Consider the following 57,671-nt stretch of genomic DNA (forward strand, 5'->3'; position numbering starts at 1 on the left):
GCAAGGATGCAGTAGCTGATGGCATAAATATAAAACGGTATAGAAATACAAAATTATAATTTTAACTCCTGCTCCACAAGTTTTGGGATTGATCCCTGAGATCTAGTATTGAATCAATTCAAGAAAAACAGAAACGGCCTTTCTAAATTAGAAAAGCCGTTTAAAGGTACATTTCACCTTCCAAAGTGGTCCCGACGAGAATCGAACTCATATCTAAAGTTTAGGAAACTTCTATTCTATCCGTTGAACTACGGGACCCTTTTCGTTAATCAACCGCAAACGTAGCCTAAACCACAATAACCTGAATCAACTGCCGCAAAGATATAAAAAAATATCACGCTAGATAATAGAACTTTCGTAACCTTCATTTGGAAATTAAATCAACCCTGAGCAACCTGGAATTTGTTTAATCCGCCAACACTTTGTAGAGAAGTGCCACAGAATTCCGCGACGCTAAAAATCATAAAATACTAAAAATCAACGCCGTGCCAAAAACAACAGGTTAAGGCACGATTATCTAGTATAGTCTAGATGTAATTAATAAGAGTTTAATTGATTTAAAATAAATAGTATGAAAAAGATCATTTTATCAGCAGCATTTTTAGCTGTAGCAGGATTCACTTCAGTAAAAGCAAGCGAAATCAAAAATTCAATTCAAGTTGCCGTATACCAAGATAGTACTACAAAAACTCCAGTAGAACTAAAAGACCTTCCAGAAGCGGTGCAAACTACATTAAAAGCAGATCCAGTTAAAGACTGGACCCCAACAGCTGCATTTTTAGTAACCAATGCAGATAAAAGCGTGTATTACCTGATTAACGTTAAAAAAGGAGAAGAAACCGGTTCTCTTAAAATTGACAAAGAAGGTAAAGTTGTTCAATAATAATAACTTCATCCCTAATGGAAAAGGCTGGATTACTCCAGCCTTTTTTTGTATGCTCGTCGTCCTGAATTCTTCATGCCGCATAGGCCAATATCGGGATCCCCTTTTTATCGGATTATACTTCCGTTATTGTGATTTTGGGTTGGTGCCACAAAAGCCAATTTTCCTTCAGCATTTTCTGACATCAAGATCATCCCCTGAGATAAAATTCCTTTGATTTCTCGTGGTGCAAGGTTTACCACAAGGCTTACCTGCTGTCCGATAATATCTTCCGGCTTATAATACTCTGCTATACCAGAAACTACCGTACGGTGATCTATTCCTGTGTCTAGCGTTAATTTTAATAGCTTTTTAGTTTTCTCAACCTTTTCTGCTGCAATAATTGTAGCTACACGAATATCAACTGAAGTAAAATCTTCGAACTGAATGTTCTCTTTGGCTGGAGCAATGACCGCCGAAGCAGCCTCATTATCGGCTTTACTTTTGTTCAGTTTATCAATTTGTGCTTGAACCTCATCATCTTCAATTTTCTCGAATAACAAGACCGGCTCATTTAATTGGTGACCTCTGTGCAATAAGTTGATCTTACCCGCAGCTTCCCATGTATGTCCGCCATAATTCAACATTTTCATCAGCTTATCTGCTGTGAATGGCAAAAATGGCTCTATTAATATCTCCAGGTTGGCTGCGATTTGCAAACTGATAAATAAGATGGTACGCACCCTGTCTTCATCCGTTTTAATCACTTTCCAGGGCTCAGTATCTGCCAAATACTTATTTCCCAGACGAGCAACATTCATCACCTCTCCCAGCGCCTCTCTGAAGCGATAGTTTTCGATAGAAGCGCTTATTTTAGCAGGAAAAGTAGCCAACTCATCTATTACAGCCTGATCTTCTGGCAAGATGGTCATACAGGTAGGAACTTTACCAGCAAAATACTTGTGCGTTAACACCACTACCCTGTTGATGAAGTTACCAAATACAGCAACCAGTTCATTGTTATTTCTAGCCTGAAAGTCTTTCCAGGTAAAATCGTTATCCTTTGTTTCGGGGGCTGTTGCCGTTAATACATAACGCAATACATCCTGCTTATCTTTAAACTCAACCAGATATTCATTTAACCAAACGGCCCAGTTTTTAGAGGTTGAGATCTTCTGTCCCTCAAGATTCAGGAACTCATTGGCAGGAACATTATCCGCCAGGATATAATCCCCATGAGCCATTAACATCGCCGGAAAAATAATACAATGGAAAACGATATTGTCTTTTCCAATGAAATGAACCAACTTGGTCTCATAATCTTTCCAATAATTCTCCCAACTGCCCTTCTCTATTTGATTCTGATTGATGTAATACTCTTCCGCTTTAGGATTCCAAACATCCAAACGAGCATATTCAAAAAGCTCCTTAGTTGCCGAAATATAGCCTATAGGTGCATCAAACCAAACATAAAGTACTTTACCTTCTGCATCCTTTACAGGAACTTTAACGCCCCAATCCAGATCGCGAGTCATGGCACGAGGCTGTAAGCCAGCATTTAACCATGATTGGCACTGTCCAGAAACATTTGGTTTCCATTCGTTATGGCTCTCAATATATGTTCTAAGCTGATCTTCATACTTTTCCAAAGGCAAGAACCAGTTCTTAGTCTCCTTTCTTACAGGAGGCTCTCCAGATAAGGTCGATTTCGGATTGATCAGATCCGTAGCATTTAATGTACTGCCACAGTTCTCGCACTGATCGCCATAAGCGTTCTCATTTCCGCACTTCGGACAAGTTCCGGTAATGTAACGATCGGCCAAAAAAGTTTGCGCCTTTTCATCATAGTACTGCTCGGTAATTTCTTCGGTAAAAACCCCTTTTTTGTATAAGGTTTCAAAAAAATCAGAAGCAGTCTGGTGGTGCATCAAGGATGAAGTTCTATGATAGATATCAAAAGAAACACCAAATTCTTTAAATGAATCACCTATAATTTTGTGGTATTTATCAACAATAACCTGAGGCGTTACCCCTTCCCTTTTCGCTTTAAGGGTAATAGGAACACCATTTTCATCAGATCCACAAATAAACTTAACATCTCTTTTATTAGAGCGCAGGTATCTTACATAAGTATCCGCAGGTAAATAAACGCCCGCCAAATGTCCTATGTGTACCGGTCCGTTTGTATAGGGCAATGCCGCTGTAACGGTATATCTTTTTATTTTACTGTTATCCAAAACTATTTTTATTATTTTGTCAAAGATAAGTGTTTTACCTATGATTAAACAGCCAGCATATTTAAAAAAGGGTGACAAAATTGCAATAGTTTGTCCGGCAAAGAAAATACCGGGGAGTATTGCCCCTGCCATCGCTATTCTTGAAAGCTGGGGATTACAAGTTGTAATAGGCAAAACCGTTACTGCTGATCACAATCAGTTTGCTGGTGACGATGCTTTAAGAGCCGCCGATTTGCAGGGATTTTTAGATGACCCAGAGATTAAGGCTATTATTGCGGGTAGAGGCGGCTATGGAACCATCAGAATCATTGATGAGCTGAATTATGATAAATTTAAAGATAATCCTAAATGGATCGTTGGATTTAGCGACATCACGGTCTTACTTTCTGATTTATTTGCGAGGCTAAATATCCAAAGTATCCACGGACAAATGCCCTACACATTCGAGAAAGCAACGCCTGAATCATTAGATTCGTTAAGAAAGGCTTTGTTTGGAGAGACCATTAAATACGAATACACAAGCACATTTCCTTCCCGATCGGGAACCGCTGAAGGCATCCTTATTGGTGGTAATTTAACCCTTATGGTGATGTTAGAGGGCTCAGCTTCGGAAATAGATTATACGGATAAGATCCTTTTTCTGGAGGATGTTGGTGAACACGAATATTCGATCGACAGAATGATGCGCATGCTAAAAAGGGCCGGCAAACTCGCCAAGTTGAAAGGCCTCATCGTAGGTGCTTTTAATGAAATCGAAACGCAATCGATTCCCTTTGGTGCCAGTCCGGAACAGGTTATCTGGGATATTGTGAAGGAATATGATTATCCCGTATGTTTCAACTTCCCAGTAGGGCATATAGATGACAATAGAACTTTGGTTGTTGGGAAATCAAGTAAATTAATCGCTAACAAGCACCCCGTATCACTAACTCAATCCCAAGCATAACAGCACTTTTCTCACAGTCAAATCAAGTCGTCCGAATTGTTAAAAGGAAGACACAATAAAAAAGCAGCAACGAGGAATAATCTCGTTGCTGCTTTTTTATGTTTTTAAGTCAAAAATTACTTAAGGAGCAAGGAGGTTCAAGACAACCTCTTTTGGAGTGCCAAGACTTGCCTCAGCATCACCAGCAGATATTGACGATAAAGTTATTTTCAATACTTTACCAACGCCATATCCCGCAGGAATATCTAGATTTATGTTGCTAGAAGTAACGCCTGGTGCAAATGTAAGTGTTCCACTTGTTCGCAAAATATAATCAGTTCCGGCCACTCCACCTGTAATAGCATAAGGCACGGTTATGGTAGCAGAACTTGGAGATGAAAGTTTAACTTCAAAGCTCTTATTTGCGGCCACTTTTACATCAACAGGAGTAGTTGTGACAAATGCTACAGTTTTCAAATCATCTACAACGGTGATTGTATATAGACTCGCATCAGCGTCAACCCCAACTTCAGATCCAACCGGAGCAGTAGCGCCAGTAAGTTTAACCTCATAAATGTTGCCTGCGTTAATAGCTAAATTATCCTTTACCTTTATCTCTATAAAAGCAGTCGTTTCTCCTGCCGCTATTACTAAAGGATTTGCAGATACCAATTGTAGATTGTTAGCGGTATTACCAGCTTTAGGCGTAACTGTATACGACAACGATGTTTGAGATTTTAATTTACCAGCGATTACAATCGGAATTTTAATTGTCTGATCTGCAACAGTCTCAGTGATTTGAAGCCCCTCACTTTCAAAACTAATCAGATTTTTTACAATTAAAATAGGTCTTACTTCATTGCTATTAACTCCCAAAGCACCGATAGTAAGATCTGTAGACCCTTTCTTTGCTCCGGTTATTTTAAACGAAGCATTTACAGCCGTTGACCCTGGAGGCACCAGGGTACTAGGAATAGGCAGGGTAACATTTGCAGACAATACACCTCTCGGAATTGTAACAGATCCAGTAGTCGAGAAAGCTCCAGAAACGGCATAATTTACAACCACAGGTTCCTGAACGGCAGTTTTTAAACGTACCGCAATAGTAGCGTTCGTCCCTTCTAAAACACTTAGTTGAGTTTTAGCTGAAATTTCCACGTAAGGGGGTAAGCTATTGCTAAAATCGTAATTATCTCCTGGCCCCTTTTTTTCGCACGATTGCAACAGAAAAGCGGTTACTATCGACATTAATATTATTATCTTTTTCATATTTCTGTTATAAATCAAACCACATTTTTACATTATACTTAATCGTTTCCTTCGGAGCATTCGGATTTCTGGATATCTCATTTATAATAGGATACTCATATCTTCTAAAGATAGGTCCAGCTGGTGCGCCAATAGGAAGGGTCAACACAGGTACTTCACTACCGTCCGGACCAGATCTCCTCCACTGCGTAAAGCCATCCAAACCTCTATCCATTTTATCAACCCATTGCTGAGCATGAATCATTTTGATCGCTTCTGCCTGACTAACAAACGGCGTATTAAACTGATCTGCAAAACTCTTAGCGGCGGCCGCACTAACCCCAAAAGATAGGCACGAGGCTTCAATTCCATTGCGGAAGCGAGTTGTAGCTGTCGCCAAATTCACACCAACTCCAAGTCCCCTTGCATATACTTCAGCTTCATTAAATAACTGCTCCTGATAAGTAAACATCACTTCTGGCGCTGTCGGTGAATGCAACGTTTTGGCAATTCTTGGATTCACATCATCATCACCATCTGCACCAGGCACCACACCAATATAGTTGGTAGCAGCAGCAGGCTTATCGAAAAATTTAGGTAAACGTGGATCAGCAACAGCAAATGCCGGAGTTGGATCCATAATATCAGTCACAGGTTTAGTAGCAAAGAAAAAGTTAACCCCATTATTATATTGCAAACTAATCGCATACTTAGGGTTGCGTTTATTGGTAATATCCTGGTAAGCGATTTGCGCGTTATTCGTTGCTGAATTAACCATGCTTGCAGAAATAAGGCTTCCTATAGCCGCCTCCTTTGTAGGATCTTTGTCTACCATAGTTAACAACGAGCGTAACTTAAGGGATTGTGCAAGCCTTTTCCACTTAGCAAGGTCCCCTTGATAAAACAAGTCATACCCGTCATTATTTGCTCCAATTTTCAAAGGACTAGCATCATCAAACTGAGCCAAAGCTTCATCTAAAATACGGATCGTTCCTTCTAAAACTGTTTTTTGGTCATCAAATTTCGGATAAATGATACTCTCGTTCCAGGCTTCTGTGTAAGGCACGTCCCCAAAAGTGGTAGTAATATCATAAAGCACCATCGCCAATAAAACCTTACATTGAGCCGCAGCGTTATTGTTAGCTGGACTAGCTCCCTCTGATAACTTAATAGCCTGCTTAAGGTTAGCTCCTGCCCTTACATAAAGCGACACCCAAGTGTTGTTTATAAAGTTAGCAGAAAATGTATAGATATCAGGACTTGGATCACCACCAGACCAGCCTGTTGGATTATTCCCCCCAGCGCTAAGCATCTGACCAGCTAGCCCAACAGGAATATATAAATCTCCACTTGACCTCAAATTGATATAAGCAACGGTTGCGTAAGAAAACAACAACTTTGGATCAACTACAGGCGCCCTATTTGGACTTGTGTTAATGTCCAGATATTTTTTGCAGGATGGTAGTGTTAACAATAATGTTAGAACACTAAACGTATATATAATTTTTTTCATTTCTTCTAAATTTTAAGTCTTATATTAAAACCAAGGGTCCTTGTAGATGGAATAGAGTTAAACTCAACACCTTCCGCTACACTTTCGGTACCAAAAAAGTTTGCTTCAGGATCGATGTGAGGCACATTATCGTGTATGATCCATAAGTTCCTTCCTTCTAGTCCGATTTCAGCTGATTTTATAAACTTTAGGTTTCTCTGCAGAAGTTTTGTGGGCAGCAAATACGAAAGTCTAACTTCTCTAAGCTTCACATACGAAGCATCAAAAATATTTGCTTCAGTATTTGTCGTGCTATATTGAGCCCAATAATCCTGCATACTTGTAACCGGAACTGTGTTTGGAACAAATGTTCCGCCTGGACCAGCCACCACTCCCTTATCAATAAAGATATTTCCTCTATTAAGCAATGTTTCTTCTCCCAATCCACTCGTTCTTAACGATGATACAGAATTTGAGAATATTACCCCTCCTTTTCTCATATCTATTAAGAAACTAAGCGAAGCGCCCTTATAAGAGAACGTGTTTTCAATACCACCTGTCCAATCAGGACTCATGTTCCCTAATCTTTTATCACTAACCGTTTTTCTTAATCCGGTAGCAGCGTCAATAATGAGATTTCCTGAAGGATCTCTCTGCCAGGCAACACCATAAATACCAAATGATTGACCAGTTTCAGCTTTAATCGACAACCCACTCCAACCACTAGCAAGCGAATAAGAAGTCAATTCAGGTGGCAACTCTACTTTTTGAACATTTTTAGCAAAATTAATATTCATATTCCAGGTAAAATCTCTTCCCTTAACCGGCACTAGACCCAAGCCAACCTCAACACCTTTATTTTTCACTGAACCTGCATTTGTATTAACAAAAGAGAACCCTGTTGATTGTGGAAGTGCTAAATCTATAATCTGATCTGAAGTATTGGTGTAATAATAGGTCAGATCAAGATTAACGCGACTATCCAAAAATCTTAACTCTGTACCGACCTCATATGAAGCTTGATTTTGCGGCTTTAGATCAAAGTTTGGAATAGTCGCAGGGTTACTGAATGCCAAAACCCCATTAAATGGAAAAGTAGAACCATAACCATACTGAGCAAATGCCGCACTAATAGGGGAATAACTAAATGCACCTCCATATGGATCGGTATCACTACCCACATTTGCATAACTCGCCCTTAACTTACCATAATTAAACCAAGTAGTTTTAGGCAACACTTCACTGAAAACAAAACTTGAACTCACTGAAGGATAAAAATATGACCGATTTTGAATCGGCAAGGTTGAAGACCAATCGTTTCTTCCTGTAACATTTAAGAATAAGTAATCCTTATAAGACAAGCCAACATCCCCATAAACACCCTGAATCCTTCTCATATTAGATGTATTAGTCGACACCACACTTCCCGCATTTGCATAGTTATACAATCCGTCGGCAATTAACTGCTGTGCATCAGCTAGATCTCTACGATAATAAGACTCAAAAACGTTATAACCAGCAATTACCTTTAAACTAAGATCTTCGGTTAATTTTTTATCCGCAGTCAAAATCAAATCATTATTTATAATTCTGTTATACAGATTTGCGGTATAAAAATCTCCTGTTAACGACCCTATTGTTCCTTGTCTGGTAACACCTCTCCTGTACTCATTGTAAAAATCTGTTCCCAAGTTATCAGAAATCGTTAACCACTCTAACGGTTTATAAGTAACGATCGCATTACCATAAAACCGATCAACAACATTAGAGAAGTTATTGTTATTTACTACCCAAAATGGGTTGTTACCTGTCCTTGTTGGCGTTAAGGCAATTTGTTGTTTAGTAATCGGATCAACATAGTGATCTCTCAACACATTAACATCAATTGTCCTTGGTAACCCATAAACGATAGATTGTAATACACTCGGGTTGTTAGAACTTTGAACAGGACGACCATCAGCAACCGTACGTGTATAGTTAGCACTGGTTCTAACGTCCAACCCTTTAAAAATAGTTCGCCCTGCATTTAAACTTAAAGCATTCTTTTTAAGTTTTTCATTTGGAACAATACCATCTTGTATTGTATTTGTAAATCCAAAACGATAATCACCAGAATCTCCACCACCTTCAAAGGAAACAGAGTTGATATAAGTTTTTCCCGTCTCATAGAAGTCCTTAACATTGTCAGGATAAGCCTGTAAGGTAACTTTATTACCCAGGTAATCAGTAAACAATTGATCCTGAACTTCGCTGATTTTTGGTCCCCATCCGTTTAGGCTTGAGCTATTAACATTAGGCCCAGTGCTATAAACACCCTGAACACCCTGTGCATACTCATTTTGAAACTTTGGAAGTTTTAATACATTATCAAAACGTGTTGAAGAATTAAAAGATACAGATCCCTCACCTTTTTTACCCTTCTTTGTTGTAATTACAATCGCACCATTTTTTGCTCTGGCACCATAAAGTGCAGTAGCAGCAGCTCCTTTAAGGACAGTTATGGTCTCAATATCATCAGAGTTGATATCACCAGCCCTGTTACCATAATCGGACCCAGCACTTCCTTGTGGAACTGAACTGGTACTTATGGTATTGATTTGCTGAGAACTGTTATCTACAGGCAGTCCATCAATCACAAATATTGGTTGATTTGAAGTACTTGTCGAGTTGAAAGACGAGGCCCCTCTAATGATAATCTTAGAAGAACCACCTACCGTCCCTGATTGGGACGTAACCCTAACACCTGCAACTTTACCCGCAAGCGAATTAATCACATTGGTTTCTCGCGCCTTAGTTAGTTCATCTCCCTTTAATGTCGTAACTGAGTAACCAAGTGATTTTGCCGTCCTGGTTATACCCATTGCAGTAACAACAACTTCCCCCAATTGCCTGGTGTCCGTTGCTAAACCTACATTTACTACATTTGATGACCCAATAGGAATAATTTGCGTTAAATAGCCAATGGAAGAAATTTCTATGGCAGCTTGCCCCGATGCAACCTTAAGGGCGTATTTTCCATTTGCATCTGTTGATGTACCGGTCGTGGTACCCACAATTTTCACAGAGACGCCTGGGATTGGTAGCCCATCGTCCTTTCCTGTAACTGTACCAGTAACTGTTCTATCTTGCGCCATCGCAGCTCCCGCAACGAACATCAAAATGAACAAACTTTGTAAAAGTTTTTTCATAAGAAATTAAAATTTAGGTTAGTTAATAATGGTCTAATATACCAAAATTGATATGCGTGCATAGTTCACAAATTGCAATCGACCGACATATGACAATAAAATGACACAACACAACCGCTTCAAAACTCGGCAATCCTTTCTGTTTACACAACATTATTCTAAAACAAAACAAACAACCAATATTTAATTCCGCAAGAAGCGCATCCAGTAGCCCGCAACAAAACATTTAACATTAATTAACATTTATTGCATGTCGTTATCTAATAGCAAAATTTTCGCAACAAAAAAACTAGTAAAACTCTAGGACTTACATAAATTAAGGCAGAGTATCCAAACCTTTCGGGCAAAAAAATTGGCAGAATCAAATAAAAAAAGGCAGAATCAACATCCTGCCTTTTAAATACAATTTGAAATTTTTATTCCTAAGGGACATCCCACCAAACGCGTTTCAGCATACTGGTATTCTTCGGAGAATTAGAATTATTCCTTTGCTCCCCCGAAGGATAAAGCAAGGAGCGTGGCAAAGCCCCCCCAAGAGCACTACCTGCTGGTGCAGCCAATGCCGGAACCCCTGTTCTCCTCCAGTCAGTCCAAACCTCGGGATTTAAAAACAAGGCCAAATATTTTTGACTCATAATATCAGTAAGCGTAATATTCCCAGCGGTTCGTGCAACAGTAGCAGCATAAGTTGCATCGTTAATAGTTCTTAATAAATTAGCCGTCACCGCAGCATTGTAAGCGGTAGCCGAGGCTCCTTTATTCTGCGCAGCTTTTTGCAAGTGACATTCAGCCTCAATAAACCTTAACTCATCATAACTCATCAATACGACAGGAGAGGCCTCACTTCCATACAAAGGTCCCAGACCTTCATCCCCATCGCTATATACATCCAAACGCGGATCCGAGGCAGCACCCATTGAATCATAAATATATCCAGTGAAAGAAATGTCTCCACGCTGATCATTAAACTGGAACCATGGTGTTTGTGTTGGCAAACTAGTTCCCGCAAACAATACAGAAGCGGTCTCTCCAGGTAGAAATCCATTGGGGATCTCTAAGAGAGCCTTATCATAATTAGACCTGTCTATCTTTCCTAAATGCAGGTAGAATTTAGCTCTTAATGAATGTGCAAATCTTAACCATTTGGTTAAATCCCCTTTGAATAAAAGATCATCTGCCCCCGGTTGAAATTGGCTTCCATCTGCAGCGCCTAGACTCGTAATAGCTTCGCTGAGCAACTGATCAATACTCGCATAAATTTGTTGCTGTGTATCATATTTCGGCTGCAAGTTAGCAAGCCCTTTAAAAGCTTCACTGTATGGGACATCACCCCAAAGGTCGGTAGTAAGACCAATGTTATTCGCCATCATTACTTTACCAATGGCGGCATAATGTCCTTGTTTCAATGAATTAGCTGAATTAATCATAGCATTGGTATTGTTCATAATTCCGCCACCATACAACCCAGCAGTCCACATATTATCTACATCATCTGGAGAAACCGCATAGCGGCTTGCCGACACCGATTGATTTGCCGCACCAGTTGTCTGTTGCATAAACAACGAAACAAACCTAGACGCATCACCACCCCACAAATATCCAGTTGACTGTATAATTCCAGGCAAAAGACTCGAAGGCACAGGGTTTTTAAGTTGCGAGGGATCATCATTAATCCCTTCATAAAAGTAACCCTTTTTACAAGAAGCAATCAGACCCATTGTTCCGATAAGCAGGATTAACCCTGTTCTTGTTATTCTATTTATACTTAAAAGTTTCATAATTCGAAATTTTAGGACTGATTAAAACTTAAACTTCAGATTAAGACCATAACTTGCTGTTCCAGGATTATTAAAATAATCCATTCCTTGTGAACTTGTTGCTCCGGTCAAACTTGTTTCGGGGTCAATCCCGTGATATGGCGTCCAAATAATTATATTTCTAGCAAAAAGACCGGCAGTCAATCCTTTAACAAATTGTTTCCCATCTTTATTAAATAGCCTAGGAAAATTATAACTCAACGCAACCTCCCTTAATTTTATAAAAGATGCATCCTCAATAAAGGCTTCATTTAAGTTTCCAAAACCACCCCCATCTCCTAAATACCAAGCCTCATCCAAAGGAACACTCATCGAATTGATGCCTCCTGCTCCTGCAACTTCATTTCCTGCACCATCAAAATGCACTAAGTCTCCATTTTCATTCATATGCCCAAAAACACCAGGAAATTGCTTCATCGTCCCCCTGTTATTGGTCAAATCTGATGTACCTATAGCTGCCAACGATCCCCTTGTACCATTCCAAAGATCCCCTTTAAATTTCCAGTCTATCAAGGTGTACAAGGAAATACCTTTATAAGTGAAGGTATTTCCGAAACCCATCAAGAATTTGGGATTAGGGTTACCAATTTCCTTTTGAACATTTGTATTTGTTAGCGGATAACCTACGTTGTCACGGTCATCAATAATCATATTCCCCTTACCATCATCACTATAGCCGTAACCATAAATTACCCCCGCAGGCATTCCCGGTAACTGGGCAATAACAGTTCCTGTAAAGCCATTAAGTGTAATCTGATTTACCCCTGGTGCGAGCGACAACACTTTACTTCTATTCATACTGAAATTCAAGAAAGAAGACCACTCAAATTCAGTATTTTTAACCGGAGTCCCCGTAAGCTGTAACTCCAAACCACGATTCCTGATAGAGCCTGAGTTTAAAGTCACAAATTGATATCCTGAAGACCCAGGAACCGGAGACTGAACAATCAAGTCTTTACCTTTACTATAATAAACGGTCAGATCCATACCCAAACGATTATTAAAAAACTGCAATTGAGCCCCCAATTCATAAGCAATGGTTTTTTCTGGCTTCAAATCGGGATTCCCTAATACATTGTCTAACCCAAACGACCCAATACCATTTGATGGAAATGAAATACCACTGGTATAACCATCTGGAAATGTAGTTGGCACATAATAAGAATTCAGCAAAAATGGCCCAGGATCTTTACCCACTTGAGCAATCGATGCTCTAAATTTACCTAAACTTAGCGCACCACCCTTTATACCCTCAAGTTCCGAGAACACAAAACTCACATTTGCAGAAGGATAAAAGAAAGAGTTCTTGCCTTTTGGCAATGTGGAAGTCCAGTCATTTCTACCTGTAGTTTCAATAAACAACATATTATTATAAGACAAGTTGAGGTCATAATATATACCGCCTTTCCTATAAGGTGTTACAAAATTTGCAGACTTCAAGGTACTCGCATTGTATATATTATCAAATCCCGGAGCGACTAAACCATCTCCCTGAACATAAAGTTCATCCAGCTTCCTATTATAAAGGTTACCGCCAACTTTTCCATCGAACCTCCATTTATCATTAAGTTCCTTTGTATAGCTAAATATAAGGTCAGAGTTTATACTCCTATAAGTGAAACGATCATCAAAGATCCTTCCCCCACTATACGCCCCCGATTGAATTTCATAATACTGATGCCGATTATCATTATAGGTATCCAAACCACCCCTATACGTTGCGCTAAATCCATTTCCAATATTGTAATCCAATTGTAAATTACCCATCAACCTATTTAACAAGGTTTTATATGGATTGTTATTAATTGTCCAATATGGATTGTCATAGATTCCATTTCTATAAGAACGCTGTAAACCATCACTAAATAAAAATGCCTTTGGATCATCCGCTTTTGTAGCTCCATTAGAGTTATCAAATGATATAGGCGTTCTGGTTAAGCCTAACATGATACCAGACAGATTACTACCTTGCTGAGGCATATTTCCATCGCTGGTTATATAAGTCATACTAGTAGCCAGCTTCAGTTTCTCTGAAATCTTTAAATCACCGGCAAAAGACACGGTTGTACGCTGAAAATTTTGTAAAGGAACAATTGAATTAGAATAAGCATTACTTATTGACGCTCTATAAGTCGCTGTTTCATTTCCACCACTTACCGCAACTGAATTACTAAAAGTAGATCCGGTTCTAAAGAAGTTTCTTAAATTATCATAAGGAACAAAAGGCGTTTTTGCTGTAGGATCAGTATTTAAAACGACATTCCCGTGAACATCGTACTCATTTGAATTCCCATCCCATGAAACATCCTTTACGTTCGGCCCCCATGAATAACGATTAGTTGAAGAAAATGGAGCAATAATCCCCCCAGATCCCTTAACCCATTGATTCTGGAGCCCAGGATAACGATTTACCTTGTCAAACGAAACACCGGTATTAAAATCAACTTGAATTTTACCTGCCTTACCCCGTTTAGTCGTAATAACAATTGCCCCGTTTGCAGCATCTATACCATAAATAGCCGCAGCAGCTGGCCCTTTAAGAACGGTTATACTCTCAATATCATTAGGGTCAATATCTGCTCCCCTATTTGAGTTAGAGGCGCCCTGCAATAAATTGTTCTTTTCGTCGGAGGGGTCTCCTGAATAATTCTGGGAATTATCAATTGGACTTCCGTCGATCACAAACAAGGGTTGATTATTCCCGGTCAATGAGTTTGAGCCCCTTAACTGAATATAACTGGAAGAGCCAGGCGTGCCCGATGAAGAGGTAATCTGCACACCGGCAACCTTCCCGGAAAGAGATTTCAAGACATCTCCCTGATCTGTTTTTGTCAAATCATCCCCTTTAACACTTTGAGCAGAATAACCAAGTGCCCTTACTTCCCGCTTAATGCCCAAGGCAGTAACAACAACCTCGCCCAACTGCCTTGAGTCGGTGGACATAATGACGTTCACGACATTTGATGAACCTATAGCGACCACCTGTTGCACATAACCAATAGAAGAAAATTCAAGTGAAGCTGATCCAGACGCTATCTTAAGGGCGTATTTTCCATTTGCGTCTGTTGAAGTGCCGATTGTGGTCCCAATCACTTTTACAGAGACTCCTGGAACTGGAAGTCCATCATCTTTCCCTGTAACTGTACCCGTAATTGTTCGATCCTGTGCCATAGCAGCTCCCGCTAAGAACACGAAAATGAACAAACTTTGTATAAGTTTTTTCATGATGAATTAAATTAAGTTAGTTAACAATTAAACTGACACGCGCAGCATACTCCAACCTAAGATAACTGCACCATTCAGAACCATAGCATATTAACAAGGATACCATGAAAAAGTTTTCATGATTTTCTTGTCTGATTAAATGCGGAAAATCACTAATTCACTAAAAAGACAGAATTTACAAACATCAGCTCCCCATTTTCCCAAAAAGAACGAAAAAGCACACTCGCCCCAAGATATATGACCGTTCCTTTGCCCTCAGGTTGCACGCCAAATAGCATTCCTGCCCCAAGTTTTTTAAGCACACCTTCACCGGCAATACCCGCAACATAACTGCCCGGCTTTAAAACTCCCGTATTCCAACCGCGGCTAAGAAACTCATATAACCTGTCGTCGGTCTTCAACGTATAATAGTAATTACCTAGGCCTGCAGAAATCGGGTGACTCTTATCCAAGTCTACTTTAAAAATCGCGCCTGAAATAGCATTCGACAAGTTGGTTTGCTTCCTGCTCTGGTATTTTGCAGCAACTTCAACAGAGAGTTCATCTTTGTAATACGCTTTCCTTTGGATGTCAAAAGGTTTCTTCCCTACAGCACTCAATATGGCATCTTCCATCAAAATCAGCTTTCCGCCAGCTCTAACCCAATCCTGAGTTTTTTCGTTGATGTTGTCACCGTAGGTGCCGTCAGGAAAAATCAATGTATTTATCTTATTAAGATCTAGCGCCCCTATGTCATCCAAACTGATCATCGTTATAGGATAGCCCAATTCTTGTTCAAAAAAGTGCCATACCTCTCCCAAACTTTGAGCAGTAGCTTCAGAACTGGCAACCACAGCCACCTTTGGGATCGGTAATACCGGATAAACCGACGAACCAAAGTCTTTGCCTTTATCTACAGAACCGCCATTAACTGTATAAAAAAAAGCTTTTAAGCGCCTCTGTATTTCCGCGATTTTGGTCGACAATTCCTTAACAGATTTTTCATTTTCAGCTCTATAAATCAATAGCGATCCCACTGGATAGCTAATCCCACCAACAGTAAAACCCTCTTCTGTCATACGAACCTTTACCCCTGCTTTTTGCAAGGCGACCAGCACCTTCGCATCATCAACCGAATCCCAGGGTAAAAGCCAGGCATACGGCTTTTGCATTTTACCTAAAGCTGGATTTGGCTCCTCAATAAATTGGTATTTCCCCTTAATCAATGACTTAACTGCATAGGCATTTAAGCCATAAGCATAAGGCAAGGCCCAAGCCGTAATGTCATAAGTATTGGAGTCGTTTACTTTTGTTTGCGGTTCAAAAAGCACATTTGCCAATATTGCACCTGGCTGATCCAGATTCACAATTAAATCATTTCGCCCTATTATAAAAGGCTCCAATTTCCCGGTCTCATAATGATAGCCTTCGGCATTACCATCTCCACCAAATGAAAAGTCTACATTATTTCTCTTTAACAATTCGGCTAAACGCTTTAGTTTACCCAAATTCTCTCCCTTTACCACATAGCTCTTAAATACCCCGGGAGATGTAACCCTGGCATTTTCAAAGTACTTTCTAAATTCTTCTACCAGCCGATCTGCATTTTTCGATACCGTTTCCAATGTGGCCATTCCAGCTATAAAATGATGATCTATCCGGTCTTTTAAGGTTAACGTATCGCCATCAATGGTAATTACGGCTAAACCAGCACCAATCCCGCCCTGCTCGTAAGTCATCCCTACTGCACCATTATATAAAGGATAAGTATCCCCATAAGAAGGATACAACAAATCAAATTGCTCTTTTGTGAAATATTTCCAACCCTTCTGATCAAAGTTTTTCGCATTGTTTTTCCCAACAGTAACTTGAAATGCTCTTTGCCAAACTGTAATATCCTGATGGATAGGTTCAGCAGCTGGTGCAAAATAATAAGGTTCGTTGTAGTTTTGTTCATGAAAATCGACATGCACCTCTGGCATCCAATCGTGATACAAAGCCAATCGCTGCTGTGTCTCGATTTGCGATTGCCAGGCCCAATCACGATTCAAATCAAAATAATAATGGTTCGATCGACCTCCCGGCCATGGCTCTGAATGCTCCCTGGCCAATGGATTAGGATTAGGCTTTGCCCCTGTAACACTATTAAAATAACTTAAATATCGCTCCCTACCATCAGGATTTAAACATGGATCGATAATCACCACCGTATTCCTTAACCAGTCCTGAATATTCGATTTTTTCGCCTCCACCAGCGCATGCATCATCTTTATGGCTGTTTCCGTTGAGCTTGCCTCATTGCCATGTACATTATAGCTTAACCATAATATAGCAGGCTGTTTAATAGACTTACCAGATATTTTTTGCCCATTGCTTAAGCTTAGATTATTTATTCTGATCTGCTCCAGCTTATCCATATTATCTCTGGCAGACACAATGCCAACCAGTAATTCACGCCCCTCATAGCTCTTGCCATAACTAACAACTTTTACGTTCCGCGTCATTTTACCCAGGTATTTAAAATAATCCAATACTTTATCCTGTGACGTAAATCGACTTCCTAATGCATAACCAAAAAACTCATCGGGTGACTTTACCTGCGCTTGTACAGCAGCCCACCCCAACGACAAAAACAGAAATGGAAGCAGAAAGTATTTCATATTGAGGAATTAATATACCTAAAGTACTAAAGAATATTTTTTGTTTCTCTTTCATAGTGTAATTTTACAGCTTCATTTCATCAAATTAACATATGGTCACCATCGATTCCTTATATCAGCACTTTCTTCAGCATCCAACTATATGTACAGATACGAGGAACATTACCGAGGGTTGCTTATTTTTTGCGCTTAAGGGCGACAAATTTGATGCAAATACCTTTGCTGCACAGGCGATAAGTCAAGGTGCAGCTTATGCTATTGTTGACAATGAAAATTACCAAACAGACGAGCGTTGTATATTAGTCCCCGATGTCTTAACCGCCTTACAGGACCTGGCCAAACACCATCGCAATCAGCTCAACATCCCTGTTATAGGCTTAACAGGAAGCAACGGAAAAACAACGACCAAAGAGTTAATCAATGCTGTGCTTGCTCAGAAATACATCTCTTTTGCAACCAAGGGTAACTTAAACAATCATATTGGCGTTCCACTTTCCATCCTTTCCCTTACCTCGAAAACCGAGATCGCAGTTATAGAAATGGGTGCTAATCATCAAAAGGAAATCGAGTTTTTATGCGATATCGCAAAGCCTACCCATGGTTTGATCACCAACATCGGCATGGCCCATTTAGATGGATTTGGAGGCTTTGAAGGCGTAAAAAAAGGAAAAGCAGAGTTGTTTGCCTACCTGAAAAACCATGATGGGACGGCTTTCATCAACAGAGATAATCCTTATATAATAGAGATGAGCGAAAAAGCTATGCTCAACAAAGTTGTCTATTATGGATTAGAGACGACCAATACGGTATCAGGGAAACTACTGAAATCAGATCCTTTCATTCAACTATCCTGGGCGAGCCAAACGGGATCTTTTAATACAGAAGTCCATTTAACGGGAGCCTATAATTTTGAAAACATACTTGCAGCAATCGTTATTGGTCAGTTTTTTGAAGTCGATCCAGATCAGATTAATGCTGGCCTATCGGGATATCTACCCAACAATAACCGCTCTCAGATTACCAAAACCGCTACCAATACCGTTATATGTGATTTTTACAATGCCAATCCCAGCAGTATGGCCGCAGCACTTAAAAACATTGAACTTTTAAGTAGCGACAATAAAACCATCATTATCGGAGACATGTTTGAGTTGGGACGAGAATCTCCAGAACAACATAAGCTGATCATTGAGCAAGCAGAAAAACTACCTATAAATACCCTAATTTTTATTGGTCATCATTTTTTAGAAGCCAAACAAGCCAATGAGGGATACTTCTTCGGTACACCCGCTGAAGCACAAGCCTTTCTAAAGGAAAATCCAATCAACAATAGTCTTGTACTTTTAAAAGGATCACGGGGGATGGCATTAGAGCAGCTGTTACCGCTGCTTTAACTAGTTTGCCAGAGACACCTTTATTCCGGCGTCGCTTATTTCTTTAAGGGGATTATCACGCATATTTTGCTCCAATTCCAGTTCGTATTTTCCCGGGGCTGGGAATTTAAATTGGGTTAGCAATGGAAAAGAATAGGTGTATAGGTTTCCCGAGCCTGATCCATTCCATTGCCCATCAGGCTGCGCCAACTTAAATTCGTAACGTCTACTCCGTTTTTTTTGTCCTCCTCTTACATTCAGGAGGACAAAAATATTTGAATATCTATAATCAGCAGTATGCCTTAATTTAAAGTAAATATTATATGGCTTACTGGTGTCGGTAATATCAACCATTACCTTCACCTTGTCGGCATAACTCCAGTTACGTGAAGGCATTGCATGATTGCTATCTTCAATAATATTGGTATCACAACCGCTAAACAACAAAGTAAAAGCGGTCGAAAACAAAAGTAAAAAGTTACGATTATTCATTTTTAGGCTTATCCGATGGCTTTTTTCTGCGGTTATTATTCCTATTTCGATTATTCTTTTTAGCAGCTGGCTGTCCTTCTACAGGTTGCGCAGCATTTGGCTGCCCTTCTTGTGCAACAGCAATCTTAACCTTCGGTTGCTGGGCCTTAGCTTGAACCTGTCCCGGAACATTTTCTTTCTTGCTTACATCCGGCTTATTTTTCGCCTGTTGTGGTGCTTTTTGCCCCTGTTGTGGCTGCTTCGGTGCCTGTTGCGGTTGCTTCGCTCTATCCGGTCTGTCAGAACGTTCCGCATTATTTTTATTGCGATTCTGATTGTTGTTCCGGTTATTGTTGTTCTTGTTCCCTTTATTTCTCGGTTTATCATCCAAACGTGTTAAACTATCCTGTCCAACCACATTTTCATAATCCGGAATTTTATCTACTACGGCAGTAGTAACCAACTCCACAGCCTCTTCTTTAAGATTATTAGGTTTCTGTCCCTTTTTGTTCATCGCCATGATTTCTTTCACACGGTCAACTTTTAAAGGAATCCAGTCTTCCATATTTGGATAACTAAACCACATTAACTTCTTAAAAATATCTGTTTTTTGATGTCTGGCGACCCCAACTTCGGTCTGTAAACTATCTACACGATCAGGAATATCCTTAAGTGCATCTAAATAAGTATCCAGCTCGTAGTTTAAACAGCATTTCAGCTTACCACATTGTCCAGCTAGTTTTAAGGTATTTAAAGATAAGTTCTGATACCTTGCCGCAGCAGTAGATACGGTCTTAAAGTTCGTTAACCAGGTAGAGCAACACAATTCCCTTCCACACGATCCAATTCCGCCCAATCTACCAGCTTCCTGACGCATACCTATCTGGCGCATTTCAATCCTAATTCGGAAAGTTTCGGCCATTTTTTTAATCAATTCCCTAAAATCTACTCTACCTTCAGCAGTATAAAAGAAGGTAGCCTTAGTTTTATCCCCCTGATAATCCACGTCACTAATTTTCATAGACAAACGCAAATCCAAAGCGAGCGTACGGGCTTTATGCATGGTTTCCCATTCCATTCCCTTTGCTACTTTCCACTTCTCTACGTCAGCTTCTGTCGCTTTCCTATAAATTTTCCGTGTTACCTGATCAATCGCAGTTTTCCTGCGCTTCATCTGCATCCTTACCAGTTCACCGGTAAGTGATACGTGACCGATATCATAGCCGCCAGTTGGTCCTTCAACCGCTACCAACTCGCCAATTTCAAGGTAAATGTTATCATTATTTACAAAGAATTCTTTCCTTGCGCCTTTAAATTTAACTTCTATTACCTGAAAAGGCTTATAATTTGAGGGCATGTCCAAATTAGACAGCCAATCGTAAACTTCCATTTTTCCGCATCCGCCAGTAAGGCACGAGCCATTACTTTTGCAGCCTGCGGGGGCGCAACCGCCACCTGTAGAACAACTTCCACATCCCATAATTAATTGTATATATGTTGAGTCCCTTTCGGGAACGTTTTAAACTTAATTATTTTTACCAATTGTAAAGATACATCTAAAAACAGAATTTTAGGGTTTGCATTTCGTTCGATGTGATAATGCGCCTTTTCCAACTCTGAGATAATGGCATCCGCCATGTTCAGATCTAATACATGCGTTGATAATTTTTTAGCGGTTTCTAGTGCCCTAACAGGCAATTTCACCAAATCATCAGCCCCGCTAAGCAACAAACTACACTCGCGTAAAAAGCTGATTCCATATTTTAAAAAGTTCTTTTGATTCTCTCTTCCCCAGCTTGCGGCCTGCTCTACAAAAATCGTTAAATCAAGTACCCGATTCCCATAGCCCATTCGCAACCACTCCGCAAACTTATCTGCATTATCGTTGTGTGTATTGGCCACCAACGACTTTGCCTCAATTAAATTCCCATCTGCCAGAAAGCTATACTCTGTCGCCTGATTTTCTGATAAACCATGTCCTTCCATCAAATAATGCTCGATGGTTGCATGAGAAAGTTTGGGAATTTTCACAATCTGTGTACGTGATAAAAGCGTAGAAAGGATTTGCTCCTGGTTATTAGCAACCAGAATAAACAACGTATTTTGAGGTGGTTCTTCGATAATTTTAAGTAGCGAATTCCCTTCTTTATCCAAATACTCGGGTAACCACATAATCAGCACCTTTGTTTCTGCCTCAAAAGCTTTATAGCTTAATTTTTTAATGATATCATGACACTCGGCAATGTTAATATTTGCTTGTTTGTTCTCTGCACTTAGCTTAGACCGCCAGATATCCATATCAAAATAGGCATCTGCAAGCAACATACCTCTCCACTCTTCCAGCACATCAACCGCTGTTTTTACATCCTTTGAAGCAAAGAATGGATAAGAAAAATGCAAATCGGGATGAATATACCGTTCGTATTTACGACATGAGGAACAAACACCACAGCTATCATCGTCCTGCTTATCTAAACAATTGATGTATTGGGCATAAGCAATAGCTAAAGCCAAAGCCCCGCTACCATCGCTTGATAGAAACAACTGAGCATGACTAATCCTGTTCTCGGCAACTGTTTGTATCAATTGCTGCTTTATATTCTCCTGTCCGACGATCTCTTTAAATTGCATTTGGTGCAAAATAACAATTTTTTAAGACTTGGATATAATACCCCTTAAGAAGTTGACATTTCAGATAGGGACAAAGCCTACACTCTGGTTGTATTGAGAAGTCTGAGTAGTAGTTTTCTTTTGCTTTCCTATTGCTATCCTTTTGCTATTGTTTTGCTATCCTTTTGCTCAGGCAATAGAGAAGCAGGTTTAAAGCAAGATAAGAGCAATTTGATGGCAATACGAATTGACTTACTTATCTTTGCCCACATGCCCAGAATTATTGCTTTTGATTATGGAACCAAGCGTATCGGTATAGCCGTTACTGATCCCCTGCAAATTATTGCAACCGGACTGGATACCATACATCCTAAAGATATTATAGAATATTTGAAAAAATATATGTTAACCGAACAGATAGAGGCTTTTGTTTTGGGTGATCCGAAACAAATGGATGGCTCGCCCTCAGACTCGGCACAACATGTAAAGGGATTTTCTACAACATTAAAAAAGACCTTTCCCGATATCCCCCAACACTGGATTGACGAGCGTTTTACGTCTAAACTTGCCCATCAGACCATCATGCAAAGCGGATTAAAAAAGCAAGATCGACGGAATAAAGAAAGAGTAGATACCATATCAGCAACCATAATTTTGCAATATTTTATGGAAACCCAACGTTTATGAGCTTAATTAATGACGACATGCAGCAACTGCTGCTCAACTATTGTGAACCTGAAACTGAACTGCTACAAAGGATAGATCGGGAAACGAACCTTAAGGTTTTGTTGCCCAGAATGCTTTCCGGACACTATCAGGGTCGTGTATTGAGCATGCTTAGCAAAATGGTGAGCCCCAGCCGAATCCTTGAGATTGGGACCTTTACCGGCTATGCAACACTCTGTCTGGCCGAAGGCTTAACAGAGAATGGACTCATTTACACACTAGACATCAACGAAGAACTGGAAGAAATGGTCCGTAGTAATTTTGCTCAATCAGCATACAATGACAAGATAAAGTACATCCTGGGGGATGCCACTGAAACGGTCAATGCACTGAATGAAACCTTTGACCTGGTTTTTATTGATGCTGACAAAAAAAACAATGGTACGTACTATGACCTGATTTTCGACAGGGTAAGACCTGGCGGGCTCATCATTGTGGATAATGTACTGTGGAGTGGAAAAGTATTGAACAGCAACCCAGACAAGGACACTAAAAATATTACGAACTTTAACGATAAGGTTTTGGCAGACAATAGAGTAGAAAAACTTATTCTCCCGGTTAGAGACGGCTTGTTTGTCATCAGAAAAAAATAAAGTATGATTAAAAAAGCACTGTACACCTCGCTATTCCTAACCTGCTTTACTTTTAGCGCCAATGCGCAAACCATCGAAGATTACATCAATAACTATGCGGAACATGCGCAAGAGTTGATGCGGGAGTATAAAATTCCTGCAAGTGTTATTCTGGCTGTTGCCATTCATGAATCGGCCGCCGGAACTAGCAAAATAGCCAGATACCTAAACAACCATTTTGGAATTAAGGGAGCAAACAGCAATACAGAAATCCGATCTTCATACCGCGATTATCCAACCGCAAATGAATCTTACGATCACTTTTTGGAATTTCTGAAAAGCAGGGGCTCCTTTAGCAGTTTGTTTGACAAATATGACCAGTACGACTATAGAAACTGGGCCAGAGGGATTCAACGTGGCGGATATGCCAGAAGTCGGACCTGGGCCTCTCAAATTATTGCCATCATTAAAAAGAACGAGCTTGTTCAGTATGACGAGCGGCCTGACGACTATATAGAACCCGTTGCAAAACCGGCTCCATCAAGCAAACGTAAGTCTACCTCCTCAAAAATTTATACGGTTAAACGTGGCGACAACCTGCACAACATTGCAAAAGTACGCCGCACAACTCCCGCAGCAATTATGAAAAAGAACGGTTTAAAAAGCCACGCCATTAAACCCGGACAAAAACTTAAATTATAATGAACAACAAAATACTATTAGCATTATTAGCCGTTGTATTTTTTAGCGCCTGTAAATCTAGAAAATACAGTCACAACAATAAACAAATAGAAAAAGCCGCCAACAAGGCCAATCCTGATGCTAAATCATATACTACCCTCAATTATATTGAGTCTTTTAAAACTGTTGCCATAGAGGAAATGAACAAGAATGGCATCCCGGCAAGTATTACCCTGGCTCAGGGCATTATAGAATCTGGAAGCGGTAACAGCAGTCTGGCCAAATATGCCAACAACCATTTTGGCATTAAATGCACATCTGATTGGAAAGGGAAAGGTTATTATAAGGACGATGATAAAGTTGACGATTGTTTTAGAGTATATAAAGATGCCCGCGAATCCTATAGAGACCATTCGGAGTTTTTAAAAAGAAAGCGTTATAGTGCCTTATTTGAGCTGGATAAGAATGACTATAAAAATTGGGCTTTGGGCCTAAAACAGGCTGGTTATGCTACTAATCCTAAATATCCGGATATGCTGATTAATGTGATTGACAGATACCAGCTTTACCAATACGATTTACCAGAATCCGAAAAAGATAAAATTAAAAGGGAGGACAAAGTATTTTCTGAAATCAATGCCAACATACCCAATGAGAAAAAGAAATTTACACCTGTTATCAATCCTCCTTCAAAGCAGGTGATGAAAACCCCTGACACCTTAAGAATTTCTACTACAATAGTAAAAGACACCACCAGCGCAGAAACAAATACTGCGCCCATATTTAAACCCGGGTCCTACACAGTTAAGCAAGGCGATACGCTTTATGGCATTTCCAAAAGATTTGATGTGAGCATTGATACTTTAAAATCGCTAAACAACCTGAGCGATGTCGGAATTAAAATAGGCCAAAAACTCATCTTAGTTAAATAATGTTAATGATTATTTAACCGCTATCATTATCTTGTATTTTTGTATTAAATGAAGTTTTATAGCCTGGTGCTCCTTTTTTACTGTTTAACATTTAAAGCTTTTGCCCAACAAACGTCGGTGCAAGGCTTTGTGATAGATAAGGATTCCAAACTTAGGCTAGCAAAAGTGTACATCTACAATTCGGCCAATGACGAGGGCATTTACAATACGCCTAAAGGAGAATTTACCATTAAAGCTAAACCAGGCGATACACTATTCGCTGTTTTACAAGGATATGCTTTAGATACTGTTGTCATAAACAATCAAAAGGCCTTTTATTTTCAATTGAAACCTTTAGGTATTTCACTTCGCGAAGTCTCCATTGTAGGCAATAAATACACGCCAAAGGAACTTCATGAAAAATCCTTAAAAGAATACAAATACGCGTTGGACAAGGGAAAGGCAAAAGACCTGCTTAATCTAGGCCTGGGGGGTGCCGGATTGGGTATAGATGCCATTTATAACCTACTTAGCCGTCAGGGTAAGAATGCCCGGCATTTGCAAAAAATACTGGAAAGAGACTACCGGGAAGCTATTGTTGATTATCGGTTTAAACCAGATTACGTAAAGCGCGTTTTACAAATTGGTGATTACGAAGCAGAAGATTTTATGTTGCAATACCGTCCGTCCTACGATTTTGTTTTAACTGCTTCGGATTATGCTTTTGTGGTTTACCTAAAAAACAACTACACGAATTATAAACGTAATCCTGCGGCATTCCGACTACCCACCTTGCCCAAAATAAATATTGAAACATTTTGAAACCGTTCTTCCTAGTTGTCGCAAAAATACCTGCTGATGCCATGGCGATCTTCCCTTTTATTCTTTTAAAGCACAAAAGACAAAAAAACGATTCCGTGCTGGTGAACCATGAGCGGATACACTTGCGACAACAATTGGAACTCCTCGTCTTCCCTTTTTACTTATTATATCTATTGAACTATCTGATTTTGCTCCTCAAGTACAAAAACCATTATCAAGCCTATTTCAATATCGTTTTTGAAAAAGAAGCTTATGCGTCCCAAAATGACCTGAATTATTTGAAGCGGAGAAAGTTTTTCTCCTGGCTTAGATATCTCTAAAAGACGCACATTTCTAGTGGACTTATCCAATTAGTTTACTATTAAACTTTTAATCCGTCACTTTTTTGTTTTTCTTTGTAACAATGAAGATTTTTTATGCCTCCCTACTTCTTGTTTTTAGCGGTATTACAAAGCTGTATGCTCAGGAGATCGACACCATCCCAATTAACACCAAGGGGCTTGATATTAAATTAAAGCGCAGTCCACTGCCGTCAAGAACTGGTACAATCCCTTTTAAACCTGTGGAGTTAAGCCCTATGGTGGTAGATGCCCGGGTAAATTACTGGAAAACCAAAACCTCTGTCGGCATTAACGTAAACCAAGCCACATTTTCCGACAACTGGAAAGGTGGAGGTGTAAACTCCCTTGCCGTGGGCGGGATTGTAAATTATAAAGCGGAATACAGCAAGGAAAATTACAGTTACGTAAGCGAGGTAATTTTAGAGTACGGTAAGGTTAAAAATAAAGATCAGTTGCAAAAGAAAACCCGAGATCGGATTTTCTGGGATAATAAAGCCGCATTGCAATTGTCCAAAAACTGGTACTTCTTCGGTTCGATCAACTTTGAGTCTCAGTTTGATTCAGGTTTTTCTTATAAAAGAAATGCCACTACAGGTGACGAAGAGGCAACACTTATTTCAAAGTTCATGACACCCGGTTACCTGACGGAATCCTTCGGTTTTGAGTACAAGCCAAATAAGTACTTTTCTACCAGAATTGGTACGGGTAGTGCGCGACAAACTTTTGTATTAGATCAATCAATATATATTACAAAAGACCCTACTGACCCCAATAATCAAGAAAAGTGGACAATAGCCCCGATTAAATATGGTGTTGATTACGGCAAGAAATTTAAAAATGAACTGGCCTTCCAGATCGTAAGTAATTTCGAAAAAGAAGTAATTACCAATACAGTGCTTAAAGCAAGGTATCAGATGTTTATTCCTTACGACAGGGCTCTAAATCAAATTGATCACCGTTTGGATGCTTCCATAACCTCCAAATTAAACCGGCTGATGAACGTTTCATTAACCTGCGTGGGTTTATTTGATAAAGACAACGATAAGAATGTACAATGGAGCCAGGCACTCTCACTTGGTGTATCATTCTACTTCCCTCGTTAATACTTTTTAATTAATCTCAACTGTTTCCTTCAAAATTAATACCTTTGAGGCTACAAAAAATTGAACACTAAGCATTAAAGACAATGTTTGAAAATTTACAGGATAAGCTAGATCGTGCGTTTAAGGTCTTAAAAGGACAAGGAAGCATTACAGAAATCAACGTGGCCGAAACCATGAAAGAGATCCGTAAGGCTTTATTAGATGCCGACGTAAACTATAAAACGGCAAAAACCTTTACCGATGAGGTAAAAGAAAAAGCTTTAGGCTTAAATGTACTTACAGCTGTTTCTCCGGGTCAATTGCTGACCAAAGTGATGAATGATGAGCTGACGGCCTTAATGGGCGGTGAGGTTACTGAATTAGACTTAAAAGCAAACCCAACAATTATATTAATTGCAGGTTTAAATGGTGCGGGTAAAACTACTTTTACCGGAAAACTGGCCAACTACCTTAAAGGCAAAGGCAAAAAACCTTTATTGGTAGCGGGTGACGTTTACAGACCAGCAGCGGTAGATCAGCTGCAAATACTAGGTGAGCAGATCGGTGTTCCGGTATATGCAAATACGGCATCTAAAGATCCGGTTGCTATTGCGCTGGAAGGTATTGCTGAAGGTAAAAAACAGCATAACAATGTAATCATTATAGATACAGCAGGCCGTTTAGCAATAGACGAGCAGATGATGGACGAGATCGCTGCTGTAAAAGAAAGCACTAAACCACACGAAATCCTATTTGTTGTGGATGCCATGACCGGACAGGATGCGGTTAACACGGCAAAAGCATTTAACGATAGGCTTGATTTTACCGGCGTTGTATTAACCAAATTAGATGGTGACACCCGTGGTGGTGCAGCACTTTCAATTAAATCTGTAGTCAACAAACCGATCAAATTTATCGGTACTGGCGAAAAGATGGAAGCCCTTGATGTGTTCTATCCTGAAAGGATGGCTTCACGTATTTTAGGGATGGGTGACGTGGTTTCATTGGTTGAGCGTGCGCAAGAGCAGTTTGACGAAAAAGAAGCTGCAGAACTTCAGAAAAAGATTCGTAAGAACAAGTTCGACTTTAACGACTTCTATAATCAGATCCAACAGATTAAAAAAATGGGTAACATGAAAGACCTGATGGGCATGATACCTGGTGTTGGAAAAATGATGAAGAACGTTGAAATTGAGGACGATGCTTTTAAAAATGTAGAAGCCATTATCCAATCAATGACTAAGTATGAGCGTGAAAATCCAGATAGTATTCAACAAAGCAGACGCTTACGTATTGCTAAAGGATCTGGAAATAAAATTGAAGAAGTAACCAAACTGATCAAACAGTTTGAAGATATGCGTAAGGTAATGAAGCAGTTCTCTAACCCGGCTACAGCTGCCAGGATGATGAAGAATATGCCTAAAATGCCACAGAGATAAAAAAGGTTGGTTTTCTTAACCAACTAAACCTCTAATCAGTATAGATTCACACTTAGGACATCTAATGTGAATCTATGCTGATAAAAACATATGGCAGCGCCGTCTTTGGCGTAAATGCCTTAACCATCACCATCGAAGTAAGTATAGGCGGGGGCAATCGCTACCATATTGTTGGCTTGCCCGACAATGCCATTAAAGAAAGCTTGAGAAGGATTGAAAGTGCCATCCAATCGGCGGGACTTAAAATGCCTCGACAAAAGATTGTCATCAATCTGGCCCCAGCCGATATCCGCAAAGAAGGATCAGCTTACGACCTCCCAATCGCCATCGGCATTTTGGCTGCCTCAGGGCAAATAGAAAACACAGAGCTAGACAAATACTTTATTATGGGAGAATTGTCCTTAGACGGCGGCCTACAGCCTATAAAAGGCGCATTACCCATATCTATACAAGCCCGGTCCGCGGGCTTCAAAGGTTTTATACTACCCTGGGATAATTCTAGAGAGGCTGCGATTGTAAATGAACTTGAAATTTACGGAATGCGCAACCTATCAGAAGTCGCTGCATTTTTTAACGGGACAGCGCGGCCCGATCCTGTAATCGTTAATACCAGAGATCAGTTTTACAATAATGTAAGCAACTATGAGCAGGACTTTTCGGATGTAAAAGGCCAGGAAAACATAAAAAGAGCGCTGGAAATTGCCGCTGCCGGCGGACACAATCTGATCCTAATTGGCCCTCCAGGAGCCGGAAAGACTATGCTAGCTAAGCGTCTACCCACCATTCTACCTCCTTTAAATCTTCAGGAAGCATTAGAAACCACAAAAATACATTCTGTAGCCGGAAAGCTAAATGCGGCCGAATCATTAATGACGGAGCGTCCTTACCGCAGCCCCCACCACACGATTTCGGACATGGCTTTAGTCGGTGGCGGGGCCAATCCACAGCCTGGCGAAATCTCACTAGCTCACAATGGTGTCTTATTTTTAGATGAATTACCAGAGTTTAAGCGCAGTGTGCTCGAAGTGATGCGCCAACCCCTCGAAGATCGTTGCGTAACCATTTCAAGGTCACGTTTAAGCGTCGAATATCCAGCTAGTTTTATGCTGATTGCCTCTATGAACCCCTGTCCATGTGGCTTTTATAACCATCCCGAGAAGGAATGCATTTGTGGTTCGGGGGTCGTTCAAAAATACCTCAGCAAAATCTCCGGGCCTTTATTAGACCGTATTGATTTGCATGTAGAAGTAACGCCTGTAAATTTTAACGAATTGACTTCTGCTTTGGAAACAGAAAAGAGCGCCACTATCAGAGAAAGAGTAATTAAAGCTCGTGCGGTTCAGGACTCCCGTTTCAGCACCACCCAAAACTTATATTACAACGCGCAAATGAGTCCTAATATGGTTCGAAATGTTTGCAAAATAAATGATGCGGGCCAGAATTTGATTAAAAAGGCAATGGAAAAGCTGGGCCTTTCAGCCCGTGCTTATGATCGTATCTTAAAAGTATCCAGAACCATTGCCGACCTTGCTGAAAGCAAAGACATTAAATTAGAGCATCTGGCAGAGGCGATACATTACCGAAGTCTGGACAGGGATAGCTGGTCTGGTTAATCTAAAAGATCTTCCTCCGCATCCTCTGGGTCTTCCTCCTCTTCTTCTGGTACATGCGCCACAATCGCACGGCCTATGGCATTGATCTCTTCATTGGTCTCAAACGTAGGTAAAGCAGTCACCTCATCAAGCTTTAACCATTGCTCTTCTGTATCCTTTTGAATGTGTACGTACTCTTTTCCATCTTTAAAAATAACGTAAGTATCTTCCCCTTCTGGAAATACCGCATAATCTATTGTCCCTATTGTAATGTCGAATGGTTGCATATTGTATTCTATTGTTAGTTGTATTAAAACGGCTTACCGTAAAGTTGAGTAATTATAAAACTGTAGCTTTCCTGTCCCTGTAATTTCTATTGTTTTCGATTCCTCAGCCCCTGATGCGTTTTTTAAACTCAGGGTTATGGTATTGCTTCCTTTTTGCAAAGGTATGCGTGTATAGTTAATATTGGCGGGTAAAGATTGCCAATTTCGTGTATCCGCTTTTTCGGAAAGTAAACCATATAGCTGCATCCCAAATCCCAGGCCTTCTAGCAAAGCATTGTCTTTCCCATCTTTCCCACTCCCTTTTGAACTTTGCTTAAGCACATATTCTGCGCTCTTTTTCACTGCCAAACGTGTCAAGACCTTGCCCATCTCTTTCATAAATCGCTGGCTCAGGGTTTTAAAAGCCAGCTCATTAATATCTTCTGCCTTTTCAAACGAAACGGTTTCCGTTCCATTGCTTAAACTAGCAGAACTGTAATAAGGCGCTTGGGCAACATATTTTGGATAAGTAGCTCTTAAGCTCTCTACGCCGTTCAGGTTAAAATTACCATCACTATAGCCATAATTAAACGGAATAATGATCGTGCCTCCGAGATTGGTAAAAAACAAGTCCCCCCCACTGCCTTTAATTAAAGAGAAGAAAAACTCTTCCTGCTGTTTTACTGGTGCCAGGCCATTCTCCCAAAAGAAAATAAGCTCTCCACCTTCAGGTGCTGCATTAGGTTGGTATTTCATACCAAATAAACCTTCAAAACGGCCCAATTCAGCGGTAAAGCCATTCAAATAGGCCGTCCTCAGCACATCGCGCTTAAGTTCCTCTGGCATTTTTGTCCCATAATAGGTCTGATTTTCGCTTTTCAGATATACCTCTGCGGCATTTCTATAAGCTATAAAAGCATTGTTTATGTCTCTATCACTTTCATAAATCAATCCCTGAAGCATCAATGAGAAGGCATCTTTTGAATAACGGCTATCTTTATCATTAAACTTATCCCCTTGTTCCTGTGATTGCAGACTGATTCGTCTCGCCTCCACGATGGCATCTTCCGTTTTGTTCAGGTACAAATAGTTCAAGGCTTTGTAATAATGGATCATAAACTTTTCAAAATCCTCGCCCTTATAGCGTTGCGTCATTGGATTTACCAAAGTTCCCACTACTGCATCCATAGCGCCACCCATTCCATTCTCCAGAAGCTGATCGGCTTCGTTAAAATATCGGTTGCTACTTTCATAATCGCCAACAAGGTGACTGGCTTTCCCTTTTTCCATTAAAAAAAGGAGCTTGTTTCGAGGTTTTTGTAACAGCTTGTTCTTATCCAGTTCTTTCACTGCCTCGGCATAATTACCTGCAGAGATTTGCTTATAATAAGACGCAATCATGTCATTATAGCTGGAACAACCGAAAAGAAAAAGCATCACTCCTAAAAAGAATGATGCTTTAAAGATATTCCTACGGATATGTGTCATATTATATTTAGCCGGTATAATGCCGACTAATTTTTAACGTATTTAGCTATTTTCTTATCACCAATCCAAACAACTTCGTTGGTCTGGATATTAGTAAGTTCTAAATTCACCTGGTAATACACTACTTTTTTGCGTTTATGTGAATCTACAATAGAGTTAATGGATCCTTGAAGAATATAATCAGCTCCATTTTCCAATCCGAATTTCTTCATCGTAGAGATCGTTGCATTATCTTGCTGATCAGCTTTTTCTCCACGTAGCTCTTCTCTCTTTTTACCGCCCTGTACCAAACGTACGCGCTCACTTTTAATAAAAGCCTGCTCTACATCTTTAACAAAAGTTTCGGCATCAATATGTTCATGGCTTTTGTTTTGCATTACACCAACAATAACTACAGGTCTTTTACCTTGATGTTCTTCGAGGTGAGTTGATAACCACTTACCACCCAAAATTGTCTGTGTCATCTCTTCTGCTACAAGTCTCGAATCTGTATTGTTCCAATTGCCACTTACATCAATAGCCTGATCGGTACTTACACGTGTTACTTGTCGCGAACAAGAAGTGATTATCATTCCAGAAACGGCAATCGCCGCAATAGTCATTATCCTTTTTACCTGCATTTTTTTGAATATAAAGTTTTTAAATATGCTGTTTACCATCCGTACCACGGTCTGCTGTTGCCAAAGCCAAAACCCACATGGGCACCATAACCAAAACGGCCGCCAAAGCCATAGTTGCCATAGCTGATTGAAGGATAAGAATATGGACTGCCATAATAATATCCGCCGTTAAGCTCTAACTGAAAATTACGGTCCCTTCTTTGCTTCCTGCGCTCTTCACGGGCCTCATACCAATCATATGCTTTATAGGTCTTTTGAACTGTGGACCCTTGATCACGATTCAAAGAATCGGCCAATTCGATATACTTCGCTCTGCTTTCCTGATGCCTAGGATTCTGATCTTTTATTGGATCAACTTTTTGCGCATAGCCAGCTGTTCCGTAAGCTACTCCTACGATACAACTCCATACAAAAATCAAATTTCTTTTCATCTGTATATATTTTAATAAGCCTCGATTTGCCTCATCTCAGGTTAATCGAATCCTTGTTTAATGCTCTATAAATTTACAGAATTTTTAACTTTCTGTAATCATTTAACCTATTTTAACTTTAAGACCTAAATAAGGGCTAATTGTTACTCTCTTTTAACTTTTTTATAAAATCTATGAATTTTGGGCTAGCATAATTTGCAGCCCCTACTTCGTTGTAAGATATGCGTCCTTGTTTATCAAATACTACGGTAGTTGGCAAAGAACCTTTAAAAATCTGTTCTGGAATATTGCTAGCGACAGCAAAAACTGGCATTTTATAATCCTTTTCATCCATAAACTTTTTCGATTTTGCAAAATCACTATCAGCGTCTACCAGAATAAAAACTACGTCTTTATCGTCCTTAAACTGCTCATATAGCTTGTTTACAGAAGGCATCTCGGCTAGGCATGGAGGGCACCAGGTAGCCCAGAAGTTCAGAAAAATAACTTTTCCCTTTAGGTTTCCCAGGTCAACAATACGACCTGAAGCATCCTTAAAGCTAATCCCCGACAAGTCGGCTGCAGCTTCTGGAGTTGCATTTTCCTTAGGGATTTCAACGGACGGCCTAAAAAGACCAATCTCCATCAAGCCACGAATCATTAGAGCCTTTGCCGATGGCACAAAAATAAGTATCAGGAAAAAGCCCAGGAACAGCCCGTTTATAATATTCTTTTTATTAAAAATCTTCTTCATCATCTATTAGTAAAGCGCTTTTCTGTAAAGCTACGAGATTCGTCGCTCAACAAGCCCAATTAAGACAGGTTTTGACATTTCATTGTTAATCTTAAAAATTATTTAAAAATAATCTGTAACGAATCCTATATCCCAAATACTTACTCTATGAAAACCCAAAAAACTATCTATTATGAAAAATTTATTCTGTACCCTTCAACTTATCGCCTCCTTAATTTTTACAGTTAATCTCAAGGCGCAACAAAAACAAACTACAAATTCCCTGTTATGGGAAGTGAGTGGAAATGGCTTAACCAAACCATCTTACGTTTATGGCACCATCCATATGATCTGTGAACCAGATTTCTTGATCAGCGACAAAACCAAAAGCGCCATAACAAGTGCCGATGACCTCGTATTGGAACTAAACTTTAACGATCCCGCAGAAATGGTAGATCTTCAAAAATCAATAGTATCAGCAGTTCCATTAAGCAAAAAACTAAGCCCCTCGCAGTTTCACCGATTAGACTCGGTATTGACCTTAAAAACAGGAACATCATTAAAAACACTGGATCAGCTTACTTTAGCCGCCGTAACCAGCTTCGCTATTTCTAAAACACTTCCATGTTCGGAAATCAAATCTTATGAAGTTGAATTTATTAATTTTGCCAAAACACAAAACAAAACCATTGGCGCACTCGAAACCGTGAAACAACAAACAAACTTCTTTGCAAAAGCATTTAGCGATGACGAATTGGTTAATCAGATTACTGGTTTCGATGATTACAAAACTGTATTTAGTGATATGATTCGTGCCTACAAAATGGAAGATCTAGGTAAGGTTAGTGAAATACTAAACGACAAGAAATGGGGCAACACGGAGGAGAGCAATAAATGGTTGCTACAGGTTAGAAATGCCAACTGGGCCGATCAAATGCCCGCAATGATGAAAAACAAAAGCTGCTTCTTTGCGGTTGGTTGCGGACACTTACCTGGAAAAGAAGGCATATTACAATTGCTAAAAAATCAAGGCTATACGGTGAAACCCATAATGAAATAGTTTTGAAAACAAGAGAAAAAGAATTTCTTGACCAAGTAGAAACCCACAAAGGAATTATACATAAGATCTCCAGAATGTATATGGACGATGATGACGACCAGAAAGATCTGTTTCAGGAAATTATCTGCCAACTATGGAAATCATATGACTCCTTTAACCACCAAAGCAAATTTTCCTCATGGATGTATCGCGTGGCGCTCAACACCGCAATTGTATATTTCAAAAAGCAAAAACGAAAAGAAGATGCCTATGCCACAATTGCCCATGAAATTGAGGTCCCAACAGATGACGCCGAAACTAAAGAAATACAGCTGGCACACTTTTACAAAGCATTGCAACAGCTAGACAAAATTGAAAAAGCTTTGATGTTCTATTTCCTTGAAGATTACTCGCACAAAGAAATAGGAGAGAACCTGGGGATTAGTGAAGGAAATGCAAGAGTTAAACTAAACAGAGCGAAGAACAAATTAAAAGAACTTATAAAGAAACAAGGATATGAATTTTGATGATATAAAATCTGCCTGGGGCAAGGACTCCGACAACAACATAAAAATACCTAATAAAATAGAGGAAATTAAGCGCGCAGAATTACCTCTTGATAAAATTAAAAGGAACATGCGACACGAGTTTGTTGTACAGGCACTATCTATTCTACTAATTGCATTTGTACCCCAAGTTTATCATTTTAAACCTGTACTCCTTTTACCTTTTAATGCGATATACATCCTGTTTGTGGTTACCTGCGTTTATTTTTTTGCACGCTTTTATGCCTTTTACAAACGTGTTGGCGCAAGCTCATTAACGACAAAAGATGCTTTATATCAGATAAATTATGACATCAAGCTAAATATGGAACTTTACAAAATGTTTAGCTATATGCTGTTCCCCTTTGTTTTGATGATACTAAGCTTATTACTCATTAACCTAAAATACGATCATGTTGTAAGCTTGCTACAGTCGGATGTAACGCATACTACTTTTTACCTCTATTTTGGACTAAGTGTTGTAATGATCTTTGCTGTCCTTCATTTCTCCGCAGTATATTGGCTAAAAACCTATTATCAAAAGTATGCAAAGGAGATTGAAAACATCTTAAAAGAATTGAAGGAAGAATAATCCTAGAAATCAAATTTCAACCGGAGTCCTGTGCCAATTAGGTGCAGGTTATCCTTTGTAAACTCCTTCATCGGAAGCTTCATAAAAGGCTCTACTGCAAATGATTTATTACCGGATATTTTCTGTTTAAAGCCAAAGGAAATGTTATAAAACCCTAAATACTTATCGTTCGGTAGCTCGGCAGATGGAACAGGTTCCGAAACAGTCTTGGTCGTAAAAACAGCTTTTAGTGCTAAGGTATTTGATGCATCCTGAACCGCATATTCAAGAGACCCTTTCAGGTAGTTATTGTTTTGCTTCTGGCTTAAAACAGCAAAAGCAGATACACCAACATTGGTGTAAAACTTTTTGCTGAGGCTATACTTAATTCCAAGAGGAATATCGATCCCTACCACGTTGGCATCAACAGACTGCAAGGTTTGGGTATTGCTAACCACAGCGGTTGTAGTTGGCGAGTCATAAGTATTTCCTCCGCCGGTCATGCTTTTTGAGGCCCCCATTTCATTATAAGATATACCCGAGCTAATAGAAACTTTATCGGATAATACAAAACCTAAACTTACGCCATACCCCATATTTAATTTTTTACTGTTACCAATAGAAGGCGCAAGAACTAATCCCATTTCCCATTTATCCGCTTTTTTAGCACTCGACTTTGCCGATGCCAACACATTACTGTTCGCTTTTACCTCCGCATCCAGAAAATCCTGAAAGCTGCGAGGTTTATCTTCTTTAATTGGGTTGTTTTCTTTTACCGGAACTTTGGCCATGCTAGCAGAATCCACAACCGCAGAGATTATATTATTTTTCTTATCCGGAGTTGTTGGATTAGCATTTACTATATTATTTTGCACTGGTATAACCGTCGGCTGCTCGTTAGAAACAACGGCTTGCTGAACGGCCTTATCAGGTTTAACGGTGACAATTAAAGGAGTATTTAAATTATCTGCTATTCTACGTTCAGGTACCGCTGTTAACGGTGTATTTGACAATGTGTCTGTACTTTGCTTATCTGTTTTATGATTTGCCTGTTCTTGTACAGGTAGGTGTTCCACTGCGTTATTATTGTTATAAAATACAGCAAAGCCAATTAAAAGTACGGCAGCCGCACTAGCTAAGCTTGCTAACCATAACCAGCCACCACTTTTTCTTTCTTTTTTCTCAAAGCGCTCCCATGCACCGGGAACATAAACCTCCTCGTGCTCCGTCAAACTTTCCTTTATGTGAGCAAACAGCTCGTCATCTGCCCTTTTCATATTTTTCGGATATTTTGTGTTGTCGGTTCATATGAATTCATCAGGGAGTTTTTATACAGCTCTCTCAACTTGTTCTTTGCTCTTGTTAAATAAACCCTACAGGAGCTTTCGGGGATGTTTAGCATTTTTGAAATCTCTTCATGCGAAAAGCCTTCAATTTCGTACATATTAAAAATCAATTTATGAGTTTCAGGTAGCTTATTCAATAGTTTCATAATATCCTGCACATTTAACTGCGACACTGCATTTAATTCAGTAAGCGGTTGCTGCTCTTCAGTAATATCATCTACGTATAAAAAAGTCTTTTTACCTCGTAAAAAATCGATAGCCGTTCGGGATGAAATTCTAGCTATCCAGCCTTTAAAGGCTTTTTGCACCTGATCATTATATTTTGGGGCACTAAACTGACCTATATTCTTAAAAACCTTTATAAAACTATCATTAACCAACTCTTCTGCATCATTTCGGTCCTCAACATAACGTAAAGTTACGCCCATTAAATAGCCGTAGAATGATTTATATACCATCTCTTTACTCTTGTTGTCATTCTTTAAACACCCTCTTATAGCGTCCTCAAACTTGAGCATCCTTTCTTAAGCAGTTAGGGGTTAGTTTATACGTTTTCCATTAATATACGTCTTTTTGTTGGGACAATATCACCTCATCATCTTCAATATTGCTTCATTCTTTTATTAGAGGCTGTCCAATTGAACAACCTCCAATATAAGCAGATATTATTTGTGTGTGTAAATTGCAGCTCCTAATTTCAAACTGTCGATTGTTGCAGTCGAAATTCCTTTTGCATAAACAGTATAGATTTTACCACTCTCTATTTTAACATTTGGCAGGGTTGTTTTAGTTGCACCTGTAGCATCATTAATGTTAAACGTTACGCTTGTGCCTGGATCAACTGAAGTAAAGCTTGTATACTCATAAAATGCTTTTCCTGTAAACAAATCTGCATCTTTTCCATTAATTCTAAGGCTTAATGCAGGCGCATCTGAACTTAAATTGATGAAACGAACTTTAGCTTTATCAGCAGCAGGTGCGCTTAAGTCATCTTGAGTTAAAAGGAATTTTTTAGTGTTTGTATTCACTGTATCCAATACAAAAATAGAGTAGAGCTCGCCCGAAACCAAGTTGAAACGCTCAGAAGCTAAAGCTTTATTTGATCCTCTTTTAGCTATGCTTAGCGCTCTGTTTCCTGGAAATAAGTTTTTATAATCAATTTTACTATTGAATTTGAATGATTTACCATTCACTCTTGTTTGATCAACATAAAAATCTAGAGAATCTGGTGCTGCGAAGGCATTAATCATAGAAAGACCTGCCACCTGAACAGTCTCATATCTGTCTTTTGAGCAAGCTACAAAAACTACAGATACAGTAAGTACGGCAATAAAGGCTTTAAATATCGCTTTGAAATTATTCACTTTTTTCATAATCATTTACTTTTTAAAGGGTTAAGATTCTTCATTGCTGAAGTCCTCATTTTTATTTTTTGTAAAACAATCGGTTAATGGCCATTAACTATTTTTCTATTAAAACGAGGCTTACTTAAAAAACGCTACAACAGTGTACATTTTTTATGATAGTACAAAAATGTACTTCATGTATTGCGGGGATATTTGCGCGAGTCGACCAAATTAATTTTATTACATTAATTTTGGCACGGAATAAATAAGTGTAAATTTAAATCACAAAATAACTCATTAAAACATGCAGGAAGCAAATTCATTAAACCAGGTAGCAGAGTTTCATAAAACATTTAAGCATCCAATAAAAGAAACTCCAGGCATTCCTTCTAGAGAAAGGGCGAACTTAAGGGTATCCTTACTGGCAGAAGAACTTAACGAATTGAAACACGCTATTGAAACCAACAATTTTGTAGAGGTTGCCGATGCATTGTGCGACCTACAATATGTACTGGCAGGTGCAATATTGGAATTCGGATTAGCTGATAAATTCAAAACCCTTTTCGATGAAGTGCACCGCTCTAATATGAGTAAAGCTTGCAAATCAGAAGAAGAAGCCAATCAAACGATACAACATTATAGAACAACCCAGCAGTGCGATGCATATCATAAAGAAGAGGATTCCTTGTTTTTAGTGTATAGGTCTAACGACAATAAAACCTTGAAATCTATCAATTACTCTCCTGCTGATCTACAAGGCATTCTTTAACATTTCGAGAACAGAGATTGAAAAATAAGGAAGGCCTGTGTTATTTGACACAGGCCTTCCTTATTTTTTTCAGAAAAAAATTACCTTCTCAGAGAAGGCCTAGGAAATTTTGCCTTTCTTCAGGGCAAAAGATTCCAGTCTTCGAAGAGAATGGTCATTTTTTAAATCAATTCTACACTTCTGCTTACAAAAGCAGTCAATTCCGCTCCTGTCAACATTCCCTGCGCAAGCAAAGCTAAATCTACAGCCTGTTTGGCCAATAAACCTTGCTCTGCTTCATTATCAGTTGCAATGATTTTTCCAATTAACTTATGGTTACCGTTGATGGCTACTTTATAGCTATCTGGCATATTGCCATAAAAGCCCATTCCGCCACCCATTGCGGCCATATCTTTCATACGACGCATAAACTCATCCATAGTTACAGTTACCGGTAACTCTTCAGGGTTTAAGCCTACAATTTCTACGCTATATCCTGGCTTGGTGATTGCTTTTTCAAAGATCTCTTTAACTTTTTTAGACTGATCTTCCGACAATACCGATTCTACATTCTCATCTTTATCAATCAACTTGCTTGCTACGCTTGAATCTACGCGTTTTAACGACGTTTTCTCAAGCTTCTGCTCCAACTGGCTGATGAAGTGATTATCTATCGGAGAATTCATCAATAATACATCGTAATCCTTTTTATTGGCCGACTGGATAAAACTATCTTGTTTTGCCGGATCGTTAGCGTAAATGTAAACTACCTGTCCGTTTTTGTCGGTCTGTAGGTCTTTTACCTTATTGTGATACTCTTCTAATGTGTAATGCTCTTCTTTAGTATTGGTTAACAAAGCGAAGTCTTTTGCTTTGTCGTAGAATTTCTCTTCGCTTACCATACCGTATTTCACGAATAAGCCAATGTCACTCCACTTTTCCTCGTAACCTTTACGGTCCTTATTGTACAGTTCCTGCAACTTATCCGCTACTTTTTTAGTGATATAGCTGTTGATCTTTTTAACGTTGCTATCTGCTTGCAAGAAACTTCTTGACACATTCAATGGAATATCCGGTGAGTCAATTACACCGTGTAATAACATCAAGAACTCAGGAACGATGTCTTTAACCTCATCAGTAATGAACACCTGACGTGAGAACAACTTGATTTTATTGCGTTGCATATCAAAATCATTCTTCACTTTAGGGAAGTACAATACACCCGTTAAGTTGAAAGGATAATCTACATTCAGATGGATCCAGAATAATGGATCTTCCGAGAAAGGATACAATTGCTTATAAAATGCAAGGTAATCCTCATCTGACAAATCTGCAGGTGCTTTTGTCCAGATTGGATTAGTTGTATTGATGATGTTATCAACCTCAACACTTTTAGTTTTAGGCTTGCCTTCTTCATCTTCCCCATCTGGTTCTTGCTCTGTTTTAGTGCCAAACTTAATTGGAACAGGTAAGAACTTACCATATTTATCAAGAATTTCTTCCAGCTTATTTTTGCTTAAAAATTCTTCAGATTCTGCGTTAACATGTAATATGATCTGTGTGCCTCTTGTCGTTCTATCACCTGCGGTAATTTCATATTCGGTACTACCATCACATACCCAACGTGCAGGCTCCGCGCCATCCTGATAAGAAAGTGTTTGGATCTCTACCAAATCAGCCACCATAAATGCAGAATAGAACCCTAACCCGAATTTACCAATGATTTCGTTGGCATCTTTTGCATCCTTAAACTTCTCAACAAACTCGCTTGCACCCGAAAATGCAACTTGATTGATGTATTTTTTTATCTCTTCGGCGGTCATACCTAAACCATTATCTGTAATGGTAATGGTCTTCTTCTCTTCATCTACCGCAACCTCTACAAGTGGGTTACCTAGTTCTCCACTGTATTGTCCAAGAGCCGCTAAACGTTTAATTTTTTGTACCGCATCAACGGCATTGGATACAAGCTCTCTTAAAAAGATCTCGTTATCTGAATACAGGAATTTCTTGATAATTGGGAAAATGTTCTCCGTGTGAATGGATATGCTTCCTTTTTCTTCTATGCTCATATGTAAACTCATTTTTAAGTACATAACACACCTATCAATGGCTATTCCAAACTAACTATGTTGTCAAATTGACAGTAAGCTCGCTGCAAATCTATCTGCTTACTACTCCAAATAATTTTGCTATACTTGACATACATTAACTCTTTTGATCATGAACACCGGTCTATATGAAAAACTATTTGAGGAAGGTTGCATCCGACAAGAAACCTTAGATAATATCCGCGAGAAAAAACGCAATCAATTGTTCTCGTTACATTGGGAATTGAAATCTCTGCTCTATCTAGGCGTGATGTTGCTGAGTACCGGTTTAGGCATTCTTATTTATAAAAATATAGATACTATTGGTCATCAGATTATTTTAGCCTTTATTGCCGCTGTATGCATCGGTTGTTTCTTTTATTGTTATCGCCGAAAAAAGCCCTTCAGCAAAGAAAAAGTAAATTCTCCAGACTCCCTTTTTGACTATCTATTGCTGCTGGCTTGCCTCAGCTTCCTGATTTTTATCGGCTACCTACAGTTTCAGTACGGCGTATTCGGAAATAATTATGGTCTTGCAACCTTTATTCCAATGTTGATGCTATTTTATGTGGCATACGACTTTGACCATCTGGGAATCCTGTCTATGGCCATCACCAACTTAGGTGTTTGGCTGGGCATCTCGGTAAATCCCATGACGTTGTTATCAAATATAGCAGAAAGCGACGGTCGAACCTTCATTTTAACTGGGTTATTTCTTGGCTTATTTTTGGTCCTTGTTGCTTTTCTAACGGAACGCTTCCATATCAAAAAGCATTTTCATTTTACTTATCTTCATTTCGGTACACACGTGACCTTCATCGCGCTTTTATTTGGGTATTTCGAAGATTCCAAGAACGAATTTTCTATCCTATGGATCATCTTGTTACTTGTTTTTACCTGGTATATTTACAACAATGCAATCCGCCATAAATCTTTCTATTTTTTGCTTTTGTGCACGATTTATTCTTACATCGCCATCTCTGCATTGGTAATTCACTTCCTGGTAAAAGGAAATGATATGGGCGTAGTTTATCTTGGCTTCTTTTATTTCATTATCTCAGCCATCGCATTTATAAAAGTGTTAGTTCACCTAAATAAGAAAGTAAAATCCTTATGATCATCTACAATAAAGAATGGCTTAACAGCACTAGCATTCAGCATGAGGCCGCAATTGCATTTGCACAAGGAGATATCGATACAGAGGAGCATAATAACATAAAGAAGAAGTATCCTGTAGGTTTTTACAGCCCCAATATCTTTATGAGAGCAGGGATATTTTTGCTCACGCTGGTTATACTCAGTTTCAGCATAGGCCTTTTAAGCTTGTTCCTATATGATTTTAAGATCATCGATTCTTTCTACTACCTCCTTTTTCTTGGTGTGGTAACTTATGTTGCTTTAGAATTTATGGTCATTGTAAAGCATCATTATCAGTCTGGCGCAGATGATGCTTTAATGTGGGTATCTGCAGGGCTGCTGCTCTTCGCTTACATATTTATGATGGACAGCATTTCTCTTTCTAAAAAGATCCAACAGGAGGAGCTTTTTATCTCTGGTTTTATCTTTCTCCTTTCTGCCTATTTTACGGCTAGATTCGCTGATATTTTAATCGCAATAACTTGCATGCTTTCGTTTGCAGCCTTTATCTTTTATGGATGGATGGAGATCGGATTTTATGCCCTTCAAACATTGCCTTTCCTGATGATGGTACTTTCTGGAGCAATATATTATGCCGCCGATCTACTGCTCCAACGTAGAATGTACCCATTCTATAACAACTGCATCAGCGCTATAAAAATGATAAGCCTGCTGCTCTTATATCTATCTGGAAACTACTTTATTGTGCGAGAACTTGGGGCAAGCCTGAGCGATGCTGCATTAGAAGAAGGTCAATATATTCCCTTTGCCTGGTTCTTTTGGCTATGGACTTTTATCATCCCTTTGTTATATATTGGCTTCGGACTGAAGAAAAAAGATGTTGTTTTACTTCGTGGAGGGTTTATATTAGTGGCAGTGGCGGCTTTTACCTTTAGAAATTATTACCATATTCTGCCAACAGAACTGGTACTTGTACTGGTAGGTATTGCTTTAATTGGTATTGCCTGGTTTACAATGAAGTATCTAAAAAGCCCTAGAAACGGCTTTACAGCTGCAGAAATAGCGGATGGACATATCTTAGATAAGATTCAGGTGGAATCTCTTATTGTTGGAGAAACACTTTCCAGTCAGCCGGTTGGTACAGATTCACATCGTATGGGTGGTGGAAATTTTGGCGGTGGCGGCTCTAGCGGTAGTTTCTAATGCCTATCGCTTTTCGTTAATCTTACGTACCTTTGCGCCTTTATGGAATACAACGTTCATACCTTGCCAAATGGCATTCGCTTACTTCATGTGCCTTCAGCATCGGCAATATCTCATGCTTGTATCATCATAAACAGTGGTTCGAGAGATGAAAAAGAGGACAAATCTGGCCTCGCCCACTTTATTGAGCACCTGGTATTTAAGCGTACAGAAAAGCGTAACACCAACCAAATCCTGAACAGACTGGAAAGTGTAGGTGCCGACTTAAATGCATACACCACTAAAGAATATACCTGCATTCATGCTTCCTTCCTTAATCCATATCTGGATAGGACTTTAGAGCTATTTAACGATATTGTTTTTCATTCTACCTTCCCTGAAGATGAAATAGAAAAGGAAAAAAGTGTAGTTCTGGACGAAATCGCATCTTATCTGGACCAACCTGAAGAAGCGATCTATGACGACTTTGAGGACCTTGTTTTCGCAGGGCATCCACTAGGCCGAAACATATTAGGAACGACTGAGAGCGTAAGTAAACTAGACAAAAAAGATATTCTACAGTTCATTAAAGACAATTATCACACGGACAAGATAGTAGTTGCGGTGCTGGGGAACTACACCTTAAACAAGGTAGTAAAGGTTGGATCGAAGCATTATGCAGACATCCCGGCCAATCTGCATGGTTTATCTAGAATTGCTCCTATAAAGAATGTTGCAATTACTCAAAGCTTTCAAAAGCCCATTCAACAGGCACACGCCATGATGGGTACCCAAGCCTATTCCTTGCACCATCCTTATAAAACGGGGCTTTTATTACTGAATAACCTGATTGGGGGTACCGGAATGAGCTCTATTTTGAACTTACAAATCCGCGAAAAATACGGCATCGCCTATACCATTGAAACCGGATACAGCCCACTTAGCGACACCGGTATTTTTACCTTATATTTTGGTACTGATAAAGAGAAAGTAAGCAGAGCCTGGTCGCTAATTCTTAAAGAATTTAAAAAAATAAAGGATCATCCTTTGACAGAAGTTCAGCTCCAAAAGGCAAAAAATAAGTTCATTGGACAAATAGCGCTAGGCGAAGAAAACAGGATCGGCTTAATCATCGCGATGGCAAAAAGCCTGATTGATTATGACAAAATCGATGATCTCGAAACTGTATTTAAGAAAATTCAGGCCGTTAGCACTGCTGATATGGCCAATATTGCCAACGAAATATTAGATGAAAGTAATCTTACAGCCCTAACCTTTTATCCTTTAGGGTAATATTTGTACTTTTGTACCATGAAATTTCCCATTATAGCTTACGGAGATCCGGTTCTTAAAAAAGTGTGCACACCAATTGACGAGAATTATCCGGATCTAAAACAATTAATCAGCAACATGTTCGAAACCATGTACCACGCACATGGCGTTGGGCTGGCCGCTCCACAAGTGGGTTTGCCGATACGCTTGTTCATCGTAGATACAGGGGCAGATGAGAATGATAAAAGCAAGTTTAAAAAGGTCTTCATCAACGCCGAAATCATCGAAGAAACAGGCGAGCCTTGGGCTTTTAATGAAGGTTGCTTAAGTATCCCTGACATTAGAGAAGATGTAATGCGCAAACCTAACATCCGTATCAAATATTACGATGAGAACTGGGTACAACATGAGGAAGAAGTTACTGGAATGCCTGCACGTGTAATACAACACGAATACGATCATATCGAAGGAAAGCTATTTACAGACACTTTAAGTTTATTGCGTAAAAGAATGCTGAAAAGCAAGCTAGATGCGATTTCTAAAGGAAATATAAAAGCTGACTATAAAATGCGTTTTCCGAATCAGAGCAGAAAGCGCTAGTTGCTTTCGCTTCTAACCTTATCTCCTTTAAAGATAGATTGCATCAATTTACCCCATGCAAATGGGTTTAATAGCGGATTCGTTTGAACCATGTTCTTGTTTAAAGCACGATCATGGTTTAGCCTATTGTTGATACTTTGAATCTCTCCACCATCCCTTGGTAGGGTCATCATTAGCCCACCAAGACTCTCAGAAGAAAGATTTCGGGCGGCAATAACGTAATCATCATCTGCAATCTTCATAGACATAAAATCCCTTGTGAAGTCCTCTACGGTTGCCCATGGATAAACCCGTACGGTCGGCAAGTTTACAATCTCTGCCTTCATTTTAATCATGGCGGTATACTTACTGTCATTAATTTGCGAAGGAATAGCCAACAATAAATCTTTATAACCAACTGCACTATACAATATCGTATCTCCAGGATGCGCTATAAAAGAGAAATATCCTTTATAGTTGGCGGCATAGCGTTGTTCCTTATTGGTTAAATTGGTAACCGTTACATAAGGAACAACTGTATTACTATCCACATCGGTAATAATTCCGGCGAATTGAATCAATTGTTTCTCCTTAGTAATTTGCTGAGCAAATACTGAAGAAACAAAAAGAGACAACATGATGGTTAGCAAATACTTCATATTACAAAAATAGCTGTTATAAATAAAACGGCTAGTTAAATTGTGTTAAATCATTTAAACCGGTTCTACCAGGTTTATTGCTTCAACGGCGGTAATTTGAGGAACAGCTTTCATAATAGCTTGCTCAATCCCTGCTTTCATGGTCATAAAACTCATTTTGCAAGATCCGCAGTTACCCAATAATTTCAATCTAACCACATTATTCGCCGTAATCTCCTCTATAGCAACATTTCCACCATCAGCAATTAAATATGGGCGGATAGTTTCTAAAGCCTGCTCTACTTTTTCTGTTAAATTCATTTTGGTATATTAAAATATAAAAATAGTAATTTTTTTCCTCATTTAATATCATTTCTCAGCAACCAGAGGATTGGCTGCTACGGTTTGCGCATTATTAATCGCGATTTGTTGTGCAACTCTACCTGCAATTTCAGTAAAAGACACCGCTATTTTGTTGTCCTTGTCTAAAGCCACTGGTCTGCCGCTATCACCGCCTGCAGTGATGCTTTGCACAATTGGAATTTCTCCAAGGAATGGTACAGCAAACGATTTTGCCAGTTCCTTGCCACCGTCTTTTCCAAAAATATAGTACTTATTGTCTGGCAGCTCTTCCGGTGTAAAATAAGCCATGTTCTCAATCACTCCTAATACAGGGATGTTGATGCTCGGCATTTTAAACATAGCCAATCCTTTACGTGTATCTGCCAAAGCGACCTGCTGAGGGGTAGTCACAATTACAGCACCAGCTATTGGGAAACTTTGAGTAATAGTAATATGAATATCACCTGTTCCCGGTGGAAGATCCACAATCAGGTAATCCAACTCACCCCAGTCAGCATCATTAAAAAGCTGCTTCACTGCATTAGAGGCCATTGGTCCGCGCCATGGTACAGGCTGATCAGGATCTGCAAAAAAGCCTAGAGAAAGAAGTTTTATCCCATATTTCTCTATAGGCATAATTAATGTCTTGCCATCTTCTGTTTCCCGTGCAGACGGCTTTGCGCCCACAAGATCAAACATGATCGGCACAGATGGCCCATAAATATCAGCGTCTATTAGGCCTACTTTCGCACCATCAGCCGCAAGCGTAATCGCCAGGTTACTGGCCACAGTAGATTTACCAACGCCACCCTTACCCGAAGAAACCAAAATAATATTTCTGATCGCTTTAAGCTGTGTGGTATCCATCGGTTTGGTTACTCTAGAAGTAATATTTATCTCTACCTCTGCTTCCTGACTCACAAAATGCTTAACTGCATTTAGACATGCATTTTTGAGCATATCCTTCATGGGACAAGCAGGGGTGGTTAACTCTAAGGTGAAACTTACCTGTTTATCAACTATTTTTAAGTCTTTGATCATGTTCAGCGTAACCAAATCTTTCTTAAGATCTGGATCCTCAACATTTCTCAAAGCGGCTAGAACTTGTTCTGGGCTAATCATCATTATTCAAAATTAACAAAAGACGGCCATAATTAATTTCAAATGCCCCTTTTTATTGTAATTTTAACACGAAATAAACATTTGAGTTTAACGTTTAGCAATAAAATCTATTTCATAGCATGCATCTTCCAAAAATTAACATCCCCAAAAAGTACATAAAGACCGGAGCGTGGGTATTGGGGATTTTTCTTCTTCTACTGATCGTTGGGGGTGTTATTGCCTACACAAAAAGAGAAGCCCTATTAACAAAAATGATGACAAAGGCCATTGCAAAGGCTGAAAATGATTATGGACTTGATGTTAAAATTGCTGAATATGGATTTAATGGATTAAGTACGGTTCACATGAAAAACATCTCGGTAGTCCCTAAAGACCGAGATACCCTGACCACCATAAATGATATGACCATCGGGGTAAAGCTTTTTCCGTTGATTTTTGGCGATGTTAAACTCTCCGAAATTAACTTAAATGTAGGTAAGCTTAATGTGGTTTTCAGAGATTCTTTAAGTAATCTCGACTTCATCCTGAAAAGAAAAAAGAAAGATAGTACAGAAAATAAAACTAAAACAGGCCTTGCCGATCTTGCTCATGATCTGCTCAATCAGGTTTTGTATAAAATACCTGACAATATGGAAATCACAGATTTTCTATTGAATGTAAACGATAATGATACCGCTAAGCTTACTTTCTTGACCACCAAAGCCACAATAGACGGTGGTGACTTGAATTCAACTATTTTAGTAAACGGCACAGAATCTACCTGGCACATTAACGGGATCGTAAAACCCGGAAAGAAACAATTGGATATCATGCTGTTCGCAGATAAAAAGAAAGTAGAGTTGCCTTATCTGGATCATAAACTCCATGCCAAATTAAGTTTTGACACGGTAAGAACAGAAATGAAAAATGCCGATTTTAGTGGTGATAATTTTAAAATATCTGGATCCTGGTCGATAAAGAACTTACTGATTAACCATCCTAAGATTGCGACCAACGACATCGTCGTTTCGAATGCAAAAATTGATGCCGATATGCTTATCGGAAAGAATTTTGTTGCACTAGACAGTTCTTCGACCGTATTTCTTCAAAAAGCAACCCTTCACCCTTATTTAAAATACACGTTATCACCGAACAAAATTTACGAGGTAAAGCTTCGTGCTCCAGAGCAGGATGCACAGGAAATTTTAACTGCTTTTCCGCAGGGCCTATTTGAGTCTCTTGATGGAATGCAAGTAAGTGGTAAGATCCGGTATGACCTTGATTTTTACCTTGACAGTTCGCTCCCAGACAGTGTAAAATTCAACTCCTCTTTAACACCTACTAATTTTAAAATCCTTAAATGGGGAAAAACAGATCTTCAAAAGATAAATGGAGATTTTGTTTATACGCCATACGAACGTGGTAAACCTATGCGTGATATTCTAATCGGTCCTGCCAACCCGAATTATACACCATTATCGGAGGTTTCCAGCAACTTCAAAAATGCCATACTGACCTCGGAAGACCCTTCTTTCTTTACCCACAAGGGCTTTGTACAGGAATCTATTCGAAAATCTATTGCCGTAAACTTCAAGGCAAAGAAATTTGTCAGGGGTGGAAGCACAATTTCCATGCAGTTGGTAAAAAATGTATTCTTAAGCAGGCAAAAAACACTGTCAAGAAAAGCAGAAGAAATTCTTATTGTATGGTTGATTGAAAATAATAGGCTGGTGAGTAAAAACAGAATGCTGGAGGTTTATTTCAACATCATTGAAATGGGCCAAAACATTTATGGAATTGGAGAAGCTACAAGATATTATTTTGGCAAAAAACCTTCTGATCTGAATATTGGCGAAGGAATTTTTCTAGCCAATATTGTCCCGAGACCAAAAATAGCTTTGTATAAGTTTAAAGATGACGGAGGTCTTAAAGACTACCTTTATCCTTATTTCAAATTTATTGGAAAAATTATGGCTGGAAGAGGCTTAACACCTAGCGATAGTAGCGGATATGGCTTTTACAACGTCCGCCTGCGCGAAGGATTAAGAAAGTACTTGTTGCCTGACTCAACAAAAATAGACACCAATGCATTTGACAATGACGATCCATTACCAACGATAGAGACTCATGATGCACCAAAGAGCTTATTTGACCGGATATTCGGTAAACAGAAAAAAGATACCAGTGCTGTAAAAACAGACACGACTAAAACAAGAAAAGAATTGAGGCAGGAGCGTCGTGAGCAACGAAAAAGAGAAAAAGAACTAGAGAAGGTTAAACAGCTATAAGCAACATGAACAATATTGAAATAGAAGATAGGACCTTCGAAATTCTTTTGGAGAATCATACCATCAGCAAAAGAACTCGTTTAATTGGAATACAAATCAATGTAGACTACGAAAACAGATGCCCCATATTTATTGGTGTATTAAATGGTAGTTTTTTATTTATGGCTGACCTTCTGAAGGAAGTCGAGATCCCTTGTGAAATTGGCTTCATCCGAGTCTCATCCTACGAAGGGGCCGAAAGCAGCGGGGAGGTAAAAGAAGCATTTGGCTTACCGGATAACCTGCATAACAGAGACATCATCATCGTTGAAGATATTGTAGATAGCGGCCTTACGCTTAATTACGTTATCAATGAGATCCATAAGCAAGTTCCTGCATCAGTTAAGGTCTGTACACTTTTGTTCAAACCTGCGGCTTTAAAAGTACCCATAAAAGAACTTGAATACGTTGGTTTTGAAATCGCAAATGAGTTTGTGGTGGGCTATGGTTTAGACTATATTGGGCTTGGCCGAAACTTAAAAGATATCTACAGAGAGAAAACAGTTCCCTCCCCCTTACCTTAAATGTAATTTTTTTTTCACAATTTTGTGAAAACATACATTTTAATATCAATCTACATCAATGACCATACACAAAGAAGGTTACACCACCATTGCATTATCTGTCCTTTTCATATTTATTCTGAATGCTATTGTTTCTTATAAATTTGATGACGTAACCTGGTTAAGGTGGTTAATCTACATTTTCTCTTTTTCGCTTTTCGTTATTGTTCTACAGTTTTTTAGAAACCCATCCCGCACATTTACTAGCGGAGAAAACTTGGTGATCTGCCCTGCAGACGGAAAAGTTGTGGTAATAGAGGAAACTGAAGAAGGAGAATATTTTAAAGACAAAAGATTGCAGGTGTCGATATTCATGTCTCCTGTAAATGTACACATCAACAGAAACCCTATTTCTGGCGTTGTTAAATTTTTTAAATATCACCCTGGAAAGTATTTAGCGGCATGGAATCCTAAATCATCTACAGAGAACGAAAGAACTACGGTAGTTGTAGAACATAAAAACGGTACGCCTGTATTGTTCAGACAAATTGCAGGTGCGCTTGCCAGAAGAATCGTTTGGTACGTGAAAGAAGGAGATAAAGTTGAGCAGACTAAAGAGTTTGGGTTTATCAAATTCGGCTCAAGAGTTGACATATTCTTACCTATTGGCACGAAAGTAAATCTGGAACTAAATCAAGTTGTAAAAGGCGGAATTACAGTATTAGCCGAGCTTGCATAAGCATCCATAAATTATCAATAACAAAAAATGCCCGGAATGATCCGGGCATTTTTTGTTTATATCTAGTTTTGCTTTATTTAGCGGTATCTCCTATTGATCTTTGGGTTGGATAAGCAAAGCTAGACCGATACTGCTTAACAATCTCCATCAGCTTAAAGTTAATCTCTTCTTTAACTTGTAAGTACCTGCTGTTATCCATATTATTCACAAGGTAAACCACCTGTATATGCAACGCAAAATCGCCAAAATTATCAAATGTAGCAGAACCATCCTTTGTATCGGGATGTGCCGTTAGAAAGTCTCCAATGGCTTTTACGATCAATTTAATATCCGCTGGATCTGTCTCGAAAGTTATACCGATAAAGAAATTTACTCTTCGGTAGTTTCTCAAGGTTACGTTTTCAAGTACACCATCAATCATTGCTCTGTTAGGAATAACAATTGTTGTTTTATCAGGGCTAATCAACCAGGTACTTCTAAAGCCAACCTTATCGATTGTTCCTTCAATACCATCCACTTTAACCACATCACCAACCGTAAAAGGTTTATCCAAAAATATGGTAAATGACCCTATTAGATTCTCCAGACTTTCCTTTGCTGCCAATGCGATTGCAATACCTCCAATCCCTAATCCAGTAATCAGGGTAAGGACGTTGATCTCGAAAACGAAGCCTAATAGAACAAAAAAACCTAAAAAACAGATCAATGTCTTCGTCAACTCTTTTAGGAAGGGCACCAATTGATCGTCTGTTCTATTATTGGTTATGGCCGCCTTATGTTTTAATACAAAAGCGATAAAATCAATAATCCTTAAGATGATCCAGAAAATAGATAGAATGATCAGAAATAGAAAGACCTTATCCAGACAATCACCAATGGTAACTCCTGCTTTCGTTTTAGATCTATGCCACAAGACGGTATCAAGCGGATGCGTTAAATGATTGACAGCAAGGTAGATTGTGCAAAAAGAAATAAACGACTCAATAGGCTTCACCAGAAGCGACGCAAAGGTCTCTCCTTTAACCTCTTCAGCAAAGTTCTTAAAAATTTTAAAAAGACCAGAGCTAATTAGCCTGGAAACCAATCTTTTAAACAGCAGTCCAAGTAAAATAATCCCAACAAAAAAGCAATATTGCTTCACTGTATTGCCCCAGAAAATCTGTTCAAAAAATTGATTGTCCATCATAATTATACCAATTGTTTTAATGCAATTTCAAATGCTGTTTTAGATAATTGTTTGCGCTCTGGCGATTCGTCATGGATCGCTTTCATTGCTTTATAAATCACTTGAGACGCGTCGGTAAAGATCGCATCATCGCTCATTTCTACATTTCTTTGCATCAAATAAGCAAATACCCTTGCCATACCGCAGTTTGAAATAAAGTCAGGAATTACTGCACAATTGTCATCCACATGCTCCATAATGCTTCCAAAGAAAATCTCCTTATCTGCAAAAGGAACGTTTGCACCGCAAGCAATTACTTCTAAACCACCAGCGATCAACTGATCTACCTCGTCTTGTTTAACAAGCCTTGATGCTGCCGCAGGAACAAAGATCTCTGCACCTACATTCCAGATTTGCTTGCTGGCCTCTTCAAAAGAAATAAGATCCGGAGACACTAAGGTGTTTCCTACCCTGTTATTAAACAAAGCCACGATCTCTTCCTTAGTAAAGCCATCCTTATTGATTAATCCGCCAACACGGTCAATAATACCTACAATTTTGACACCATTCTGCGACAGATAATATCCCGCCGCTGCAGCAACGTTACCCCAGCCTTGAATTACTGCACTTTTACCTGCTAATTCTCCGCCCCAAATGCTATAAAAATGTGCAATTGATTCTGCCACACCGTAGCCGGTAATCATGTCTGCAACTTTATACTTTCTTTTGATATCTGGGGTATAGTTTAAATCTTCCAGCACTTTGGATACACCATAACGCAATTGACCAATCTGATGAATACGCTCATTTTCTCTAGCTTGGTAATGACCATTGATTACTCCCTCTTGTGGGTGCCATAAGCCATAATTCTCCGTGATTGGAATTACTTCATGGATCTCATCAATATTTAAATCTCCACCGGTGCCATAATAGCTCTTCAACAAAGGCATCACAGCTTTATACCAACGCTCTAATACCTCTTTCTTCCTTGGATCAGCAGGGTCAAAGTTTATACCTGATTTAGCACCTCCGATAGGCGGGCCAGATACCGTAAACTTTACTTCCATTGTTTTGGCTAAGGATTCAACCTCTCTTTTGTCTAAACCCTTACGCATCCTTGTACCCCCACCGGCAGCACCACCACGAAGTGAATTAATGACCACCCAGCCCTCAGCTTCAGATTCCTTATCCTTCCATTCAAAAACAATCTCAGGTCGCTTCTCTTCGAATTTTTTTAACAGTTCTTTCATTATTATATTAAGTTAGTTGGCGCAAAGATATACAAACAAAAAAACCTCACCGATATGATCGGTGAGGTTAATATATTTTTTTAAAAGAGTTAGACTCTTTTAGATTTGATACGAGCTGCTTTACCAGTCAATTCGCGCAGATAAAATAATTTCGCTCTGCGAACTTTACCGTGGCTATTCACTTCAATTTTAGCGATGTTAGGAGAGTTAATAGGGAATATACGTTCCACACCTACACCATTAGACATTTTACGAACGGTAAACGTTTCGTTTGCACCAACGCTATTACGTTGTAACACTACGCCTTGGTAAATTTGAATACGTTCTTTATTACCTTCGCGAATTTTATAGTGAACACTCACTGTATCTCCTGATTTGAATGCAGGAAACTCATTTTTTGCGATTACCTGCTCTTCAACAAATTTTACTAAATCCATGATTTTAAGCTATTAAGCCGACTTTTTGTTGTTTAAAATCGGACTGCAATATTAGGAATATTATTTTAAAAATAAAAGCCTTTTTTGTTTTTTTCCACATTCTTTAACATTTCCACAAAAATAGCGCGCAACACAACCCGCTGATCATCACTATAAAATGAAACTTATTTTTTATAAATCTAGCTTTACGCTATCTTCCGCAGCTATAAATTTCGAAAATGCGATGATTGAGCCGAACAGCATCAATTTTGCATCTTCAATTCTTAACAAAAAAATAATTAATCTTTTTTCTCCTTTTTATAGATCAAGGATTTTAAATCTGGTCCTTTGATCACCGAATTCTCCAAACCTCCCCGCTTCAGTTTAAAAAGAATCTCCATTTTTCTCACCATGGCATAAGGGATATCTGTTACATCATTCACTTTAATATTGCGGTAATTATGAAAAGTGTTTATCGAAATCTCCAATTCTTGAGGAATAATCTTTCTGGCTGCCGAATATTCAATAACGTTTAGCCCATATAAATATTCATTAATCTTATACTTATACATGTTTAATAAATTAGCTGATAGAATTAATTACTTATTCAGGCTTTCGCGCAACATAAGCTCCTTCAATGATTTACAACGCATCTCTTTATTGATGAGTTCACCTGCTTTCATTTCAAATAGCTTCTCAATCATAACAACTTTTTCATAAGGAATATCCTGCTTATCATTAGATAAAATATTTCTGTAATTATGAAATGTATTCAATGAGATTCCCAAAACTCTGGGAAGAATCTTTATGGCTTCCCTATATTGGGGTACCGGTAATCGCAATAAAAAATCATTGATCTTGTATTTTCGAGCTCTACTCATGGGGCGTAAATTTGGTTAATAATAAGTCGATTCATCTTTTGCATTAAAAACAACGGCAAAGACATAGTTTTTTAACGTGAATTTACTTAAAAAACATTCAAATCCCCACAAAAAAACAATTTATTTTTTATAATAACATAAAATTTATAGCATAAAAACCATAAAAAAATCACAAGAATCCTTACCACATAAAAACACAGCAAAAGAAAATCTAAGAAAGAATATTAATCTTCTAAAAGATCGGGTCTACGTGTTTGCGTACGAATTAGCGCCTGGTCATGTCGCCATTCGTTGATCTTTGCTTCATGCCCACTCAATAGAACATCAGGAACCTTATGACCTCTCCAGTCGGCAGGCCTGGTATAAACTGGTGCATCAAGCAACTCTCCCTGAAAACTATCAGACAAGGCTGAAGTCTCATCGTTTAAAACCCCAGGAATTAACCGCACGACGGCGTCAACAAGCACCGCTGCCGGCAGTTCTCCGCCAGAAAGGACATAATCCCCAATTGAGATCTCCCGGGTCACAAACAGATCTCTGATGCGCTGATCAATACCTTTGTAGTGACCGCATAAAATCATGATATTCCCTTTTCCAGACAACTCGTTCGCAATAGTCTGGTTAAACGTTACCCCGTCAGGACTCATAAAGATAACCTCATCATAATCCCGCTCCGCCTTAAGCCCTTCAATGCAGCTTGCAAAGGGCTCAATGGACATCACCATGCCGCTACCACCACCGTAAGGATAATCGTCTACACTCTTTTGTTTATTGGTTGCATAATCCCTTAAATTATGTACAACAATTTCAGCTATGCCCTTTTTTTGTGCACGCTGAAGAATAGAATGAGCAAAAGGACTGATCAATAAATCAGGTAAAACAGATATAATGTCGAAACGCATCTTGTAAAGTTAAATTAATTTGACAGATAAATATCCAATAAACCCTCTGGTAAATCTACCAATAAGGTCTCTTCTTCCTCATCAATTTCAACAATCATATCCTCATTTAAAGGAAACATAATCTCTGTGCCCTTATACAAAACCGTGGCTACAAACTGTTGGGGATATTCATTAACTTCAATAATTTCACCAAGCTCTCCCTGCGTCTCATCCGAAACGGTAAAGCCTTTAAGATCAAAATAATGAAACTCCTCGTCAGAACGATCTGGCATTTTAGACAATGGCAAATAGATTTTCTTTTTCACCAAAGCCTGAGCCTTATCTATATGATCTACATCATCGAAATAGAAATTGCCTGTATTGTTGTTTTGCAACTTACAGGATGACACAAAAAACGGGACCATTTTACCATTTATCTCTGCAAAAACCACATCCAAGTCCAATAATTCTGGTTCATCATATTCAAAAAACAATTGAACTTCACCTTTTAATCCCTTAGTCTTGGTAATATACCCTATGTAAAACGCTTCTTCTTGTGTCATATCTACTTAAAATAAAAATAGCGAAGAATTCATTTTCATGAAATTTCTTCGCTATCCATTAGCATAAAAAAATGATTATGCTTCTTCTTCTTTGCTTTCTTCAGCAGCAGGAGTTGCCTCTTCAGTAGCCGGAGCTTCTTCAGTTGCAACAGGAGCCTCAGCAGCAGGAGTTTCTTCAACAGCTACTTCTTCTTCAGCAACAACTTCTTCTACAACTGGTGCATTTTTAATAGCAAGAGCAGCAGCACGATCAGCATTTTTCTTGCTTTCAGCAGCTAAAGCAGCTTTTCTAACTTCATCTTTAGATTTAGTTAAGCCATCTTTCTTGCCTTCAATACGTCCGTCTTTTGCAGTTAACCACTCAGCGAATTTAACTTCAGCTTGTTCAGCAGTTAATGCTCCTTTTTTAACACCACCTTCTAAGTGTTTTTTGTATAAAACACCTTTGTAAGAAAGGATAGCACGACAAGTATCCGTAGGTTCAGCACCTTTGTTTACCCAGTCTAAAGTTTTATCGAAATTAAGGTCGATAGTAGCAGGATTGGTATTTGGGTTGTAAGAACCTAAACGCTCAATAAATTTACCATCTCTTGGTGAACGGGAATCCGCTACCACTACGTGGAAAAAAGGTTTCCCTTTTTTACCGAATCTTTGCAATCTGATTTTAGTTGCCATTTCTTCTTTTTGTTTATGTATTCAACATAGTTCCCGGAGCTTCGTGCTTGCGGGGATGCAAAAGTAAGTAAAATACTAATGATTAACAAGATGCAATAATTTTAAATTCAATTAACAGAACTATTCCATGATTTAAAGATATTTGAGAAAAACAAAATCACATGAGAATAGCCATTGACATGGATGAAGTGTTAGCTGATCCCTTAAGTAAATTCATTAAACTGTATAATCGCGACTATGGTGTGCCTTTGGATCTTATTGTTAATCCTGGCAACGAAATCTACCATCACGTTCCTGAGCATGCCAACAACAAATGGTTTGACTATATTAATGAAAAGGGCTTTTTTAGAGACCTCCCTGTGATTGAAGGCAGTATTGAGGCCGTTAAGAAACTCCAGGAAAATAATGAGGTGTATATCGTTTCAGCAGCAACGGAATTTAGAAATTCATTAGAGGATAAAATAGACTGGCTAGCCGACCATTTCCCCTTTATAAGTTGGAAAAACATCATATTCTGCGGAGACAAAATTGTCAACGTAGATATAATGATAGACGATCGCATTAAAAACTTTCATGGTTTTAATGGTAGAAAGCTATTGTTTTC

The 57,671-nt window shown here is 39.0% G+C and carries 53 protein-coding genes and 1 tRNA gene (1 of these 54 running past the window's edge); 23 read left to right on the top strand and 31 right to left on the bottom strand.

The window, feature by feature from the left end:
• Positions 1-186: 186 nt before the first annotated feature.
• Positions 187-258 (bottom strand) — tRNA-Arg (locus BLS35_RS26570).
• A 313-nt stretch (positions 259-571) separates the two neighbouring features.
• Between BLS35_RS26570 and BLS35_RS26575 the strand changes: the two genes are divergently transcribed.
• Positions 572-883: a hypothetical protein gene (locus BLS35_RS26575; RefSeq protein WP_090787476.1), complete on the top strand. Its 312-nt coding sequence runs from the start codon at positions 572-574 to the stop codon at positions 881-883.
• 107 nt (positions 884-990) lie between these two features.
• Here BLS35_RS26575 and metG read toward each other — a convergent pair whose 3' ends face one another.
• On the bottom strand, positions 991-3,099 hold the full coding sequence (gene metG / locus BLS35_RS26580) for a methionine--tRNA ligase (RefSeq protein WP_090787478.1): 2,109 nt from the start codon (positions 3,097-3,099) through the stop codon (positions 991-993).
• A gap of 40 nt (positions 3,100-3,139) precedes the next feature.
• On the opposite strand from metG, the gene BLS35_RS26585 reads away from it, so the two are divergent.
• Positions 3,140-4,045, top strand: coding sequence for a S66 peptidase family protein (locus BLS35_RS26585; RefSeq protein WP_090787479.1), 906 nt, complete (start codon positions 3,140-3,142; stop codon positions 4,043-4,045).
• A 120-nt stretch (positions 4,046-4,165) separates the two neighbouring features.
• Here BLS35_RS26585 and BLS35_RS26590 read toward each other — a convergent pair whose 3' ends face one another.
• The 6 genes from BLS35_RS26590 to BLS35_RS26615 form a co-directional block, all read right to left on the bottom strand.
• The gene (locus BLS35_RS26590; protein WP_132226084.1) at positions 4,166-5,293 is read right to left on the bottom strand and encodes a Calx-beta domain-containing protein; all 1,128 of its coding nucleotides are present in this window, start codon (positions 5,291-5,293) and stop codon (positions 4,166-4,168) included.
• A gap of 7 nt (positions 5,294-5,300) precedes the next feature.
• Positions 5,301-6,785: a SusD/RagB family nutrient-binding outer membrane lipoprotein gene (locus tag BLS35_RS26595; RefSeq protein ID WP_090787484.1), complete on the bottom strand. Its 1,485-nt coding sequence runs from the start codon at positions 6,783-6,785 to the stop codon at positions 5,301-5,303.
• Positions 6,786-6,790: 5 nt separating this feature from the next.
• Complete coding sequence (locus BLS35_RS26600) at positions 6,791-9,952, bottom strand: SusC/RagA family TonB-linked outer membrane protein (protein ID WP_090787487.1); 3,162 nt, start codon at positions 9,950-9,952, stop codon at positions 6,791-6,793.
• A 422-nt stretch (positions 9,953-10,374) separates the two neighbouring features.
• Positions 10,375-11,730 (bottom strand): SusD/RagB family nutrient-binding outer membrane lipoprotein, encoded by a 1,356-nt coding sequence (locus BLS35_RS26605; RefSeq protein WP_090787490.1) that lies wholly within the window; start codon positions 11,728-11,730, stop codon positions 10,375-10,377.
• A gap of 21 nt (positions 11,731-11,751) precedes the next feature.
• Positions 11,752-14,994, bottom strand: coding sequence for a SusC/RagA family TonB-linked outer membrane protein (locus BLS35_RS26610; protein WP_090787493.1), 3,243 nt, complete (start codon positions 14,992-14,994; stop codon positions 11,752-11,754).
• A gap of 152 nt (positions 14,995-15,146) precedes the next feature.
• Positions 15,147-17,633 carry a M14 metallopeptidase family protein gene (locus tag BLS35_RS26615; RefSeq protein WP_090787496.1) on the bottom strand — a complete coding sequence of 829 codons (2,487 nt, stop codon included), beginning with the start codon at positions 17,631-17,633 and terminating at the stop codon, positions 15,147-15,149.
• 92 nt (positions 17,634-17,725) lie between these two features.
• Here BLS35_RS26615 and murF point away from each other — a divergent pair, with 92 nt between their 5' ends.
• On the top strand, positions 17,726-19,027 hold the full coding sequence (gene murF / locus BLS35_RS26620) for a UDP-N-acetylmuramoyl-tripeptide--D-alanyl-D-alanine ligase (RefSeq protein ID WP_090787499.1): 1,302 nt from the start codon (positions 17,726-17,728) through the stop codon (positions 19,025-19,027).
• Here the strand turns inward: murF and BLS35_RS26625 are convergent, their stop codons facing one another.
• The 3 genes from BLS35_RS26625 to BLS35_RS26635 are packed head-to-tail and all read right to left on the bottom strand — an operon-like array spanning position 19,028 to position 22,108.
• Positions 19,028-19,498, bottom strand: coding sequence for a gliding motility lipoprotein GldH (locus BLS35_RS26625; protein WP_090787501.1), 471 nt, complete (start codon positions 19,496-19,498; stop codon positions 19,028-19,030).
• Positions 19,491-20,957: a PSP1 domain-containing protein gene (locus BLS35_RS26630; protein WP_175459639.1), complete on the bottom strand. Its 1,467-nt coding sequence runs from the start codon at positions 20,955-20,957 to the stop codon at positions 19,491-19,493. The genes BLS35_RS26625 and BLS35_RS26630 overlap by 8 nt, the downstream gene beginning before the upstream one ends.
• A 2-nt stretch (positions 20,958-20,959) precedes the next feature.
• Complete coding sequence (locus BLS35_RS26635; RefSeq protein WP_090787504.1) at positions 20,960-22,108, bottom strand: DNA polymerase III subunit; 1,149 nt, start codon at positions 22,106-22,108, stop codon at positions 20,960-20,962.
• 249 nt (positions 22,109-22,357) lie between these two features.
• Between BLS35_RS26635 and ruvX the strand changes: the two genes are divergently transcribed.
• The 8 genes from ruvX (at position 22,358) to BLS35_RS26680 (ending at position 30,274) form a co-directional block, all read left to right on the top strand.
• Positions 22,358-22,774, top strand: coding sequence for a Holliday junction resolvase RuvX (gene ruvX / locus BLS35_RS26640; protein ID WP_090787507.1), 417 nt, complete (start codon positions 22,358-22,360; stop codon positions 22,772-22,774).
• Positions 22,771-23,406, top strand: coding sequence for an O-methyltransferase (locus BLS35_RS26645; RefSeq protein ID WP_090787510.1), 636 nt, complete (start codon positions 22,771-22,773; stop codon positions 23,404-23,406). The genes ruvX and BLS35_RS26645 overlap by 4 nt, the downstream gene beginning before the upstream one ends.
• Before the next feature lie 3 nt (positions 23,407-23,409).
• A complete protein-coding gene (locus BLS35_RS26650) occupies positions 23,410-24,087 on the top strand; it encodes a glucosaminidase domain and LysM peptidoglycan-binding domain-containing protein (RefSeq protein ID WP_090787513.1) in 678 nt (225 codons plus the stop codon).
• A complete protein-coding gene (locus BLS35_RS26655; RefSeq protein ID WP_090787517.1) occupies positions 24,087-24,998 on the top strand; it encodes a glucosaminidase domain-containing protein in 912 nt (303 codons plus the stop codon). The genes BLS35_RS26650 and BLS35_RS26655 overlap by 1 nt, the downstream gene beginning before the upstream one ends.
• A gap of 48 nt (positions 24,999-25,046) precedes the next feature.
• Positions 25,047-25,799, top strand: a complete 753-nt coding sequence (locus tag BLS35_RS26660; RefSeq protein WP_090787520.1) for a hypothetical protein — start codon at positions 25,047-25,049, stop codon at positions 25,797-25,799.
• A gap of 403 nt (positions 25,800-26,202) precedes the next feature.
• The gene (locus tag BLS35_RS26670; protein WP_090787523.1) at positions 26,203-27,243 is read left to right on the top strand and encodes a DUF3078 domain-containing protein; all 1,041 of its coding nucleotides are present in this window, start codon (positions 26,203-26,205) and stop codon (positions 27,241-27,243) included.
• An 83-nt stretch (positions 27,244-27,326) separates the two neighbouring features.
• Positions 27,327-28,661 (top strand): signal recognition particle protein, encoded by a 1,335-nt coding sequence (gene ffh, locus BLS35_RS26675; RefSeq protein WP_090787526.1) that lies wholly within the window; start codon positions 27,327-27,329, stop codon positions 28,659-28,661.
• A gap of 74 nt (positions 28,662-28,735) precedes the next feature.
• Positions 28,736-30,274 carry a YifB family Mg chelatase-like AAA ATPase gene (locus BLS35_RS26680; RefSeq protein ID WP_090787530.1) on the top strand — a complete coding sequence of 513 codons (1,539 nt, stop codon included), beginning with the start codon at positions 28,736-28,738 and terminating at the stop codon, positions 30,272-30,274.
• Here BLS35_RS26680 and BLS35_RS26685 read toward each other — a convergent pair.
• From BLS35_RS26685 to BLS35_RS26705, 5 genes are all read right to left on the bottom strand, one after another.
• Positions 30,271-30,540, bottom strand: coding sequence for a hypothetical protein (locus BLS35_RS26685; RefSeq protein WP_090787533.1), 270 nt, complete (start codon positions 30,538-30,540; stop codon positions 30,271-30,273). The two genes, BLS35_RS26680 and BLS35_RS26685, sit on opposite strands and share 4 nt — an antisense overlap.
• A 33-nt stretch (positions 30,541-30,573) precedes the next feature.
• Positions 30,574-32,007, bottom strand: coding sequence for a COG3014 family protein (locus BLS35_RS26690; protein ID WP_090787536.1), 1,434 nt, complete (start codon positions 32,005-32,007; stop codon positions 30,574-30,576).
• A gap of 26 nt (positions 32,008-32,033) precedes the next feature.
• A complete protein-coding gene (locus BLS35_RS26695) occupies positions 32,034-32,627 on the bottom strand; it encodes a penicillin-binding protein activator LpoB (RefSeq protein WP_090787619.1) in 594 nt (197 codons plus the stop codon).
• 32 nt (positions 32,628-32,659) lie between these two features.
• Positions 32,660-33,058, bottom strand: coding sequence for a hypothetical protein (locus BLS35_RS26700; RefSeq protein ID WP_090787539.1), 399 nt, complete (start codon positions 33,056-33,058; stop codon positions 32,660-32,662).
• Between the two features lie 136 nt (positions 33,059-33,194).
• Entirely contained in the window at positions 33,195-33,794 is a 600-nt protein-coding gene (locus BLS35_RS26705) for a TlpA family protein disulfide reductase (RefSeq protein ID WP_254779157.1), read from the bottom strand.
• A 169-nt stretch (positions 33,795-33,963) separates the two neighbouring features.
• On the opposite strand from BLS35_RS26705, the gene BLS35_RS26710 reads away from it, so the two are divergent.
• Genes BLS35_RS26710 through BLS35_RS26720 form a run of 3 tightly spaced genes read left to right on the top strand, consistent with a single transcriptional unit; the run spans position 33,964 to position 35,946 of the window.
• Positions 33,964-34,830 (top strand): TraB/GumN family protein, encoded by an 867-nt coding sequence (locus BLS35_RS26710; protein ID WP_090787544.1) that lies wholly within the window; start codon positions 33,964-33,966, stop codon positions 34,828-34,830.
• A gap of 2 nt (positions 34,831-34,832) precedes the next feature.
• Positions 34,833-35,336 carry an RNA polymerase sigma factor gene (locus BLS35_RS26715; RefSeq protein WP_090787547.1) on the top strand — a complete coding sequence of 168 codons (504 nt, stop codon included), beginning with the start codon at positions 34,833-34,835 and terminating at the stop codon, positions 35,334-35,336.
• A complete protein-coding gene (locus BLS35_RS26720) occupies positions 35,326-35,946 on the top strand; it encodes a hypothetical protein (protein WP_090787550.1) in 621 nt (206 codons plus the stop codon). The genes BLS35_RS26715 and BLS35_RS26720 overlap by 11 nt, the downstream gene beginning before the upstream one ends.
• A 2-nt stretch (positions 35,947-35,948) precedes the next feature.
• Here the strand turns inward: BLS35_RS26720 and BLS35_RS26725 are convergent, their stop codons facing one another.
• The 3 genes from BLS35_RS26725 to BLS35_RS26735 all read right to left on the bottom strand — a co-directional run bounded on the left by BLS35_RS26725 (position 35,949) and on the right by BLS35_RS26735 (position 38,644).
• Complete coding sequence (locus BLS35_RS26725) at positions 35,949-37,202, bottom strand: hypothetical protein (RefSeq protein WP_090787553.1); 1,254 nt, start codon at positions 37,200-37,202, stop codon at positions 35,949-35,951.
• Positions 37,199-37,789, bottom strand: coding sequence for an RNA polymerase sigma factor (locus BLS35_RS26730; RefSeq protein WP_090787556.1), 591 nt, complete (start codon positions 37,787-37,789; stop codon positions 37,199-37,201). The genes BLS35_RS26725 and BLS35_RS26730 overlap by 4 nt, the downstream gene beginning before the upstream one ends.
• 147 nt (positions 37,790-37,936) lie before the next feature.
• On the bottom strand, positions 37,937-38,644 hold the full coding sequence (locus BLS35_RS26735) for a DUF4397 domain-containing protein (protein WP_090787558.1): 708 nt from the start codon (positions 38,642-38,644) through the stop codon (positions 37,937-37,939).
• A gap of 277 nt (positions 38,645-38,921) precedes the next feature.
• On the opposite strand from BLS35_RS26735, the gene BLS35_RS26740 reads away from it, so the two are divergent.
• Positions 38,922-39,386 (top strand): pyrophosphohydrolase domain-containing protein, encoded by a 465-nt coding sequence (locus BLS35_RS26740; RefSeq protein ID WP_090787561.1) that lies wholly within the window; start codon positions 38,922-38,924, stop codon positions 39,384-39,386.
• 161 nt (positions 39,387-39,547) lie between these two features.
• Here BLS35_RS26740 and htpG read toward each other — a convergent pair whose 3' ends face one another.
• Positions 39,548-41,437 (bottom strand): molecular chaperone HtpG, encoded by a 1,890-nt coding sequence (htpG, locus tag BLS35_RS26745; RefSeq protein ID WP_207909199.1) that lies wholly within the window; start codon positions 41,435-41,437, stop codon positions 39,548-39,550.
• Positions 41,438-41,588: 151 nt separating this feature from the next.
• Between htpG and BLS35_RS26750 the strand changes: the two genes are divergently transcribed.
• From BLS35_RS26750 to def, 4 genes are read left to right on the top strand one after another with little or no spacing between them, the layout of a single operon-like run.
• Positions 41,589-42,572, top strand: a complete 984-nt coding sequence (locus BLS35_RS26750) for a DUF2157 domain-containing protein (RefSeq protein ID WP_090787564.1) — start codon at positions 41,589-41,591, stop codon at positions 42,570-42,572.
• Positions 42,569-43,756 (top strand): hypothetical protein, encoded by a 1,188-nt coding sequence (locus tag BLS35_RS26755; RefSeq protein WP_090787567.1) that lies wholly within the window; start codon positions 42,569-42,571, stop codon positions 43,754-43,756. Before BLS35_RS26750 ends, BLS35_RS26755 begins: the two co-directional genes overlap by 4 nt.
• Positions 43,757-43,798: 42 nt before the next feature.
• Positions 43,799-45,028 (top strand): M16 family metallopeptidase, encoded by a 1,230-nt coding sequence (locus BLS35_RS26760; protein WP_090787570.1) that lies wholly within the window; start codon positions 43,799-43,801, stop codon positions 45,026-45,028.
• A gap of 18 nt (positions 45,029-45,046) precedes the next feature.
• The gene (gene def / locus BLS35_RS26765; protein WP_090787573.1) at positions 45,047-45,607 is read left to right on the top strand and encodes a peptide deformylase; all 561 of its coding nucleotides are present in this window, start codon (positions 45,047-45,049) and stop codon (positions 45,605-45,607) included.
• On the opposite strand, the gene BLS35_RS26770 is transcribed toward def, so the two are convergent.
• From BLS35_RS26770 to BLS35_RS26780, 3 genes are read right to left on the bottom strand one after another with little or no spacing between them, the layout of a single operon-like run.
• On the bottom strand, positions 45,604-46,245 hold the full coding sequence (locus BLS35_RS26770) for a peptidase associated/transthyretin-like domain-containing protein (protein ID WP_090787576.1): 642 nt from the start codon (positions 46,243-46,245) through the stop codon (positions 45,604-45,606). The two genes, def and BLS35_RS26770, sit on opposite strands and share 4 nt — an antisense overlap.
• Before the next feature lie 54 nt (positions 46,246-46,299).
• Entirely contained in the window at positions 46,300-46,545 is a 246-nt protein-coding gene (locus BLS35_RS26775) for a NifU family protein (protein WP_090787579.1), read from the bottom strand.
• A gap of 48 nt (positions 46,546-46,593) precedes the next feature.
• Positions 46,594-47,688, bottom strand: coding sequence for an Mrp/NBP35 family ATP-binding protein (locus BLS35_RS26780; protein ID WP_090787625.1), 1,095 nt, complete (start codon positions 47,686-47,688; stop codon positions 46,594-46,596).
• A 251-nt stretch (positions 47,689-47,939) separates the two neighbouring features.
• Between BLS35_RS26780 and BLS35_RS26785 the strand changes: the two genes are divergently transcribed.
• From BLS35_RS26785 to BLS35_RS26795, 3 genes are read left to right on the top strand one after another with little or no spacing between them, the layout of a single operon-like run.
• Positions 47,940-49,955, top strand: a complete 2,016-nt coding sequence (locus BLS35_RS26785; protein WP_371328267.1) for a transglycosylase domain-containing protein — start codon at positions 47,940-47,942, stop codon at positions 49,953-49,955.
• 5 nt (positions 49,956-49,960) lie between these two features.
• Positions 49,961-50,518, top strand: coding sequence for a hypoxanthine phosphoribosyltransferase (gene hpt, locus BLS35_RS26790; RefSeq protein ID WP_090787584.1), 558 nt, complete (start codon positions 49,961-49,963; stop codon positions 50,516-50,518).
• A 58-nt stretch (positions 50,519-50,576) separates the two neighbouring features.
• Positions 50,577-51,236: a phosphatidylserine decarboxylase family protein gene (locus tag BLS35_RS26795; RefSeq protein ID WP_090787587.1), complete on the top strand. Its 660-nt coding sequence runs from the start codon at positions 50,577-50,579 to the stop codon at positions 51,234-51,236.
• A 73-nt stretch (positions 51,237-51,309) separates the two neighbouring features.
• On the opposite strand, the gene BLS35_RS26800 is transcribed toward BLS35_RS26795, so the two are convergent.
• The 8 genes from BLS35_RS26800 to BLS35_RS26835 all read right to left on the bottom strand — a co-directional run bounded on the left by BLS35_RS26800 (position 51,310) and on the right by BLS35_RS26835 (position 57,067).
• Positions 51,310-52,422: a mechanosensitive ion channel family protein gene (locus BLS35_RS26800; RefSeq protein ID WP_254779160.1), complete on the bottom strand. Its 1,113-nt coding sequence runs from the start codon at positions 52,420-52,422 to the stop codon at positions 51,310-51,312.
• A gap of 2 nt (positions 52,423-52,424) precedes the next feature.
• Entirely contained in the window at positions 52,425-53,651 is a 1,227-nt protein-coding gene (locus BLS35_RS26805) for a Glu/Leu/Phe/Val dehydrogenase dimerization domain-containing protein (RefSeq protein ID WP_090787594.1), read from the bottom strand.
• Positions 53,652-53,740: 89 nt separating this feature from the next.
• Positions 53,741-54,088: a 50S ribosomal protein L19 gene (gene rplS / locus BLS35_RS26810; RefSeq protein WP_008241658.1), complete on the bottom strand. Its 348-nt coding sequence runs from the start codon at positions 54,086-54,088 to the stop codon at positions 53,741-53,743.
• A 278-nt stretch (positions 54,089-54,366) separates the two neighbouring features.
• The gene (locus BLS35_RS26815) at positions 54,367-54,639 is read right to left on the bottom strand and encodes a hypothetical protein (RefSeq protein WP_090787597.1); all 273 of its coding nucleotides are present in this window, start codon (positions 54,637-54,639) and stop codon (positions 54,367-54,369) included.
• Positions 54,640-54,666: 27 nt separating this feature from the next.
• A complete protein-coding gene (locus tag BLS35_RS26820; RefSeq protein ID WP_090787600.1) occupies positions 54,667-54,948 on the bottom strand; it encodes a hypothetical protein in 282 nt (93 codons plus the stop codon).
• A 224-nt stretch (positions 54,949-55,172) separates the two neighbouring features.
• On the bottom strand, positions 55,173-55,850 hold the full coding sequence (gene trmD, locus BLS35_RS26825) for a tRNA (guanosine(37)-N1)-methyltransferase TrmD (protein WP_090787602.1): 678 nt from the start codon (positions 55,848-55,850) through the stop codon (positions 55,173-55,175).
• A gap of 14 nt (positions 55,851-55,864) precedes the next feature.
• On the bottom strand, positions 55,865-56,392 hold the full coding sequence (gene rimM, locus BLS35_RS26830; RefSeq protein ID WP_090787604.1) for a ribosome maturation factor RimM: 528 nt from the start codon (positions 56,390-56,392) through the stop codon (positions 55,865-55,867).
• Positions 56,393-56,467: 75 nt separating this feature from the next.
• Positions 56,468-57,067, bottom strand: a complete 600-nt coding sequence (locus tag BLS35_RS26835) for a 30S ribosomal protein S16 (RefSeq protein WP_090787607.1) — start codon at positions 57,065-57,067, stop codon at positions 56,468-56,470.
• Positions 57,068-57,228: 161 nt separating this feature from the next.
• Between BLS35_RS26835 and BLS35_RS26840 the strand changes: the two genes are divergently transcribed.
• On the top strand, positions 57,229-57,671 hold the 5' portion of the coding sequence (locus BLS35_RS26840) for a 5' nucleotidase, NT5C type (RefSeq protein WP_254779163.1). Its footprint extends 76 nt past the window's final position; the window shows 443 of its 519 coding nt (coding positions 1-443); its start codon is at positions 57,229-57,231; its stop codon lies off the right edge, out of view.

Origin of the sequence: Pedobacter sp. ok626 (assembly GCF_900100435.1) — a bacterium.
GTDB lineage: Bacteria > Bacteroidota > Bacteroidia > Sphingobacteriales > Sphingobacteriaceae > Pedobacter.

Excerpts from the sequence above, each read along its gene's own strand:
- BLS35_RS26575 (WP_090787476.1), top strand. The coding sequence starts at position 572 with ATGAAAAAGATCATTTTATCAGCAGCATTTTTAGCTGTAGCAGGATTC.
- BLS35_RS26585 (WP_090787479.1), top strand. The coding sequence starts at position 3,140 with ATGATTAAACAGCCAGCATATTTAAAAAAGGGTGACAAAATTGCAATA.
- BLS35_RS26590 (WP_132226084.1), bottom strand. The coding sequence starts at position 5,293 with ATGAAAAAGATAATAATATTAATGTCGATAGTAACCGCTTTTCTGTTG.
- BLS35_RS26595 (WP_090787484.1), bottom strand. The coding sequence starts at position 6,785 with ATGAAAAAAATTATATATACGTTTAGTGTTCTAACATTATTGTTAACA.
- BLS35_RS26600 (WP_090787487.1), bottom strand. The coding sequence starts at position 9,952 with ATGAAAAAACTTTTACAAAGTTTGTTCATTTTGATGTTCGTTGCGGGA.
- BLS35_RS26605 (WP_090787490.1), bottom strand. The coding sequence starts at position 11,730 with ATGAAACTTTTAAGTATAAATAGAATAACAAGAACAGGGTTAATCCTG.
- BLS35_RS26610 (WP_090787493.1), bottom strand. The coding sequence starts at position 14,994 with ATGAAAAAACTTATACAAAGTTTGTTCATTTTCGTGTTCTTAGCGGGA.
- BLS35_RS26615 (WP_090787496.1), bottom strand. The coding sequence starts at position 17,633 with ATGAAATACTTTCTGCTTCCATTTCTGTTTTTGTCGTTGGGGTGGGCT.
- murF (WP_090787499.1), top strand. The coding sequence starts at position 17,726 with ATGGTCACCATCGATTCCTTATATCAGCACTTTCTTCAGCATCCAACT.
- BLS35_RS26625 (WP_090787501.1), bottom strand. The coding sequence starts at position 19,498 with ATGAATAATCGTAACTTTTTACTTTTGTTTTCGACCGCTTTTACTTTG.
- BLS35_RS26630 (WP_175459639.1), bottom strand. The coding sequence starts at position 20,957 with ATGGGATGTGGAAGTTGTTCTACAGGTGGCGGTTGCGCCCCCGCAGGC.
- BLS35_RS26635 (WP_090787504.1), bottom strand. The coding sequence starts at position 22,108 with ATGCAATTTAAAGAGATCGTCGGACAGGAGAATATAAAGCAGCAATTG.
- ruvX (WP_090787507.1), top strand. The coding sequence starts at position 22,358 with ATGCCCAGAATTATTGCTTTTGATTATGGAACCAAGCGTATCGGTATA.
- BLS35_RS26645 (WP_090787510.1), top strand. The coding sequence starts at position 22,771 with ATGAGCTTAATTAATGACGACATGCAGCAACTGCTGCTCAACTATTGT.
- BLS35_RS26650 (WP_090787513.1), top strand. The coding sequence starts at position 23,410 with ATGATTAAAAAAGCACTGTACACCTCGCTATTCCTAACCTGCTTTACT.
- BLS35_RS26655 (WP_090787517.1), top strand. The coding sequence starts at position 24,087 with ATGAACAACAAAATACTATTAGCATTATTAGCCGTTGTATTTTTTAGC.
- BLS35_RS26660 (WP_090787520.1), top strand. The coding sequence starts at position 25,047 with ATGAAGTTTTATAGCCTGGTGCTCCTTTTTTACTGTTTAACATTTAAA.
- BLS35_RS26670 (WP_090787523.1), top strand. The coding sequence starts at position 26,203 with ATGAAGATTTTTTATGCCTCCCTACTTCTTGTTTTTAGCGGTATTACA.
- ffh (WP_090787526.1), top strand. The coding sequence starts at position 27,327 with ATGTTTGAAAATTTACAGGATAAGCTAGATCGTGCGTTTAAGGTCTTA.
- BLS35_RS26680 (WP_090787530.1), top strand. The coding sequence starts at position 28,736 with ATGCTGATAAAAACATATGGCAGCGCCGTCTTTGGCGTAAATGCCTTA.
- BLS35_RS26685 (WP_090787533.1), bottom strand. The coding sequence starts at position 30,540 with ATGCAACCATTCGACATTACAATAGGGACAATAGATTATGCGGTATTT.
- BLS35_RS26690 (WP_090787536.1), bottom strand. The coding sequence starts at position 32,007 with ATGACACATATCCGTAGGAATATCTTTAAAGCATCATTCTTTTTAGGA.
- BLS35_RS26695 (WP_090787619.1), bottom strand. The coding sequence starts at position 32,627 with ATGCAGGTAAAAAGGATAATGACTATTGCGGCGATTGCCGTTTCTGGA.
- BLS35_RS26700 (WP_090787539.1), bottom strand. The coding sequence starts at position 33,058 with ATGAAAAGAAATTTGATTTTTGTATGGAGTTGTATCGTAGGAGTAGCT.
- BLS35_RS26705 (WP_254779157.1), bottom strand. The coding sequence starts at position 33,794 with ATGATGAAGAAGATTTTTAATAAAAAGAATATTATAAACGGGCTGTTC.
- BLS35_RS26710 (WP_090787544.1), top strand. The coding sequence starts at position 33,964 with ATGAAAAATTTATTCTGTACCCTTCAACTTATCGCCTCCTTAATTTTT.
- BLS35_RS26720 (WP_090787550.1), top strand. The coding sequence starts at position 35,326 with ATGAATTTTGATGATATAAAATCTGCCTGGGGCAAGGACTCCGACAAC.
- BLS35_RS26725 (WP_090787553.1), bottom strand. The coding sequence starts at position 37,202 with ATGAAAAGGGCAGATGACGAGCTGTTTGCTCACATAAAGGAAAGTTTG.
- BLS35_RS26730 (WP_090787556.1), bottom strand. The coding sequence starts at position 37,789 with ATGCTCAAGTTTGAGGACGCTATAAGAGGGTGTTTAAAGAATGACAAC.
- BLS35_RS26735 (WP_090787558.1), bottom strand. The coding sequence starts at position 38,644 with ATGAAAAAAGTGAATAATTTCAAAGCGATATTTAAAGCCTTTATTGCC.
- BLS35_RS26740 (WP_090787561.1), top strand. The coding sequence starts at position 38,922 with ATGCAGGAAGCAAATTCATTAAACCAGGTAGCAGAGTTTCATAAAACA.
- htpG (WP_207909199.1), bottom strand. The coding sequence starts at position 41,437 with ATGAGCATAGAAGAAAAAGGAAGCATATCCATTCACACGGAGAACATT.
- BLS35_RS26750 (WP_090787564.1), top strand. The coding sequence starts at position 41,589 with ATGAACACCGGTCTATATGAAAAACTATTTGAGGAAGGTTGCATCCGA.
- BLS35_RS26755 (WP_090787567.1), top strand. The coding sequence starts at position 42,569 with ATGATCATCTACAATAAAGAATGGCTTAACAGCACTAGCATTCAGCAT.
- BLS35_RS26760 (WP_090787570.1), top strand. The coding sequence starts at position 43,799 with ATGGAATACAACGTTCATACCTTGCCAAATGGCATTCGCTTACTTCAT.
- def (WP_090787573.1), top strand. The coding sequence starts at position 45,047 with ATGAAATTTCCCATTATAGCTTACGGAGATCCGGTTCTTAAAAAAGTG.
- BLS35_RS26770 (WP_090787576.1), bottom strand. The coding sequence starts at position 46,245 with ATGAAGTATTTGCTAACCATCATGTTGTCTCTTTTTGTTTCTTCAGTA.
- BLS35_RS26775 (WP_090787579.1), bottom strand. The coding sequence starts at position 46,545 with ATGAATTTAACAGAAAAAGTAGAGCAGGCTTTAGAAACTATCCGCCCA.
- BLS35_RS26780 (WP_090787625.1), bottom strand. The coding sequence starts at position 47,688 with ATGATTAGCCCAGAACAAGTTCTAGCCGCTTTGAGAAATGTTGAGGAT.
- BLS35_RS26785 (WP_371328267.1), top strand. The coding sequence starts at position 47,940 with ATGATGACAAAGGCCATTGCAAAGGCTGAAAATGATTATGGACTTGAT.
- hpt (WP_090787584.1), top strand. The coding sequence starts at position 49,961 with ATGAACAATATTGAAATAGAAGATAGGACCTTCGAAATTCTTTTGGAG.
- BLS35_RS26795 (WP_090787587.1), top strand. The coding sequence starts at position 50,577 with ATGACCATACACAAAGAAGGTTACACCACCATTGCATTATCTGTCCTT.
- BLS35_RS26800 (WP_254779160.1), bottom strand. The coding sequence starts at position 52,422 with ATGATGGACAATCAATTTTTTGAACAGATTTTCTGGGGCAATACAGTG.
- BLS35_RS26805 (WP_090787594.1), bottom strand. The coding sequence starts at position 53,651 with ATGAAAGAACTGTTAAAAAAATTCGAAGAGAAGCGACCTGAGATTGTT.
- rplS (WP_008241658.1), bottom strand. The coding sequence starts at position 54,088 with ATGGATTTAGTAAAATTTGTTGAAGAGCAGGTAATCGCAAAAAATGAG.
- BLS35_RS26815 (WP_090787597.1), bottom strand. The coding sequence starts at position 54,639 with ATGTATAAGTATAAGATTAATGAATATTTATATGGGCTAAACGTTATT.
- BLS35_RS26820 (WP_090787600.1), bottom strand. The coding sequence starts at position 54,948 with ATGAGTAGAGCTCGAAAATACAAGATCAATGATTTTTTATTGCGATTA.
- trmD (WP_090787602.1), bottom strand. The coding sequence starts at position 55,850 with ATGCGTTTCGACATTATATCTGTTTTACCTGATTTATTGATCAGTCCT.
- rimM (WP_090787604.1), bottom strand. The coding sequence starts at position 56,392 with ATGACACAAGAAGAAGCGTTTTACATAGGGTATATTACCAAGACTAAG.
- BLS35_RS26835 (WP_090787607.1), bottom strand. The coding sequence starts at position 57,067 with ATGGCAACTAAAATCAGATTGCAAAGATTCGGTAAAAAAGGGAAACCT.